The 56,922-nt window shown below is 72.0% G+C and carries 50 protein-coding genes (1 of these 50 only partly in view); 18 read left to right on the forward strand and 32 right to left on the reverse strand.

Going from position 1 to position 56,922, the window contains the following annotated elements; translation table 11 throughout:
- Positions 1-629: 629 nt before the first annotated feature.
- On the forward strand, positions 630-1,694 hold the full coding sequence (trpS, locus tag ACFZB3_RS25625) for a tryptophan--tRNA ligase (RefSeq protein WP_391378906.1): 1,065 nt from the start codon (positions 630-632) through the stop codon (positions 1,692-1,694).
- Positions 1,695-1,863: 169 nt separating this feature from the next.
- Here the strand turns inward: trpS and proC are convergent, their stop codons facing one another.
- The 7 genes from proC to ACFZB3_RS25660 form a co-directional block, all read right to left on the reverse strand.
- Positions 1,864-2,676: a pyrroline-5-carboxylate reductase gene (proC, locus tag ACFZB3_RS25630; protein ID WP_351496982.1), complete on the reverse strand. Its 813-nt coding sequence runs from the start codon at positions 2,674-2,676 to the stop codon at positions 1,864-1,866.
- A gap of 106 nt (positions 2,677-2,782) precedes the next feature.
- Positions 2,783-3,574 (reverse strand): ABC transporter permease, encoded by a 792-nt coding sequence (locus tag ACFZB3_RS25635; RefSeq protein ID WP_391378909.1) that lies wholly within the window; start codon positions 3,572-3,574, stop codon positions 2,783-2,785.
- Complete coding sequence (locus ACFZB3_RS25640; protein ID WP_391379773.1) at positions 3,571-4,374, reverse strand: ATP-binding cassette domain-containing protein; 804 nt, start codon at positions 4,372-4,374, stop codon at positions 3,571-3,573. The genes ACFZB3_RS25635 and ACFZB3_RS25640 overlap by 4 nt, the downstream gene beginning before the upstream one ends.
- Positions 4,375-4,662: 288 nt before the next feature.
- On the reverse strand, positions 4,663-5,490 hold the full coding sequence (locus ACFZB3_RS25645) for a methyltransferase domain-containing protein (protein WP_391378911.1): 828 nt from the start codon (positions 5,488-5,490) through the stop codon (positions 4,663-4,665).
- A gap of 133 nt (positions 5,491-5,623) precedes the next feature.
- The gene (locus tag ACFZB3_RS25650; protein WP_391378913.1) at positions 5,624-6,130 is read right to left on the reverse strand and encodes an EamA/RhaT family transporter; all 507 of its coding nucleotides are present in this window, start codon (positions 6,128-6,130) and stop codon (positions 5,624-5,626) included.
- Positions 6,131-6,186: 56 nt separating this feature from the next.
- Entirely contained in the window at positions 6,187-6,468 is a 282-nt protein-coding gene (locus ACFZB3_RS25655; RefSeq protein WP_391378915.1) for an SH3 domain-containing protein, read from the reverse strand.
- 76 nt (positions 6,469-6,544) lie between these two features.
- Positions 6,545-6,871 carry an SH3 domain-containing protein gene (locus ACFZB3_RS25660; protein ID WP_391378917.1) on the reverse strand — a complete coding sequence of 109 codons (327 nt, stop codon included), beginning with the start codon at positions 6,869-6,871 and terminating at the stop codon, positions 6,545-6,547.
- A 180-nt stretch (positions 6,872-7,051) separates the two neighbouring features.
- Here ACFZB3_RS25660 and ACFZB3_RS25665 point away from each other — a divergent pair, with 180 nt between their 5' ends.
- Positions 7,052-9,193 carry a PQQ-binding-like beta-propeller repeat protein gene (locus ACFZB3_RS25665; protein ID WP_391378919.1) on the forward strand — a complete coding sequence of 714 codons (2,142 nt, stop codon included), beginning with the start codon at positions 7,052-7,054 and terminating at the stop codon, positions 9,191-9,193.
- Between the two features lie 61 nt (positions 9,194-9,254).
- Here the strand turns inward: ACFZB3_RS25665 and ilvD are convergent, their stop codons facing one another.
- From ilvD to ACFZB3_RS25685, 4 genes are all read right to left on the reverse strand, one after another.
- Positions 9,255-11,108, reverse strand: coding sequence for a dihydroxy-acid dehydratase (gene ilvD, locus ACFZB3_RS25670; protein WP_391378921.1), 1,854 nt, complete (start codon positions 11,106-11,108; stop codon positions 9,255-9,257).
- 145 nt (positions 11,109-11,253) lie between these two features.
- On the reverse strand, positions 11,254-11,877 hold the full coding sequence (locus ACFZB3_RS25675; protein WP_391378923.1) for a TetR family transcriptional regulator: 624 nt from the start codon (positions 11,875-11,877) through the stop codon (positions 11,254-11,256).
- Positions 11,874-12,704 carry a TIM barrel protein gene (locus ACFZB3_RS25680; RefSeq protein ID WP_391378925.1) on the reverse strand — a complete coding sequence of 277 codons (831 nt, stop codon included), beginning with the start codon at positions 12,702-12,704 and terminating at the stop codon, positions 11,874-11,876. Before ACFZB3_RS25680 ends, ACFZB3_RS25675 begins: the two co-directional genes overlap by 4 nt.
- A 101-nt stretch (positions 12,705-12,805) precedes the next feature.
- The gene (locus ACFZB3_RS25685) at positions 12,806-13,738 is read right to left on the reverse strand and encodes a Ppx/GppA family phosphatase (protein ID WP_391378927.1); all 933 of its coding nucleotides are present in this window, start codon (positions 13,736-13,738) and stop codon (positions 12,806-12,808) included.
- 80 nt (positions 13,739-13,818) lie between these two features.
- Here ACFZB3_RS25685 and ACFZB3_RS25690 point away from each other — a divergent pair, with 80 nt between their 5' ends.
- Positions 13,819-14,676: a hypothetical protein gene (locus ACFZB3_RS25690; protein ID WP_391378930.1), complete on the forward strand. Its 858-nt coding sequence runs from the start codon at positions 13,819-13,821 to the stop codon at positions 14,674-14,676.
- 317 nt (positions 14,677-14,993) lie between these two features.
- On the opposite strand, the gene ACFZB3_RS25695 is transcribed toward ACFZB3_RS25690, so the two are convergent.
- Entirely contained in the window at positions 14,994-16,700 is a 1,707-nt protein-coding gene (locus ACFZB3_RS25695) for a hypothetical protein (protein ID WP_391378932.1), read from the reverse strand.
- A gap of 207 nt (positions 16,701-16,907) precedes the next feature.
- On the opposite strand from ACFZB3_RS25695, the gene radA reads away from it, so the two are divergent.
- Positions 16,908-18,317, forward strand: a complete 1,410-nt coding sequence (gene radA, locus ACFZB3_RS25700) for a DNA repair protein RadA (RefSeq protein WP_391378935.1) — start codon at positions 16,908-16,910, stop codon at positions 18,315-18,317.
- An 80-nt stretch (positions 18,318-18,397) separates the two neighbouring features.
- Complete coding sequence (disA, locus tag ACFZB3_RS25705; RefSeq protein WP_351714154.1) at positions 18,398-19,522, forward strand: DNA integrity scanning diadenylate cyclase DisA; 1,125 nt, start codon at positions 18,398-18,400, stop codon at positions 19,520-19,522.
- 170 nt (positions 19,523-19,692) lie between these two features.
- Here disA and ACFZB3_RS25710 read toward each other — a convergent pair whose 3' ends face one another.
- A complete protein-coding gene (locus ACFZB3_RS25710) occupies positions 19,693-20,547 on the reverse strand; it encodes a hypothetical protein (protein ID WP_391378938.1) in 855 nt (284 codons plus the stop codon).
- Positions 20,548-20,759: 212 nt separating this feature from the next.
- On the opposite strand from ACFZB3_RS25710, the gene ACFZB3_RS25715 reads away from it, so the two are divergent.
- The 5 genes from ACFZB3_RS25715 to cseC all read left to right on the forward strand — a co-directional run bounded on the left by ACFZB3_RS25715 (position 20,760) and on the right by cseC (position 25,245).
- On the forward strand, positions 20,760-21,635 hold the full coding sequence (locus ACFZB3_RS25715; RefSeq protein ID WP_391378940.1) for an A/G-specific adenine glycosylase: 876 nt from the start codon (positions 20,760-20,762) through the stop codon (positions 21,633-21,635).
- Between the two features lie 267 nt (positions 21,636-21,902).
- On the forward strand, positions 21,903-22,442 hold the full coding sequence (locus tag ACFZB3_RS25720) for a SigE family RNA polymerase sigma factor (protein WP_391378942.1): 540 nt from the start codon (positions 21,903-21,905) through the stop codon (positions 22,440-22,442).
- On the forward strand, positions 22,430-23,107 hold the full coding sequence (locus ACFZB3_RS25725; protein ID WP_391378944.1) for a hypothetical protein: 678 nt from the start codon (positions 22,430-22,432) through the stop codon (positions 23,105-23,107). Before ACFZB3_RS25720 ends, ACFZB3_RS25725 begins: the two co-directional genes overlap by 13 nt.
- A gap of 69 nt (positions 23,108-23,176) precedes the next feature.
- Complete coding sequence (cseB, locus tag ACFZB3_RS25730) at positions 23,177-23,881, forward strand: two-component system response regulator CseB (RefSeq protein ID WP_391378947.1); 705 nt, start codon at positions 23,177-23,179, stop codon at positions 23,879-23,881.
- An 11-nt stretch (positions 23,882-23,892) separates the two neighbouring features.
- Positions 23,893-25,245: a two-component system sensor histidine kinase CseC gene (gene cseC, locus ACFZB3_RS25735; RefSeq protein ID WP_391378949.1), complete on the forward strand. Its 1,353-nt coding sequence runs from the start codon at positions 23,893-23,895 to the stop codon at positions 25,243-25,245.
- Positions 25,246-25,517: 272 nt separating this feature from the next.
- On the opposite strand, the gene ACFZB3_RS25740 is transcribed toward cseC, so the two are convergent.
- The 4 genes from ACFZB3_RS25740 to ACFZB3_RS25755 form a co-directional block, all read right to left on the reverse strand.
- Positions 25,518-26,393 carry an SAM-dependent methyltransferase gene (locus tag ACFZB3_RS25740; protein WP_391378952.1) on the reverse strand — a complete coding sequence of 292 codons (876 nt, stop codon included), beginning with the start codon at positions 26,391-26,393 and terminating at the stop codon, positions 25,518-25,520.
- Between the two features lie 2 nt (positions 26,394-26,395).
- Entirely contained in the window at positions 26,396-26,827 is a 432-nt protein-coding gene (locus ACFZB3_RS25745) for a VOC family protein (protein ID WP_391378954.1), read from the reverse strand.
- A gap of 34 nt (positions 26,828-26,861) precedes the next feature.
- Positions 26,862-27,323 (reverse strand): helix-turn-helix domain-containing protein, encoded by a 462-nt coding sequence (locus ACFZB3_RS25750; RefSeq protein ID WP_391379775.1) that lies wholly within the window; start codon positions 27,321-27,323, stop codon positions 26,862-26,864.
- 112 nt (positions 27,324-27,435) lie between these two features.
- On the reverse strand, positions 27,436-29,034 hold the full coding sequence (locus tag ACFZB3_RS25755) for a DHA2 family efflux MFS transporter permease subunit (RefSeq protein ID WP_391378956.1): 1,599 nt from the start codon (positions 29,032-29,034) through the stop codon (positions 27,436-27,438).
- A gap of 148 nt (positions 29,035-29,182) precedes the next feature.
- Here ACFZB3_RS25755 and ACFZB3_RS25760 point away from each other — a divergent pair, with 148 nt between their 5' ends.
- Positions 29,183-29,779: a TetR family transcriptional regulator gene (locus ACFZB3_RS25760; RefSeq protein ID WP_391378958.1), complete on the forward strand. Its 597-nt coding sequence runs from the start codon at positions 29,183-29,185 to the stop codon at positions 29,777-29,779.
- Between the two features lie 20 nt (positions 29,780-29,799).
- On the opposite strand, the gene ACFZB3_RS25765 is transcribed toward ACFZB3_RS25760, so the two are convergent.
- Entirely contained in the window at positions 29,800-30,351 is a 552-nt protein-coding gene (locus ACFZB3_RS25765) for a peptidoglycan DD-metalloendopeptidase family protein (RefSeq protein WP_391378960.1), read from the reverse strand.
- A 382-nt stretch (positions 30,352-30,733) separates the two neighbouring features.
- Between ACFZB3_RS25765 and ACFZB3_RS25770 the strand changes: the two genes are divergently transcribed.
- The 3 genes from ACFZB3_RS25770 (at position 30,734) to ACFZB3_RS25780 (ending at position 37,643) form a co-directional block, all read left to right on the forward strand.
- A complete protein-coding gene (locus tag ACFZB3_RS25770; RefSeq protein ID WP_391378963.1) occupies positions 30,734-33,796 on the forward strand; it encodes an NACHT domain-containing protein in 3,063 nt (1,020 codons plus the stop codon).
- Positions 33,797-33,939: 143 nt separating this feature from the next.
- Positions 33,940-34,542 (forward strand): HAD family acid phosphatase, encoded by a 603-nt coding sequence (locus ACFZB3_RS25775; protein WP_391378965.1) that lies wholly within the window; start codon positions 33,940-33,942, stop codon positions 34,540-34,542.
- 47 nt (positions 34,543-34,589) lie between these two features.
- Positions 34,590-37,643 (forward strand): NACHT domain-containing protein, encoded by a 3,054-nt coding sequence (locus tag ACFZB3_RS25780; protein WP_391378967.1) that lies wholly within the window; start codon positions 34,590-34,592, stop codon positions 37,641-37,643.
- Between the two features lie 72 nt (positions 37,644-37,715).
- On the opposite strand, the gene ACFZB3_RS25785 is transcribed toward ACFZB3_RS25780, so the two are convergent.
- Positions 37,716-40,241 (reverse strand): ATP-dependent Clp protease ATP-binding subunit, encoded by a 2,526-nt coding sequence (locus ACFZB3_RS25785; RefSeq protein WP_362592826.1) that lies wholly within the window; start codon positions 40,239-40,241, stop codon positions 37,716-37,718.
- A gap of 430 nt (positions 40,242-40,671) precedes the next feature.
- On the opposite strand from ACFZB3_RS25785, the gene ACFZB3_RS25790 reads away from it, so the two are divergent.
- Positions 40,672-41,346, forward strand: coding sequence for an SCO3374 family protein (locus tag ACFZB3_RS25790; protein ID WP_391378970.1), 675 nt, complete (start codon positions 40,672-40,674; stop codon positions 41,344-41,346).
- Here ACFZB3_RS25790 and ACFZB3_RS25795 read toward each other — a convergent pair.
- From ACFZB3_RS25795 to ACFZB3_RS25840, 10 genes are all read right to left on the reverse strand, one after another.
- A complete protein-coding gene (locus tag ACFZB3_RS25795; protein WP_391379777.1) occupies positions 41,325-41,660 on the reverse strand; it encodes a histone-like nucleoid-structuring protein Lsr2 in 336 nt (111 codons plus the stop codon). The genes ACFZB3_RS25790 and ACFZB3_RS25795 overlap by 22 nt on opposite strands.
- Positions 41,661-41,971: 311 nt before the next feature.
- On the reverse strand, positions 41,972-42,505 hold the full coding sequence (locus ACFZB3_RS25800) for an amino-acid N-acetyltransferase (protein ID WP_391378971.1): 534 nt from the start codon (positions 42,503-42,505) through the stop codon (positions 41,972-41,974).
- Between the two features lie 9 nt (positions 42,506-42,514).
- Positions 42,515-42,928, reverse strand: coding sequence for a BlaI/MecI/CopY family transcriptional regulator (locus tag ACFZB3_RS25805; protein ID WP_391378974.1), 414 nt, complete (start codon positions 42,926-42,928; stop codon positions 42,515-42,517).
- A gap of 164 nt (positions 42,929-43,092) precedes the next feature.
- Positions 43,093-43,272 (reverse strand): hypothetical protein, encoded by a 180-nt coding sequence (locus ACFZB3_RS25810; protein WP_391378976.1) that lies wholly within the window; start codon positions 43,270-43,272, stop codon positions 43,093-43,095.
- An 84-nt stretch (positions 43,273-43,356) separates the two neighbouring features.
- Entirely contained in the window at positions 43,357-43,974 is a 618-nt protein-coding gene (locus ACFZB3_RS25815; RefSeq protein ID WP_391379779.1) for a hypothetical protein, read from the reverse strand.
- A gap of 480 nt (positions 43,975-44,454) precedes the next feature.
- Complete coding sequence (locus ACFZB3_RS25820) at positions 44,455-45,252, reverse strand: type III pantothenate kinase (protein WP_351714172.1); 798 nt, start codon at positions 45,250-45,252, stop codon at positions 44,455-44,457.
- 4 nt (positions 45,253-45,256) lie between these two features.
- Positions 45,257-46,234, reverse strand: coding sequence for a carboxylating nicotinate-nucleotide diphosphorylase (gene nadC / locus ACFZB3_RS25825; protein ID WP_391378979.1), 978 nt, complete (start codon positions 46,232-46,234; stop codon positions 45,257-45,259).
- A gap of 5 nt (positions 46,235-46,239) precedes the next feature.
- Positions 46,240-47,988, reverse strand: a complete 1,749-nt coding sequence (locus tag ACFZB3_RS25830) for an L-aspartate oxidase (RefSeq protein WP_391378981.1) — start codon at positions 47,986-47,988, stop codon at positions 46,240-46,242.
- Positions 47,985-48,986 (reverse strand): pantoate--beta-alanine ligase, encoded by a 1,002-nt coding sequence (gene panC / locus ACFZB3_RS25835; protein WP_391378982.1) that lies wholly within the window; start codon positions 48,984-48,986, stop codon positions 47,985-47,987. The genes ACFZB3_RS25830 and panC overlap by 4 nt, the downstream gene beginning before the upstream one ends.
- Positions 48,983-49,948, reverse strand: coding sequence for a DUF2520 domain-containing protein (locus tag ACFZB3_RS25840; protein WP_391378984.1), 966 nt, complete (start codon positions 49,946-49,948; stop codon positions 48,983-48,985). Before ACFZB3_RS25840 ends, panC begins: the two co-directional genes overlap by 4 nt.
- Before the next feature lie 189 nt (positions 49,949-50,137).
- Here ACFZB3_RS25840 and ACFZB3_RS25845 point away from each other — a divergent pair, with 189 nt between their 5' ends.
- A complete protein-coding gene (locus ACFZB3_RS25845) occupies positions 50,138-51,328 on the forward strand; it encodes a beta-eliminating lyase-related protein (RefSeq protein WP_391378986.1) in 1,191 nt (396 codons plus the stop codon).
- Between the two features lie 140 nt (positions 51,329-51,468).
- Positions 51,469-52,569, forward strand: coding sequence for a DUF5937 family protein (locus tag ACFZB3_RS25850; RefSeq protein ID WP_391378988.1), 1,101 nt, complete (start codon positions 51,469-51,471; stop codon positions 52,567-52,569).
- A gap of 41 nt (positions 52,570-52,610) precedes the next feature.
- On the opposite strand, the gene ACFZB3_RS25855 is transcribed toward ACFZB3_RS25850, so the two are convergent.
- The gene (locus ACFZB3_RS25855; RefSeq protein WP_391378990.1) at positions 52,611-53,285 is read right to left on the reverse strand and encodes a response regulator; all 675 of its coding nucleotides are present in this window, start codon (positions 53,283-53,285) and stop codon (positions 52,611-52,613) included.
- A 75-nt stretch (positions 53,286-53,360) separates the two neighbouring features.
- Positions 53,361-54,566 (reverse strand): histidine kinase, encoded by a 1,206-nt coding sequence (locus ACFZB3_RS25860; protein ID WP_391378991.1) that lies wholly within the window; start codon positions 54,564-54,566, stop codon positions 53,361-53,363.
- Between the two features lie 118 nt (positions 54,567-54,684).
- Here ACFZB3_RS25860 and ACFZB3_RS25865 point away from each other — a divergent pair, with 118 nt between their 5' ends.
- Positions 54,685-55,707, forward strand: coding sequence for an SAM-dependent methyltransferase (locus ACFZB3_RS25865; RefSeq protein ID WP_391378993.1), 1,023 nt, complete (start codon positions 54,685-54,687; stop codon positions 55,705-55,707).
- A gap of 68 nt (positions 55,708-55,775) precedes the next feature.
- Here ACFZB3_RS25865 and ACFZB3_RS25870 read toward each other — a convergent pair whose 3' ends face one another.
- Positions 55,776-56,922 carry the 3' portion of an NADH-quinone oxidoreductase subunit D gene (locus ACFZB3_RS25870; RefSeq protein WP_391378995.1) on the reverse strand. The gene runs 5 nt beyond the window's last position, so the window shows 1,147 of its 1,152 coding nt (coding positions 6-1,152); its start codon lies off the right edge, out of view — the gene reads right to left on this strand; the stop codon is at positions 55,776-55,778.

The following is a 56,922-nucleotide window of genomic DNA, read 5'->3' on the forward strand; positions in this document are numbered from 1 at the left end:
CACCCTCTCGGGCTTTCCTCCGGGCTTCCCTTCGGTCTTGCGTTTCCGACTCTATCAGATCTTTTCTCGACCCGATTTCCTCGGTGCTTTCCAGGCTTCCGCTCTCGCGTTTCCCTTTCCGGCCGTTCCGACTCTATCAGATCCTTTCGGCGTCTGATTCCCAGTCAGCGGGTTTGTCTTCCCGGCCGTTGGGCCGTTCCGACGAGTGAGACTTTAGCGGATTCCCAGCCTCCGAGCTAATCGGGGGCCGCGTCCTTTCGAACGTGGATTCCTCATTCCGCAAATACGCACACAGAAGCATCCGACGACGTGTCGCCGATTGCTGGTAGGTACTTGCGAAGTGGCTGTCCGGGGACCGACCGGGGTCGGCGCTCACGTCGGACAACTCGGAGAACACTACGTATCCGGTTGGGGCGTGTCAACTTGCCGTGGGACGGCACCCCGGCGGCGTATGGTGGACGGCATGACTACGCGTACGTGTACCCAGCAGTGGTGGCCCGCCTGACGGCGGCCGCGCTCACGTACGTATTCAACGGCCGCCGCTTCGGCGGCCGTTCGCGTATCTCCCTCCAGAACCTCTGAGGGCCGGCCGCCGGGGGCGGCGGTCTCGACCAGGAGGTGGAGAGGGAATGACACGGGTCTTCAGCGGGATCAAGCCGACCGGGCACCTGACACTGGGGAACTACCTCGGAGCCATGCGGCAGTGGGCCGCGGTGGACCAGCACCAGGCCGACGCCCTGTTCTGCGTCGTCGATCTGCACGGGATGACCGTGGACCACGATCCCGCCCGGCTGCGCAGGCTCACCCGGCAGGCGGCGACGCTGCTGCTGGCTGCGGGGCTGGATCCGGAGCTGTGCACCGTCTTCGTGCAGAGCCATGTCGACGAGCACACCCGGCTGTCGTACGTCATGGAGTGCGTGGCGACCGACGGTGAGATGCGGCGGATGATCCAGTACAAGGAGAAGGTCGCGAGCGAGGGGGCGCGCGGGCGGGGGGTGCGGCTGTCCCTGCTGACGTATCCGGCGCTGATGGCGGCGGACATCCTGGCGTACGGGGCGGACGAGGTGCCGGTCGGGGACGACCAGTCGCAGCACGTGGAGCTGACGCGGGATCTGGCGGTGCGGTTCAACCAGCGGTACGGGCACACGTTCGTGGTGCCGAAGGCGACCGTGCCGACGGTGGCGGCGCGGGTGATGAACCTGCAGGATCCGACGTCGAAGATGGGGAAGAGCGACGACTCCGGACCCGGGATCGTCTATCTGCTCGACGAGCCGGACGTGATCCGGAAGAAGGTCATGCGGGCCGTGACCGACAGCGGGCGTGAGGTCGTGAACGACCGGGAGGAACGGCCCGGGATCGCGAACCTGCTGGAGATTCTCGCTGCGTGCACGGGTGGGAACCCTGAGTCACTGGCAGCCGTTCACGATTCGTACGGCGCTCTGAAGCAGGCCACCGCGGAGGCGGTCCTGGAGACGCTCAGGCCCGTGCAGGCCAGGCACAAGGAGTTGTGTGCCGATCCGGGATATGTGGAGGGGGTGCTGCGGCATGGGGCGGAGAAGGCTCGGGCGATCGCCCGGCCGATCGTCGATACGGCTTACCGGGCGATCGGGCTGTTGCCGCCGGGCGCCGTCTCGGGCGGGGAGCCGCGCGCGGGCTCGGTGACGGCTGAGCCGGCGTTGAACACCGCGCGGTAGGCCCGGGGGCTGGTGGCGAGGCGCGATGCGAAGTGCCGGCGCATCGTGACCTCGCTGCCGAACCCGGCCCGACGGGCGGTCTCGGGCGGTCGAGGAGCCGGCGGAGCGGCGGCGCGGCGGCGCGGCGGCGCGGCGGCGCGGCGGCGCGGTGACCACCCCCGGCGGACCGTCAGTCCTTCTTGCCGGAGGCGAGTTCGCGGCTGCGGTCGCGGGCGGCTTCGAGGGCGGCGATGAGGGCGGCGCGGACGCCGTGGTTCTCCAGTTCGCGGATGGCGTTGATGGTGGTGCCGGCGGGCGAGGTGACGTTCTCGCGGAGTTTGACGGGGTGTTCGCCGCTGTCGCGGAGCATCACGGCGGCGCCGATCGCGGACTGCACGATGAGGTCGTGGGCCTTGTCGCGGGGCAGGCCGAGCAGGATGCCTGCGTCGGTCATGGCCTCGACCAGGTAGAAGAAGTACGCCGGGCCCGAGCCGGAGAGGGCGGTGCAGGCGTCCTGCTGGGACTCGGGTACCCGGAGGGTCTTGCCGACGGCGCCGAAGATCTCCTCGGCGTGGGTGACATGGGCCTCGGTGGCGTGGGTGCCGGCGGAGATGACGGACATCGCCTCGTCGACGAGGGCGGGGGTGTTCGTCATGACCCGGACGACCGGAGTGCCGGTGGCGAGGCGCTCCTCGAAGAAGGAGGTGGGGATGCCCGCGGCGCCGCTGATGACGAGGCGGTCGGCGGGGAGGTGCGGGGCGAGTTCGTCGAGGAGGGTGCCCATGTCCTGGGGCTTGACCGTGAGGATCAGGGTGTCGGCGGTCTTCGCGGCCTCGGGGTTGGTGACCGGGGTGACTCCGTGGCGGGCGCGGAGTTCTTCGGCCCGTTCGGGGCGGCGGGCGGTGACCAGGAGGTCGGCAGGGGCCCAGCCGGCGCGGATCATTCCGCTGAGCAGGGCTTCGCCGATCTTGCCGGTGCCGAGGACTGCGACTTTCTGACTCATGCGGTTCAGTCTGGCACCGGGGGTCGGGCCGGGGGTCGTCTGTCCGCTGGCCGGACTTCGGCAGTGGGTACCGATGGCGGGCGTCGGTGATGGGCGTCGTTGGTGGCTAGGCCGTCCGTCGCCTCAGGGTGGCTGCTCCGAGGGCCAGGACCAGCAGGGCGCAGCCGGCGACGATCAGGATGTCCCTGACGAAGGTGGCGGTCATGTCGGTGTGGTGGAGGACCTCGTTCATGCCGTCGACGGCATAGGACATGGGGAGGACGTCGGAGACGGCTTCGAGGACGGGGTGCATCTCGGAGCGGGGGGTGAAGAGGCCGCAGAGGAGGAGCTGAGGGAAGATCACCGCGGGCATGAACTGGACCGCCTGGAATTCCGAGGCCGCGAAGGCCGAGACGAAGAGACCGAGGGCCGTGCCGAGCAGGGCGTCGAGCAGGGCGACCAGGAGCAGGAGCCAGGGGGAGCCGGTGACGTCGAGGCCGAGGAGCCAGACGGCCAGGCCGGTGGCGAGGGCCGACTGGATGATCGCCAGGATGCCGAAGGCGAGGGCGTAGCCGGCGATGAGGTCGGCCTTGCCGAGGGGCATGGCGAGCAGGCGTTCGAGGGTGCCGGAGGTGCGTTCGCGGAGGGTGGCGATGGAGGTCACCAGGAACATCGTGATGAGCGGGAAGATGCCGAGGAGCGAGGCGCCGATGTTGTCGAAGGTCGCCGGGCTGCCGTCGAAGACGTAGCGGAGCAGGACCAGCATCAGGCACGGGATGAGGATCAGCAGCGCGATGGTGCGGGGGTCGTGGCGCAGCTGGCGCAGGACGCGGGCGGCGGTGGCGGTGGTGCGGGAGAGGCTCAGGGCGCTGACGGGGATGGCCGCGGTGGTTCCTGTGGTGGCCGGCTGAGTGGTCATCGTGCCGATTCCTTCGTGCGGGAGTTGGCGTTGGCTTCGTCGACGAGGTGGAGGAAGGCGGCCTCGACGGTGTCGGAGCCGGTGCGGGTGCGCAGGGCCTCGGGAGTGTCGTCGGCGAGGATCTCGCCCTCGCGCATGAGGAGGAGGCGGTGGCAGCGCTCGGCCTCGTCCATGACGTGGGAGGAGATGAGGAGGGTGGCGCCGCGGCTGGCGGCGATGGAGTGGAAGAGGCTCCAGAGGTCGCGGCGCAGGACGGGGTCGAGGCCGACGGTGGGTTCGTCGAGGACGAGGAGTTCGGGGCTGCCGAGCAGGGCGACGGCGAGGGAGACGCGGTTGCGCTGGCCGCCGGAGAGGTTGCCGGCGAGGGCGTCGGCGTGGTGGGCGAGGTCGACTTCGCCGAGGACGCGGTCGACGTCGGCGCGGCGTGCGGGGGTGGGGCGGGTGGGGTCGAGGATCGCGCCGAAGTAGTCGAGGTTCTGGCGGATGGTCAGGTCGTCGTAGACGGAGGCGGCCTGGGTGACGTAGCCGATGCGGGTGCGCAGGGAGGGGTGGCCGGCGGGGCGGCCGAGGACGTTCAGGGTGCCGGTGACCTTGGCCTGGGTACCGACGACGGCGCGCATCAGGGTGGACTTGCCGCATCCGGAGGGGCCGAGGAGGCCGGTGATCTGACCGCGCGGGACGGTGAAGTCGAGGCCGCGCAGGACGGTACGGGGGCCGCGGACCGCGGTGAGGCCGGCGGCCTGGACGGCGGGGGGGCAGGGCTGGGTTGCCGGGGGCCTCGGGCGGCTCCGGCGAGTAATTCACCATGTGATGAATAATGCGTGGGTGGGGGTGAGGCGTCAAGGGGCGAGGCGGTGGCCCGGGGCAGGGGCCCGGGGGGGGTGGGGTCGCTTACCGGCGCTGGCCGGGTGCCTCCCCCAGCCTTCGGCCGGGGGGACCCCAGCGCCCACCCGTGCCGCCCTGCGGCACGCCTGCCCGCAGCTGGGGAGCTGTGTGAAGCGCCCCGTCGGGGGCGCGGGGAATTGTGCGACCAGCCCCCACCGGTCCGCGGTCGCATCGCTGCCGCGGGCCGGTGTTGTCGGCGGCGCTCAGGTGTTGAGGGCGACGAGGAGGAGGACGTCGTACGTCTCCTCGACGACGCCGTCGGGGAAGATCCTCAGGAGGTGGGCGCGTTCCTCGGCGAGGAAGTCGGTGCGGCGGGTCTCGGAGGTGACGAGGAACGCCGAGTGGCTGCCGATGTTGGCGAGGTGGGTGTCGACCGGGACGCGGCGGCTCCAGCGGACCTGGCGGCGGGCGAAGCGGAGCCGGCCGCTGGGGTCGGCGAGATCGGTGCGGTCGGCCCCCTTGCTCTGCTCGGTCGCGTTGTCGATGCCGAAGAAGCGGCTGATGCGGTCGGAGGCGTCGGCGATCCAGTCGACGTCGAGTGCGCTGGTGTTCCACCACAGCGCCAGCGCCCCGCCGGGACGCAGCACGCGCAGTGCCTCCGGCACGGCACGGGCCGGGTCGGTCCAGTGCCAGGCCTGGGCGTAGGTGAGGAAGTCGGCGGTGGCGTCGGCGAGCGGGAGGGCGTTGCCGTTGCCGCGGACGATCGGGATGCCGGGGCGGGTGGCGTGGAACTGCGCCGCCATGCCCTCCCCCGGCTCCACCGCGACCACGTCGGCGCCGCGCGCGTGCAGGAGGGCGGTCGCGATGCCGGTGCCCGCGCCGACGTCGACCACCCGGGCGCCCGTGAGGGAGCGGCCGGCCTCCTCCTCGACGGCGTCCAGGAGAGCGGGCGGGTAGGAGGGGCGGTTCGCGGCGTACTGGGCCGCGGCGGCGTTGAAGGAGCGCGCGCGTGCGGCGTGGGAGGGGGCGGGGGTCAGGTTCGGGCCGGGGCTCGGGTTGCGGGGGTGTGACTGCGACTGGCCTGTGGTCATGCGGCCATGGTCCCGGGGGGTGGGGCGGGAGCGACAGAGGTTTCCGGGGGGGTGGGCTGGAGCCGGCGCGTCGGCTACGGCATCCGCGCTTCCGCGCCGCGACCGTGCCTGGGCCGCGGCCTCCGCCTCGGCGTCAGCGCTTCCGCTTCTTCTTCGACGGGTTGCCCGAGCGGCGGGTGGTGCGGTGTTCGTGTTCCTGGACGGCGGTGTCGTACTCGGCGCGGTGGAGCTTCTCGCCGGGGGCCTCGGCGAGGGAGCGGAAGAAGTAGGCGAGGAGCGAGCCGACGAAGCCGATGGCGAGGAGGCCGCGCAGGGAGGCCTGGCGTTCCGGGTCGGGGCGCTTGCCGAAGGACTCCCAGGTGTTGCGGAAGGCCAGCGCGCTGCAGATGGCGAACATCGCGACGACGAGGACGGTCACGAAGGAGCCGGTCTCGGCGAGCTGGACGCCCTCGTAGGCGAGGCGCAGCACCAGGCAGGAGACGACGGCCGCGGCGAGCGAGCCCACGGCCACGCCGATCCGGCGGGCGGTGTAGCCGTCGTCGTGGTTCACCCAGGACGTGCCGAAGAAACGGAGGGGCTCGGGGCGGGGTCCGCCGGTGGAGCCCGCGGGGGTGTCCGGGGTGCCTGGTTCGTCGCTCACGGGACGATTATGGCGCCGGGCGCCCGCGGGCTCCGGGTCGGGTCGGACCGGTCGGGTCAGGCGCAGCGGTCGGCTACGTAGCCGTCGCTGCCCGTGTTGACGTAGGCGTCCGAGACGAATTCGCCGTTGTCGATGTTGTCCCAGATGTTCGACGTGCCGTAGTAGCCGGACACCGACGTACCCGGCGTCTGGCAGAAGATCGGGACCCTGGTGTTCTCGGGGAGGGTCCGGGTGATGCTGTAGCTGGTGCCCGGGCCGCTGCGGACGTTCAGGCGGATGTCCGGGGCGACCGGATACGTCGAGACGGCGGCGGCGACCGAAGCCGACCCCAGAACCATGAGAAAGGCTCCGGCGGAGCCTGCGAGAAGGACGGAAGCGCGTCTTAAGGGTGTCATCCCAGTCCTCCTGGACCGGTCAGGAGCAGCGGTCGGCCACGTAGCCGTCGCTGCCGGTGTGGACGTAGGCGTCTGACACGAACTCGCCGTTGCTGATGTTGTCCCAGATGTTCGACGTGCCGTAGTAGCCGGACACCGAGGTGCCGGGCGTCTGGCAGTAGATCGGGACCTTGGCACCCTCGGGGAGGGTGCGGGTGATGTCGTAGCTGGTGCCCGGGCCGCTGCGGACGTTCAGGCGGACGCCCGGGGCGACCGAGTAGTAGCGAACGGTGGTCGCTGCCGCCAGCGTCGTGGCGGCTTCTTCCTCGCCACCGCTTTCGGCTTCCTGCACGTGATCGACAGACATGTACTGCTCCCCCCACTGGACCCATGAGTTCCATGGAGTCCCGTTGATTCCCCTCATTCGAGCCACGAAACACATGTCCGTAACTCGCACGCGGAGGCTAGCAAGCCGCCTCTGTCTCGTACGAGTCATCGACTAGGCTCCGTGCGTCGCGCTCCGCGGAAACAGCACGGGGGTGGTCCCTTGACGCCACAGCGCAACACCGGAGCGGGCGCGGAAGCGGAACTTCCCGAGTACGCCGGGCACTACCGCCTGGAGTCGTGCCTCGGCTCCGGTGGCATGGGCGTGGTGCACCTCGCCCGCAGCACCTCGGGGCTGAAGCTCGCGGTGAAGGTCGTGCACGCCCAGTACGCCACGGACCGTGAGTTCAGGGGCCGTTTCCGGCAGGAAGTGGCCGCCGCGCGCAAGGTCAGCGGTGCCTTCACCGCACCCGTCGTGGACGCCGACCCCGAGGCCGAGCGGCCCTGGATGGCCACCCTCTTCATCCCCGGCCCGACCCTCTCCGAGCACGTGAAGCGGAACGGGCCGATGCCGCCTGCCCAGTTGCGCAGGCTGATGGCCGGACTGGCCGAGGCGTTGCGCGACATTCACAGGGTCGGCGTGGTGCATCGAGATCTGAAGCCGAGCAACGTGCTGCTCGCCGAGGACGGTCCCAAGGTCATCGACTTCGGTATCTCCCGGCCGAAAGACAGCGAACTGCGGACCGAGACCGGGAAATTGATCGGGACACCGCCGTTCATGGCGCCGGAGCAGTTCCGGCGGCCGCGTGAAGTAGGGCCCGCCGCCGACATCTTCGCGCTCGGGTCGGTGTTGGTGCACGCGGCGACGGGGCAGGGACCGTTCGACTCCGACAGTCCGTATGTCGTCGCCTACCAGGTCGTGCACGACGAGCCCGACCTGACCGGCGTACCGGAGGAGCTCGCTCCGGTGGTGCTGCGCTGCCTCGCCAAGGATCCCGAGGACCGGCCGACGCCCGACGAACTGATGCGGGAACTGCGGTCGTTGTCCGCGTCGTACGACACACAGGCGTTCATACCGGCGCAGCGGGCCACTGTCGGTGACGGCCCCGGCGGCGCCGCGAAACCGGAGCCGCAGCAGGAGACGGAGGAGAAGCCCCCGAAGGGTGAGGAGCCGCAGCAGCCGGGCAGAACTCGGCTCGGCAGACGAATCGCCTTGGCCACGGGTGCCGTGGTCCTCGCCCTCGGTGTGGTCGCAGCCTTGGTCGAGTGGGGCGCCGGGGGCACCCCGCAGCCGCAGGTGAGCAACCCGAGGACGACGGCCGCCGCCTTCTCCGCCTGGCAGGCGAAGCCCGTCGCCAAGGGCGCGACCACTCCCCAATGCGCCTTCGGCGAGGGGAGGTTGTTCTGTGCCGAGGCGTCGATGGCGTTCGCCCTGGACCCGGTGACGGGTGACGTGCTCTGGCGGCACGCCGTCGCGAACGCCCACTGGAACCGGCCCCCGGTTCTCTCCGGCGGACTCCTCCAGCTCGTCACGGACGGGGCCCGGCAGGTGACCGCGCTCGACCCGGACTCTGGAAAGAGCCGATGGCAGCGCGACCTGCCCGCCAACATCGGGATGAAGTACGCCGGCGACATGCTCCTGCTCACGGGCGCGGACGGCACGGTCACCGGAGTGGACAGCGCCACCGGCACCACCAGGTGGAGCCGGCCGACAGGGGTGCACGGCACGGCGCGGATCGACTTCTTCCCCGCGACTCCGTCCTCGGCATACGTGACCAGTACGTCCGCGGGCGGGACCAGCACGCAGGTCACCGTCCTGGATCCGGCCACCGGAGACGTACGGGGAGACGCCCGGTTGCAGGGAGTGCTGAAGCCGGTCGGCGCACAGGACGGGACGGTGTTCCTGCTGTCCACCGATCCGGTCTACGGCGACGCCGACGCCGTGGTCCGCTACGCACCGGAGTCCGGGAACACCCGGCGGGTCAAACTGCCCGTACCGCGTGAGGACGCACAGGCCGGGGTGCACGGCGGCGTGGTCTATGTGCTGGCCGCCACCGGATCGCTGGACGCCGTCGACATGACGGCGGGCAGGCGCACGTGGCATGCGGAGACCTCGGTCAGCCGGGGCTCGGCGCCCGTCGCCGACGACCGGCGCGTGTACTTCTCGGCTGCCGACGGCCGGCTCATGGCCGTCGACACGCGCAGCGGAGCGGTCGCCGGACAGACCCCGGCCCGCTTCGGAACGGCCTCGGGCAGCGTCACCACCTCGGTGCCCGCCCCCCTGCTCCTCGACGGCCACATCTACGCCGCCGCCCCCGACGGCACCGTCTTCGCCGTGGACGCGGCGGACCCCGCGGGCTGGTGACGACCGGCGAAGGGGCCGCCTCCCGTGCGGGAGGCGGCCCCTTCGGGGTTCACGGTGTGGCTCAGCCCAGCTTCGAGACGTCGCGCACCGCGCCCTTGTCGGCGCTGGTGGCCATCGCGGCGTACGCGCGCAGGGCCGCGGAGACCTTGCGTTCGCGGTTCTTCGGGGCGTACACGCCGTTCAGGGCCTGCTCGCGGCGGGACAGCTCGGCCTCGTCGACGAGGAGCTCGATCGTGCGGTTCGGGATGTCGATGCGGATGCGGTCGCCGTCCTCGACGAGGGCGATGGTGCCGCCGGAGGCCGCCTCCGGGGAGGCGTGGCCGATGGACAGGCCCGAGGTGCCGCCGGAGAAGCGGCCGTCGGTGATCAGCGCGCAGGACTTGCCGAGGCCGCGGCCCTTGAGGAAGGACGTCGGGTAGAGCATCTCCTGCATGCCGGGGCCGCCCTTGGGACCCTCGTAGCGGATCACGACCACGTCGCCGTCCGTGACCTGCTTGTTGAGGATCTTCTCGACGGCCTCCTCCTGGGACTCGCAGACGACCGCGGGGCCCTCGAAGGTCCAGATCGACTCGTCGACGCCGGCCGTCTTGACCACGCAGCCGTCGACGGCGAGGTTGCCCTTGAGGACCGCGAGGCCGCCGTCCTTGGAGTAGGCGTGCTCGACGCTGCGGATGCAGCCTTCCGCCGCGTCCTCGTCCAGGGCCTCCCAGCGCTCGGACTGGGAGAACGCCTCGGCGGAGCGGACGCAGCCGGGGGCCGCGTGCCACAGTTCGACCGCCTCGGGGGACGGGGAGCCGGCGCGCACGTCCCACGTCTTCAGCCAGTCCCCGAGGGACGGGCTGTGGACGGAGTGCACGTCCTCGTTGAGGAGGCCGCCGCGGTGCAGTTCGCCGAGGAGGGCGGGGATGCCGCCGGCCCGGTGCACGTCCTCCATGTAGTAGGTGCGGGTCTTCGCGACGTTCGGGGCGACCTTGGCCAGGCAGGGGACCCGGCGCGAGACCTCGTTGATCTCCTCCAGGCCGAAGGGGACGCCCGCCTCCTGGGCGGCGGCCAGCAGGTGGAGGATCGTGTTGGTGGAGCCGCCCATCGCGATGTCGAGCGCCATGGCGTTCTCGAACGCGGCGAAGGTCGCGATGTTGAGCGGCAGGACCGTGTCGTCGTCCTGCTCGTAGTAGCGGCGGGTGAGGTCCATGACCGTGCGGGCCGCGTCGACGTACAGCTGCTTGCGGGCCGTGTGGGTGGCCAGGACCGAGCCGTTGCCGGGGAGGGAGAGGCCGATCGCCTCGGTCAGGCAGTTCATCGAGTTGGCGGTGAACATGCCGGAGCAGGAGCCGCAGGTCGGACAGGCGTTCTCCTCGATCTTGAGGACGTCCTCGTCGGAGACGTTCTCGTTCGCCGCCTCGACCATCGCGTCGATCAGGTCGAGGGTGCGGACCGTGCCGTCCACGAGGGTCGCCCGGCCGGCCTCCATGGGGCCGCCGGAGACGAAGACCGTCGGGATGTTCAGGCGCAGGGCGGCCATGAGCATGCCCGGGGTGATCTTGTCGCAGTTGGAGATGCAGACCAGGGCGTCGGCGCAGTGCGCCTCGACCATGTACTCCACGCTGTCCGCGATCAGGTCGCGGGAGGGCAGGGAGTACAGCATGCCGCCGTGGCCCATCGCGATGCCGTCGTCGACGGCGATGGTGTTGAACTCGCGCGGGATGCCGCCCGCCTCCTTGATCGCCTCGGAGACGATCCGGCCGACCGGCTGGAGGTGGGTGTGGCCCGGCACGAACTCCGTGAAGGAGTTCGCGACGGCGATGATCGGCTTCCGGCCGATGTCCGCGCCGGGTACACCGGAGGCGCGCATAAGGGCGCGGGCGCCCGCCATGTTGCGGCCGTGGGTGACTGTGCGGGACCTCAGCTCGGGCATCGTCGCTCGCTCCTTCAGACAGGTAGGGCTCCTAACGAGCGTACGCCCGTTGTTCAGGCCTCGGGACGAGGTGTCCGGAATGCGGGATGCGCGTCTCGCACGGCCGGGCTCACGGCCCGGTCGGACGCCCCTGCACCGCCAGGGTTCACGGCCCGGTCAGATGCCCCTGCACGACCGGGGCGATCCTGGCCACGATCTGCTCCAGGTCCGCGGAGGCCAGCGGCTCCACCTTGATCACGTAGCGCAGCATCGCGCACCCCACCAGCTGCGCCGCGGCCAACTCGGCGCGCAGCTCCCCGTCGGGGTGGTCGACCTGCTCCGCGAGCCGGCGCAGCAGCTGGGCGGCGATCAGGCGGCGGAAGACGGCGGCGGCCGTCTCGTTGTTCACGGCCGAGCGGACGATCGCGAGGAGGGGCGTACGGGTGGTGGGGTTCTCCCAGATGCCGAAGATGAACCGCGTCAGCCGCTCGCCGACGCCGTCCAGCGGGCCGTCCGCGATGGCGACGGGCGCGTTGGCGGCCGGGGCGAAGGCGACCGCGATGGCGGCCTCGAAGATCTGTTCCTTGGTGCCGAAGTAGTGGTGGACCAGGGCGGAGTCGACCCCGGCGGCCTTGGCGATGGCACGTACGGACGTCTTCTCGTAGCCGTGTTCGGAGAACTCCTCGCGGGCGGTGACGAGGATCCGGTCCCGGGTGTCGGCCGACTCGGTACGCGGGGGGCGGCCGCGGCGGCGGGCGCCCGTGCCGTCTCCGGCGGGGGTGTCCGTCATCGGCGGGGCACCTTCACCGCCGAGGCCAGGTGCAGCCGGGTGAAGGCGAGGGCCTCCGCCAGGTCGGCCTCGCGCTCCGCGCCGGACATCGCGCGCCGGGTGTTGACCTCGATGACGACGTGCCCGTCGAAGCCGGTGACCGCGAGCCGCTCCAGCAGCTCGGCGCAGGGCTGGGTGCCGCGGCCGGGCACCAGGTGCTCGTCCTTGGCGGAGCCGCGGCCGTCGGCGAGGTGGACGTGGCCGAGCCGGCCGCCCATGCGGTCGAGCATGGCGAGCGCGTCGGTGCGGGACGTCGCGGCATGGCTGAGGTCGATCGTGAAGTGCCGGTAGTCGTCCTTGGTGACGTCCCAGTCGGGGGCGTAGGCCAGCATCTCGCGGTCCCGGTAGCGCCACGGGTACATGTTCTCCACCGCGAACCGCACGTCCGTCTCGTTCGCCATGCGCCAGATCCCCTCGACGAAGTCGCGGGCGTACTGGCGCTGCCAGCGGAACGGGGGGTGGACGACGACCGTGCTCGCGCCCAGCTTCTCGGCGGCGGCCCGGGCCCGCTGGAGCTTGACCCAGGGGTCGGTGGACCAGACCCGCTGGGTGATCAGCAGACAGGGCGCGTGAACGGCGAGGATCGGGATGCGGTGGTAGTCGCTCAGCCGGCGCAGCGCCTCGATGTCCTGGCTGACCGGGTCGGTCCACACCATGACCTCGACGCCGTCGTAGCCGAGGCGTGCGGCGATCTCGAAGGCCGTCGCCGTCGACTCCGGGTAGACGGAGGCCGTGGAGAGCGCGACCTTCGCATCCGGGATGCGGACGACGTCCCTTGGGTTTGCCACGAGGGACAGGTTACGGGGTGGGGGTGGGTGGGCAGGGGGCGCCTGCTCGCCGTTGTGACCGGGGTCGCGTCGGCGGGCACGGCACCGTCGCCCCTGCGTCGCTACGCCGATCCCATGTGATCGAGGCGCCGCAGGATCACGCCCTCCCTCAGCGCCCACGGGCACACCTCCAGGTTCTCCACCTCCAGGAGGTCCATCGCCGCCTCCGCCACCAGCGCGCCCGCCACCAGCTGGCCCGACCGGCCCTCCGATACGCCCGGGAGCGCGGAGCGCTGGGCCGTGGTCATGGCCGCCAGCCTCGGGACCCAGGCCTGCAGCGAGCCCCGCTTGAGCTCGCGCTGGACGTAGAGGCCGTCGGCGGAGCGGGCCGCGCCGGCGATGCGGGCCAGCTGCTTGAAGGTCTTGGACGTGGCGACCACGTGGTCGGGGGCGCCGAAGCGGCTGAACTCGCCGACGGTACGGGCGATCTCGGCGCGTACATGACGGCGCAGTGCCCGTATCTCGTCGGAGGACGGCGGGTCGCCGGGGAGCCAGCCCGCGGTGAGCCGGCCGGCGCCGAGCGGCAGCGAGACGGCCGTGTCGGGCTCCTCGTCGATGCCGTAGGCGATCTCCAGGGAGCCCCCGCCGATGTCCAGGACCAGCAGTTTCCCGGCGGACCAGCCGAACCAGCGGCGGACCGCGAGGAAGGTCAGCCGGGCCTCCTCGGCGCCGGTGAGAACCTGGAGCTCGACACCGGTCTCGGCCTTCACGCGCGCGAGGACGTCGTCGGCGTTGGTGGCCTCCCGCACGGCGGAGGTGGCGAACGGCAGCAGGTCCTCGACGCCCTTGTCCTCGGCGGCCTGCAGGGCGTCCTGGACGACACCGACCAGTTTCTCGACGCCGTCGGGGCCGATCGCCCCGTTGCCGTCGAGGAGTTGGGCGAGGCGCAACTCCGCCTTGTGCGAGTGCGCCGGCAGCGGGCGCGCGCCGGGGTGCGCATCCACCACCAGCAGATGCACCGTGTTAGATCCCACGTCGAGGACACCGAGTCTCATGTACGGAACTGTACGGAACACTGCTGCCAGCGGGCCCTGAGCAGTCCCCGGAGTGGCCTTCGGCGACTTACCCTGGACGGGTGCCAAAGACGAAAAAGACGAAGGACCACAAGGCCGCCAAATCAGCCGCCGGTTCTTCGCGGGCGAATCCGCCGAAGCAGTCGAAGACGCCGAAGAAGGCCCTCGCGGCGGACGAGAAGGGTCTCGACTTCGCGCGCGCATGGGTCGAGTTCCCGGATCCGGCCGACGACGAGCAGGTGTTCCGCTGTGATCTGACCTGGCTGACCTCGCGCTGGAACTGCATCTTCGGCAGCGGCTGCCAGGGCATCCAGGCGGGCCGCGCGGACGACGGCTGCTGCACCCTGGGCGCGCACTTCTCCGACGAGGACGACGAGAAGCGGGTCGCCGGGCATGTGGCCAGGCTCACGCCGGAGATCTGGCAGCACCACGCCGAGGGCACCCGCGACGGCTGGGTCTCGGAGGACGAGGAGGGCTCCCGCCAGACCCGCCCGTTCAACGGTTCGTGCATCTTCCAGAACCGGCCCGGCTTCGCGGGCGGCGCGGGCTGCTCGCTGCACATCCTGGCGCTGCGGGAGGGCCGCGAGCCGCTGGAGACCAAGCCGGACGTCTGCTGGCAGCTCCCGGTCCGCCGGACGTACGACTGGATCGACCGCCCAGACGACACCCGGGTCCTCCAGGTCTCGATCGGCGAGTACGACCGCAGGGGCTGGGGCCCGGGCGGCCACGACCTGCACTGGTGGTGCACCTCGGCGACCTCGGCGCACGGCGCGGGCGACCCGGTGTACGTCTCGTACCGGGCGGAACTGACCGAGCTCATGGGCAAGGCGGGCTACGACCGCCTGGCAGAACTCTGCGAGGAACGCCTCGCTTCCCACCTGCCGCTGCTGGCACCGCATCCGGCGGATCCGGTCGAGTAACGCCGACTGCAGCGCCCCGTCAGGGGCGCGGGGAACTGCGCGACCAGCCACGACGGCGCCGCACCCGCCGACGCACCACACCCGCAACGGCGGGCAGCGCGCCCGCCCCGGCACCGCCGAACCCCACCGTCGTGGCCGACCACCGTCGCGGCGGAAAGAGGCAACCGGCGGAAACAGGGGACCAGCCGGGGCAGCAGACCGGCCGGGGCAAGAAGCCGGTCGAGGCGAGGGACGCGCCGAGGCGAGGGACTGCCCGAGTAAGTGGACCTAGGTGGACCTGAGTGGACCCGTGGAACGAGATCGGTCGGGGACACGGTTCACGGAGTCGGGGCGGGGCTCTCGCCGGCGGGTGCCGTCGGGGAAGGGGAGCCCGTCGGGTCGGTGGGGGTCGATCCGGTGGGGGTCGGGGTCGGCTCGCCCGACGTCGGCGGATCGCTGACCGGCGGTGACGGCTGGGTCGGGTCGGATGCCGTGGGTGTCGGCGTCGGCCTCCCCGCAGGGGGCGGTTTCGGTCCCCGGCGTGTCGGCGGAGCCATCCCGTACCCGCCGATCGACACCACCGCGCCCGCCGGCGCCACGGCCACCTGCGCGCTCCAGCGCCCGGCCGGCTCCCGCAGATGATCGACGTACACCTTGATCGTGAACGACTCGCCCGGCCGGAGCGTTCCCGACGGCCGGGAGAAGTACAGCCAGCCCGCCGAGGTGGACACCGACCACCGCACCGCCGCGTCCCCGGACGCCGCGAGCGTGATCAGGGTCGTGTCGCCGTCGTTCGCGGCCGTCACCGCGAGGCGCCCCGCACCGGCCGTCCTCCGGCCGGCTCCCGTGACGCTGATCACCTCCACCGACACGTCCGCCTTGCCGTCCTTGCCGATGCGCGGCCCGGGTCTGGTGCTGGCGTTGCCGGCGTTCTGGTAGCCCCCGGCCGGGTCGCCGTCGACCGCGTCGGGTCCGGCGGACTCCCGCGCGGTCGCGGACGGCCCGTCGTGGCCCTCCCCCGCCGGCGAGCCCCGGTAGGCCGCCCACAGGGCGAGCACCGGCGCGGCGACCACCGTGGCGACGACGGTGGTCGTGACGGCACGCGCGCGCAGCCGGTCGCGGCGGGCCGCGCGGTCCTTGGGGTCCATCGGGAAGCCGCGCCGGTCGAAGCGCGGGGCGGCGGCGCCACGCGCGCGTGGCTGGTGTGCCATGGCCACGTGCAGGGCGGCGCGGGGCGCCTCCAGGACGGGCAGCTCGGCGGGCGTGGTCATCGCGCCGGGCCACCGGCCGGGGGCCGCGCGTTCGGCGGTACGGCGGCAGCGCGGGCAGTCGTCGACGTGCCGGACCAGTTCGCGGCGCAGGGCGCTGCTGAGGACCAGCTGGCTGTCGCCGGTGAGGTGGGACACGCTCGGGCAGCCGCCGGTCTCGACGACGGCGAGGGCCGCGCGGGTGCGTTCGACCTCGCAGGCGGCGGAGGCGAGCAGCTCCCGGGCGCCGGCCAGGTCCATGCCGAGGACGGCGGCGACCTCGTGGGCGGCCAGGTGGTGGCGTACGGCGAGTTCCAGCGCCTCGCGTTGCTCGGGGGTGGTGCCGGCGGCCTCGGGCCAGGCGAGCAGGGCGAGTTCGCCGCGCCGCTGCTCCTGGGCGTCGGCGGGGACCGCGGGAACCACCGGGTCGGGGGCGAGGTGCCGGCCCGCCGCGTGGGTGGCCTGACGTTTCTGCTTGGCCTGGGCGAGCCCGCGCAGACAGGCCCAGCGGGCCAGCGCGTACAGCCAGGCCCTGCGGTCCCCGGCGGCCTCCGGGACGCGCTGGCCGCGCCGCTCGGCGAGGGCGAGGACGTCCCCGAGGGCGGCGGTGGCCGCGTCGTGGTCGCACAGCACCGAGAGGCAGTAGGTGAACAGCCCGTCCAGGTACGGCTCGTAGCGGGCCGGCGGTTGCTGCGCCAGCGCACGCGCCGCCGCACGGTCACGCGCCGTGCGCGCCTCCCGGTGCGCCCGGTGTGCGCCGGTCATTCGGGCCGAGGTCTCCGGACTGCTGCTCATCACCCGTGCGACCGTAGGCGGCGCTGTAAGGCCCCATCCTGCGGCTTGAGCTCTTTTAATCCGTACGGGTGAAACGATCCCTCAATCGGGGACAGGAACCTGTTCCACCGTGGCTCGTACCCGTTCCGGAGTGGCCGGGACCGGTCCACCCACACCCGTCACGCGGGCCACCGTGGACCCGCTGTCAGTGGCGGGGGCTACGGTTTCCGCATGGCTGCCCGTACCAAGACCTCGAAGGACCGTCCGTCCTACCGCTGCACCGAGTGCGGCTGGCAGACGGCCAAGTGGCTGGGCCGGTGCGCCGAGTGCCAGGCGTGGGGGACGATCGAGGAGTACGGCACGCCCGCGGTCCGTACGACGGCACCCGGCCGGGTCACCACCTCCGCGGTCCCGATCGGCCAGGTCGACGGCCGGCAGGCCACCGCCCGCACCACCGGCGTCCCGGAGCTGGACCGGGTCCTCGGCGGCGGACTGGTCCCCGGCGCGGTGGTGCTGCTCGCCGGCGAGCCCGGCGTCGGCAAGTCCACCCTCCTGCTCGACGTGGCGGCCAAGTCGGCGAGCGACGAGCACCGCACGCTCTACGTCACCGGCGAGGAGTCGGCGAGCCAGGTCCGGCTGCGCGCCGACCGCATCGGCGCCATCGACGACCACCTCTACCTCGCCGCCGAGACCGATCTGGCCGCCGTCCTCGGCCACTTGGACGCGGTGAAGCCGTCGCTGCTGATCCTGGACTCGGTGCAGACGGTCGCCTCCCCCGAGATCGACGGCGCCCCGGGTGGCATGGCCCAGGTGCGGGAGGTGGCCGGGGCGCTCATCCGCGCGTCCAAGGAGCGGGGCATGTCCACCCTCCTCGTGGGCCATGTCACCAAGGACGGCGCGATCGCGGGACCGCGACTCCTCGAACACCTGGTCGACGTCGTCCTGCACTTCGAGGGCGACCGGCACGCCCGCCTCCGCCTGGTCCGGGGCGTCAAGAACCGCTACGGCGCCACGGACGAGGTCGGCTGCTTCGAACTGCACGACGAGGGCATCACCGGCCTCGCCGACCCGAGCGGCCTCTTCCTGACCCGCCGCGCCGAACCGGTCCCGGGCACGTGTCTGACCGTCACTCTGGAGGGCCGCCGCCCGCTGGTCGCCGAGGTCCAGGCGCTGACGGTGGACTCGCAGATCCCCTCCCCGCGCCGGACCACCTCCGGCCTGGAGACCTCCCGGGTCTCGATGATGCTGGCGGTGCTGGAGCAGCGCGGCCGGATCAGCGCGCTCGGCAAGCGGGACATCTACTCGGCGACGGTGGGCGGCGTGAAGCTCTCCGAGCCGGCCGCGGACCTCGCGATCGCGCTGGCGCTGGCCTCGGCCGCGAGCGACACCCCGCTCCCGAAGAACCTGGTCGCCATCGGCGAGGTCGGCCTCGCGGGCGAGGTCAGACGGGTCACCGGGGTCCAGCGCAGGCTCGCGGAGGCGCACCGGCTCGGCTTCACGCACGCGCTCGTACCGGGCGATCCCGGCAAGATCCCGGCGGGCATGAAGGTCCTGGAAGTCGCCGACATGGGGGACGCGCTGCGGGTGCTGCCGCGCTCCCGTCGGCGAGAGGCCCCACGGGAGGCGGAGGAGCGCCGGTAGACTTTGCCCTGGTCTCGCCCGTCCGTACGAACCGAGTGCGGGGACGGCAGCGCCTCAGAACCTGCGACCGGAGGAGTGCAGTGGCAGCCAACGACCGGGCAGGAGCTCCCGGAAAGTCCGGTGGGAGTGCCGGTTCCGATGGCCTGATGCGCGCCTCGCTGAGCGCCGTGGCTCCGGGCACGTCCATGCGCGACGGCCTGGAGCGGGTCCTCCGCGGCAACACGGGCGGACTCATCGTCCTCGGCTTCGACAAGACGGTCGAGTCGATGTGCACGGGCGGTTTCGTCCTGGATGTCGAGTTCACGGCAACCCGGCTGCGGGAGCTGTGCAAGCTCGACGGCGGCATCGTGATCTCCTCCGACCTGTCGAAGATCCTCCGGGCGGGCGTGCAGTTCGTGCCCGATGCGACGATCCCCACGGAGGAGACGGGCACCCGCCACCGCACCGCGGACCGCGTCTCCAAGCAGGTCGGGTTCCCGGTGGTCTCGGTCTCCCAGTCGATGCGGCTGATCGCGCTCTACGTCGAGGGGCAGCGCCGCGTCCTGGAGGACTCGGCGGCGATCCTCTCCCGCGCGAACCAGGCGCTGGCCACCCTGGAGCGGTACAAGCTCCGCCTGGACGAGGTCGCGGGAACGCTGTCGGCGCTGGAGATCGAGGACCTGGTGACGGTCCGCGACGTGTCGGCGGTCGCCCAGCGTCTCGAGATGGTCCGGCGCATCGCCACGGAGATCGCCGAGTACGTGGTCGAACTGGGCACCGACGGGCGGCTGCTCGCCCTCCAGCTGGACGAGCTGATCGCCGGGGTGGAGCCCGAGCGCGAGCTGGTGGTCCGGGACTACGTGCCCGAGCCGACGGCAAAGCGCTCCCGCACGGTCGACGAGGCGCTCTCCGAGCTGGACGCCCTGAGCCACGCGGAGCTGCTGGAACTGCCGACGGTGGCGCGGGCGTTGGGGTACACGGGGTCGCCGGAGGCGCTGGACTCGGCGGTGTCGCCGCGCGGCTTCCGGCTGCTGGCGAAGGTGCCGCGGCTGCCGGGGGCGATCATCGACCGGCTGGTGGAGCACTTCGGGGGCCTGCAGAAGCTGCTCGCGGCGAGCGTCGACGACCTCCAGACCGTCGACGGGGTCGGCGAGGCCCGGGCACGCAGCGTGCGCGAGGGGCTGTCGCGGCTGGCGGAGTCTTCGATTCTTGAGCGGTATGTCTGATTTCGCCCATTAGCTCGGACCGTTGCGTCGCATGGCGGCTGCGCCCCGGTGGGGGTTGCTCGCGCAGTTCCCCGCGCCCCTGAAAGCCCAGCTGCGGGCAATCGTGCCGCTGGGCGGCACGGGTGGGCGCAGCGGCACCCCGCCGGCGCGGGCAAGCCCCCCGCCGCGCGCTAATCCGCCGCCAGCACGAAGGACGCCTGGGCCTTGGCGTACCCCGGTGCCGTCGCCTCCAGGAGATACGTCCCCGCCCCGGCCGACCCCGCCGGAGGCGTCGCGCACTGGGCGGCGCTCGGCTTGCGGTCCCACTTCAGGGTGTACGTGATGCTGCTCGCGGACGGCACCCGGTACCACCGGCTCCCCGCCGCCTTCGGGCAGTCCGCCGACGACCAGTAGGTGTCGTCCGCGCTGGCCTGCGTGATGGTCAGCACCGCGTTCTTCGGCCCGAGGTCGATCTTGCAGTCGCTGGACGACGTGTTCTTCGCGGTCAGCTCGAAGGTCGGCGTCTGCTCGGGCGAGTACGAGTTGTGCAGGCTCCTCAGCGTCAACGCCACGGACCCGGCGGTGCAGTTGGGCAGCGTGGAGGTCCCCGGCAGCGAGGCGACCGTACCGCCGGAACCCGACGTCACGTCGTTCCCCGAGCCGGACGAGGAACCCGACGAGCCACCGGAGCCGGCCGACGTGTCGCCGCCCGAGTCGCCCGAGCCGGCCGAACTGCCGCCGTCGGCACCGGAACCCGCCCCGGAGGTCGAACCGGAACCGCCCCCCGAACCGCCCCCGCTCGACTCGTCCCGGCCGCCCGGTGCCTGGCTGATCGCCGGCCCGCTGCCGGACGGACCCGGCGTGATCGTGGACACGGGATTCTTGCCGTCCGACCCGCCTGCGTTCTTCTTGCCGCCCCCGCCGTTCGACGTGACGATCCACGCGATCAGCAGCGCCAGCACGACGAGCGTCGACAGCATGAAGACCCTCCGTCGCCAGTAGATGGAGGAGGGAAGCGGCCCGACCGGATTGCGCAGAGATCCCACGGCGCAAACTGTACGAGAGATCCGTGCAGTTCCTCGCCCCACCCGCCGCCCAAACCTCAACTTTTCCGGATCATCATTCCGGCAACTCCCGCCAGCACGACCGCTCTTCGCCGCGGGTCACGGCGGGGTGCGTCAACCCCGAACCCGCCGCGGCCCCGCCGTGAACCACGTCCACCCCACCCGTCGCCGGACGTGGCAGGATCGGAAGGGCCATGACTGAGAAGCTTCACACCCCCGTGATCGCCTGGTTCGACACCCACGCCCGCGACCTCCCCTGGCGCCGCCCGGAGGCGGGCCCGTGGGGTGTGATGGTCAGCGAGTTCATGCTGCAGCAGACACCCGTGAGCCGGGTGCTGCCCGTGTACGAGCAGTGGCTGGCCCGCTGGCCGCGCCCGGCCGACCTCGCCGCGGAGGCGCCCGGCGAGGCGGTCCGCGCCTGGGGCCGGCTCGGCTACCCGCGCCGCGCCCTGCGGCTGCACGGCGCCGCCGTCGCCATAACGGAACGGCACGGCGGGGACGTGCCGACGGATCACGCGCAGCTGCTCGCGCTGCCGGGCATCGGCGAGTACACCGCCGCGGCCGTGGCCTCGTTCGCGTACGGGCAGCGGCACGCCGTGCTCGACACGAATGTGCGGCGGGTGTTCGCACGGGCGGTGACCGGTGTGCAGTACCCGCCGAACGCCACCACCGCCGCCGAGCGCAAGCTCGCCCGCGAACTGCTGCCGTCGGACGACCGGACCGCCGCCCGCTGGGCCGCCGCCTCGATGGAGCTGGGCGCGCTGGTCTGCACGGCGAAGAACGAGACGTGCCAGCGGTGTCCGATCGCCGGCGAGTGCGCCTGGCGGCTGGCCGGCAAACCGGAGCACGAGGGGCCGCCGCGGCGCGGGCAGACGTACGCCGGTACCGACCGGCAGGTGCGCGGCAAGCTGCTGGCCGTCCTGCGGGAGGCGCACACCCCGGTGCCGCAGACGGCGCTCGACCGGGTGTGGCACGAGCCGGTGCAGCGGGCGCGGGCGCTGGACGGGCTGGTCTCGGACGGCCTGGTGGAACCGCTCGCGGGCGGCCTGTACCGGCTTCCGCAGCGCTGACGTACAGCCACATCACAGGAGACAGGCCTCTGTTACGCCCCCACCCGCCGGGCAAATACCTACATAGCCGGGCATAAACCGGTGCCCGCTTACCCCGTACCTACTTCCGTTACACAACCGACGGACAGCCGATTGCTACCCGCAGGCTGCTCCGCACAGCCCCGTGACAACGGGTCCGTAGCTTCGTTTCTGTGCCCGCCAGGACCGCGGGACGGCAGGAACTCAGGCACAGGGCCGGGGAAAACGGGGATCGGGAGGCGGTTGATCATGGCGCAGGGCGAGGTGCTCGAATTCGAGGAGTACGTCCGCACTCGGCAGGACGCGCTGCTGCGCAGCGCCCGCCGGCTGGTCCCGGACCCGACGGACGCCCAGGACCTGCTGCAGACCGCGCTGGTCCGGACGTACGGCCGCTGGGAGACCATCGAGGACAAGAAGCTCGCCGACGCCTACCTGCGCCGGGTCATGATCAACACGCGTACCGAGTGGTGGCGGGCCCGGAAGCTGGAGGAGGTCCCGACCGAGCAGCTGCCCGACGCCAGCGTGGAGGACTCCACCGAGCAGCACGCGGACCGCGCTCTCCTCATGGACATCATGAGGGTGCTGGCTCCGAAGCAGCGCAGTGTCGTGGTGCTGCGACACTGGGAGCAGATGTCCACGGAGGAGACGGCCGCCGCCCTCGGCATGTCGGCCGGAACGGTCAAGAGCACGCTGCACCGGGCGCTCGCCCGGCTCCGCGAGGAGCTGGAGTCACGCGACCTCGACGCACGCGCGCTGGAGCGTGAGGAGCAGGAGCGTTGCGCGGCCTGACCGGCACGGGGTCCAGCAGGGGCCCGGCGAGTGCACAGGCGGTGATCACGGCGACGGTCGTGCTCGCCGCCCTCGCCCTTTTCGCCGCGGCCTGCGGCACCGGCGGCACCGGAGCCCGCGACGAGGGACCGGCGCACGCCGGCTCGGTCGCGCCCGCCCCGGCCGCCAAGGCCCCCTCGCCCAACCCGTCGCAGACGTACGAGAAGGTCGACGCGGTCGCCCTGGTGAAGGCCGACCCGGTGGTCTCGGCCACGGTGAAGCGGGACCTGAAGCCGTGCTCGGGCGACGAGTACCCCGTCGACGTGACGTACGGCGATCTGACCGGCGGCCCGGTCGAGGACATCGTCGTGAACGTCCTGACCTGCGGGGACGCGGTCGGCGTCGGGGCGTACGTGTACCGCAGGGAGAGCGGCGCGTACAAGAACGTCTTCAAGGCCGAGGAGTCGCCGGTCTACGCGGAGATAGACCGGGGCGACCTGAGCGTGACCAAACAGGTGTACGAGAAGGGCGACCCGGTGTCGAGCCCCTCCGGCGAGAACGTGATCACCTACGGCTGGTCCGCGGGGCGCTTCGTCCAGGAGGACTTCCACCACACCGACTACGGCAACGCGGCCGGCAGCGGCGACGGCGACGACGTCACAGCGGAGCCCTCCCCGGCCAACTGAACCACCTGCACACGCCGAACCAGCCGCACACCCCTTGAACCGACCCCACCGACTACCGAGAGAGCCGGGATGGCAGACCAGACCCACGTCCTCTTCGTCGAGGACGACGACGTCATCCGCGAGGCCACCCAGCTCGCCCTGGAGCGGGACGGCTTCGCGGTCACCGCCATGCCCGACGGCCTGTCGGGCCTCGACGCCTTCCGCGCCGACCGGCCCGACATCGCCCTGCTGGACGTGATGGTCCCGGGCCTGGACGGGGTGAGCCTGTGCCGGCGCATCCGTGACGAGTCGACGGTCCCGGTGATCATGCTGTCCGCGCGGGCCGACTCGATCGACGTGGTGCTCGGCCTGGAGGCGGGCGCCGACGACTACGTCACCAAGCCGTTCGACGGGGCCGTCCTGGTCGCCCGGATCCGGGCGGTGCTGCGCCGCTTCGGGCACGCGAGCGGCGGCGAGAAGGCGCACGAGGACGCGGCGGAGGTGACGGGCGGCATGCTCACCTTCGGCGACCTGGAGATCGACACCGAGGGCATGGAGGTGCGCCGGGCCGGTCAGCCGGTCGCGCTGACGCCCACCGAGATGCGGCTGCTCCTGGAGTTCTCGTCGGCGCCGGGGACCGTGCTCTCCCGCGACAAGCTGCTCGAACGCGTCTGGGACTACGGCTGGGGCGGGGACACCCGCGTCGTCGACGTCCATGTGCAGCGGCTGCGGACCAAGATCGGCCAGGACCGGATCGAGACGGTCCGCGGTTTCGGCTACAAGTTGAAGGCCTGAGCGAGGCGGTCATGCGGGGGTTCTCCAGCCGGTACCGGGGTCCGGGGTTGCGCACCGGACTCAGATGGAAGCTGAGCGCGGCGATCGCGCTGGTCGGCGCGCTGGTCGCGATCGCGCTGAGCCTGGTGGTGCACAACGCCGCCCGGGTCTCGATGCTGGACAACGCGCGCGAGCTGGCCAACGAGCGGCTGCAGATCGGCCAGCGCAACTACGAGCTGTACGGGAGGGCGAACTTCCCCGACGTGAAGGTCGACGACCCGCGGCTGCCGCCGGCCCTGCGCGAGCGGGTCGACGCGGGCCGCCGGGCGACCGACGTCATCGACCACGGCAGCGGCGCGCCGGACATCTGGGCGGCGGTGCAGGCCAAGGACGGGCGGGTGCTGTCCCTGCACAGCACCTTCGCGAACCGCAGCAGCAATGTGCTCAAGGACCTCGACCAGGCCCTGGTCATCGGGTCCATCGCGGTCGTCCTCGGTGGCAGCGCGCTCGGCGTGCTGATCGGCGGGCAGCTCTCGGTCCGGCTGCGCAAGGCGGCGGCCGCGGCCAACCAGGTCGCCCAGGGCGAGCCGGACGTACGGGTGCGGGAGGCGATCGGCGGGGTCGTACGGGACGAGACCGACGACCTGGCGCGGGCGGTGGACGCCATGGCGGACGCGTTGCAGCAGCGGCTGGAGGCCGAGCGGCGGGTGACGGCCGACATCGCGCACGAACTGCGGACGCCGGTGACCGGTCTGCTCACCGCGGCCGAGCTCCTGCCTCCCGGCCGTCCGACCGAGCTGGTCCTGGACCGGGCGAAGGCGATGCGCACCCTCGTCGAGGACGTGCTGGAGGTGGCCCGCCTCGACAGCGCCTCCGAGCGGGCCGAGCTGCAGGACATCATGCTGGGCGAGTTCGTCGCCCGCCGGGTGGCCGCGAAGGACCCGGAGATCGAGGTGCGGGTGGTGCACGAGTCGGAGGTGACCACGGATCCGCGCCGGCTGGAGCGGGTGCTGTTCAACCTGCTCGCCAACGCGGCCCGGCACGGCAAGCCGCCCATCGAGGTGACCGTCGAGGGCCGGGTCATCCGGGTCCGCGACCACGGCCCCGGCTTCCCCGAGAAGCTCCTCGCGGAGGGGCCGAGCCGCTTCCGCACCGGCAGCGAGGACCGGGCGGGCCAGGGCCACGGCCTGGGCCTGACCATCGCGGCGGGCCAGGCCCGCGTCCTGGGCGCCCGCCTGACCTTCCGCAACATCCGGCCGGCCGGCGCACCCGCGCACATCCCGGCGGAGGGCGCGGTGGCCGTCCTGTGGCTCCCGGAACACGCCCCGACAGCCACCGGCAGCTACCCGATGCTGCCGGGCCCGACCCAGCCGGGAAGCCGCTGAGCGACACCCCCGGCCGGGTCGGGCGGAGACCGCCCGGCATCTCGGGCGGGGGCCGCACCGCGCCCCGGTGAAGGCGGCCCCGCGCCTCAGTCGGAGACCGCTCGACATCTCGGGTGGAGACCGGCCGCTCCGTGCCCAGGCGAAGACGGCTCCGCCCCCAGGCAGAGGCCGCACCGCGCTTCAGGCAGAAGCCGCACCGCCCCCAAGCCGAGACCGCTCGGCGTCCCGGGCGGGGGGCCGCACCGCGCCCCAAGCAGAGCCCCCCCCGTACCTCAGGTCGAAGCCACGAGGAGTTCCTCGCCGCGGGACGGGCGGAGGCCGTCGGTGCGGTCGGTGAAGTAGCGGTCGGCGAGTTCCTCCGCCGGGACGTGCCGGGTGTCCCGGAAGCCGGCCTCGCGGGCGAGGGCGGCCATCCGTTCGGGTGCGTAGAAGCTCAGGAAGGGCGTGCCGGACGCCCGCGCGCCCCGCTGGGCCACCCGCAGCTGCTCCTGCTGGTCCGGCTCGACGTCCTCGATCGGCCGCAGGAACGTCGTGACCAGCGTCGACCCGGGGGCGAGCCGCGCGATGTGCCGGAAGGTGGCCGCGATGGCGTCCTCCGTCAGGTACATCGTGACCCCGGCGGACGCGACCACGGCCGGCCGGCGCGGGTCGAATCCGGCGGCCACCAGCTGCCCCCACCAGTCACCCTCGAAGTCCACCGGCACCAGCGTCAGCCAGTCGGGCACCCCGTACCCCAGTTCGGTCAGCCGCCGCCGCTTCCAGGCCACGGCCCCGGCCCGGTCGGCCTCGAACACCCGCAGCCCGGCGGCCACCGCGTCGACGGCCCGGCGCTGCGCGAAGGTGTCGAGCCCGGCGCCGAGAACGAGGTACTGGTCCACCCCGCGCCCGGCCCGGGCCACCACCAGGTCCTCGACGAACCGGGCCCGGGCCACGATGGACGCCCGGGTACGCCGGGTCGCCTCGACGTCCATGTCCGGCCGGGCCCGCCAGCCCTCGCCGTCCCCGTTCCGGTCCCCGGCGTCCGGTTCGGCGAGCCGCAGTCCGACCTCGTCCTCGATGACGTACGGCGGCGCGTCGGCGCGCAGGTGCAGCGCCCGCCACAGGGCGGTGCGGACGGCGGTGTGATCGGGCCCGGTCTCCGTCGGCATGCTCAGAACTCCTTGGAGAAGTCGAGCTCCTCGCTGCGCTCGGTCAGCGAGTACCAGTTGCCGTTGTCGTCGCGGAAGATCGCCTCGATGCCGTACGGCCGTTCCTTGGGCTCCTGGACGAACTCGACGCCCCGCGCCCGGAAGGTCTCGTAGTCGCCGCGGCAGTCGTCCGTGCGGAACGCTCCGGCGCCCATGGCGCCCTTCGCGACCAGCTTGCGCAGCGCCTCGGCGGACTCGGGGTCGAGGCCCGGTCCGTCCACGCGCATCAGCGCGAGCTCGACACCGGGCTGGCCCTTGGCACCGACGGTGACCCACCGCATGTCGCCCATCGCGATGTCGTCGCGCACCTCGAAGCCGAGCTTCTCGGTGAAGAAGGCCTTGGTGCGCTGCTGGTCGAAGGTCCACACGGTGGTGATGGCCAGGCCCTGGATCATGGGTCCGCTCTCCTGTCTGCCCGGCACATCGGCTTCAGCCGCCGGACGGTCGCTGTTCCTGTCCGTCACGGTAGGCAGCCGGGTCCGGGGCGCGCTTCTCGGAAGTTGCGCTTCTGACCGGGAACCCGCCGGCCCAGAGCAGGGCGTAGCAGCCGGGGATGAGGGAGGCGCCGCGGCCGACGTGCTCGGTCCGGTACTCGGTGGGGCTGAGCCCGGTGCGGGCCTTGAACTTCGCCGAGAAGGTGCCGAGGCTGCTGAAGCCGACCAGGTGGCAGATCTCGGTGACGGTGAGGTCCGCGCTGCGGAGCATCTCCTCCGCCCGCTCGATCCTGCGGTGCGTCAGGTACTGGCCGGGGGTCTCGCCGTAGGCCTCCTTGAAGGCGCGCAGGAAGTGGTACCGCGAGTACCCGGCGTGCGCGGCGACCGCGCCGAGGTCCAGGGCGGGGTCGGCCCAGTCCCGGTCCATGGCGTCCTTGGCGAGGCGTAGCTGCCGCAGTCTGTCCACACCGTCAATTCTCGGCCCGGGAACGCGGAAGCGGGGGCCCGGGGGCGGTGACCCCTGGAACCCCCGCGCGTCGCTCAGAGCGCGCCGGCTCTCCGCGCTCCGCTCAGACGGCCTCGACGGCCGGCATCGGCGCCGCCTCGTCCGCCTTCTGCGGCCCGCCGCGCAGCGGGACCTCCGTCACGAAGACCGCCAGCACCAGGACCAGCACGGCGATCACGGAGCCGAGCAGGAACGCCGAGTGGGTACCGGCCGACACGGCGTGCTGGTACGCCTCGCGCGCCGCCGCCGGCAGCTTCGCCAGGCTCTTCGCGTCCAGCTGCGCCGACTGCTCGGTGATCTTGGAGCCGAGCGAGCCGGCCCGCTCGGCCATGACGGCCTTGACCCGGTCGTTGAAGATCGCGCCCATGATGGCGACACCGAAGGACGAGCCGAGCGTACGGAACAGGGTGGTGGACGAGGACGCGACGCCCATGTCCTTCATCTCCACGCTGTTCTGCGCGACCAGCATGGTGATCTGCATCAGGCAGCCCATGCCGAGGCCGACCACGGCCATGTACACCCCGGAGGTGAACCGGGTGGTGTCCGTGTCCATGGTGGACAGCAGGTACAGGCCGACGGTGAGCAGCACACCGCCCGCGAGGGGGAAGATCTTGTAGCGGCCGGTGCTGGTGGTGACCCGGCCGGCGACCATCGACGTCACCAGCATCGCGCCGAGCATCGGGAGCAGCAGCAGACCGGAGTTGGTCGCGGACGCGCCCTGCACGGACTGCTGGTACAGCGGCAGGAACAGCGTGGCGCCGAACATCACGAAGCCCACGATGAAGCCGATGACCGACATCAGGGTGAAGTTGCGGCTGCGGAAGATGTGCAGCGGCAGGACCGGCTCGGCGGCCTTGGTCTGCCAGAAGACGAAGCCGATCAGCGCGACGACGCCGATGGCGATCAGTTCCATGATCCGCGCGGACGTCCAGGCGTACTGGGAGCCGCCCCAGGTGGTGACCAGCACGATCGAGGTGATGCCGAGGGTCAGCAGACCGGCGCCCAGGTAGTCGATGCGCGTCTTGTTCCGCTTCTTCGGCAGGTGCAGTACGGCGCTGATGGCGGCCAGCGCGACCACGCCGAGCGGCAGGTTGATGTAGAAGGCCCAGCGCCAGCCCCAGTTGTCGGTGATGGTGCCGCCGACCAGCGGGCCGCCGATCATGGCGAGCGCCATGACGCCGGCCATCATGCCCTGGTACTTGCCGCGCTCGCGGGGCGGCACGAGGTCGCCGATGATCGCCATGACGCCGACCATCAGGCCGCCGGCGCCGAGGCCCTGGACGGCCCGGAACCCGATCAGCTGGCCCATGTCCTGGGCCATGCCGCTGAGCGCGGAGCCGATCAGGAAGATGACTATGGAGGTCATGAAGGCGCCCTTGCGCCCGTACATGTCACCGAGCTTGCCCCAGAGCGGGGTGGACGCCGCGGTGGCGAGGGTGTACGCGGTCACGACCCACGACAGGTGCTCCAGGCCGCCCAGCTCGCCGACGATGGTCGGCATCGCGGTGCCCACGATCATGTTGTCGAGCATCGCGAGCATCATCGCGACCATGAGCGCGAGCATCACGACCCGTACGCTCTTCGGCTCTTTCTCCGGGGGCGCGACCGCTTCCGGTGCCTCCGGTGTTTCCTGGCCGGTCTCGGCCGCCTGGGTGTCCGCCATCTCTCCCACTCCCCCTGGCGACAGCTACTTACTTGTCGCCCGGCTAGTTCAGTACACTCGGAAGTTAGACCCGTTGCTAGCCGGGCGTCAAGTAAGTTTACTAGCCGGGCGGCAAGCAAGTTTTCACGGGAGTGCGAGGAGTAAGAGGATGAGCGTCACCATGGACGGCACGAAGCAGCAGCGCCGCGGGAACACCCGCCAGCGCATCCAGGACGTGGCGCTCGAACTCTTCGCCGAGCAGGGCTACGAGAAGACCTCCCTGCGGGAGATCGCCGAGCACCTCGACGTGACCAAGGCGGCCCTGTACTACCACTTCAAGACCAAGGAAGAGATCCTGGTCAGCGTCTTCGAGGACCTGACGCGGCCGATCGGCGACCTGATCGAGTGGGGCAAGGGCCAGCCGCACACCCTGGAGACCAAGCAGGAGATCGTACGGCGCTACCACCGGGCGCTGGGCGACGCCGAGCCGCTGTTCCGGTTCATGCAGGAGAACCAGGCGACGGTCCGGGAGCTGAAGATCGGCGACACCTTCAAGGACCGGATGCGCGGCCTGCGGAACATCATCATCGACCCGGACGCGGATCTGACCGACCAGATCCGCTGCATCAGCGCGCTCTTCACGCTGCACGCCGGCATGTTCGTGATGCAGGACATCGAGGGCGACCCCCGGGAGAAGCGCGAGGCCGTCCTGGAGGTCGCCGTGGACCTGGTGACCCAGGCCCACCGGGGCTCGCACCCCGGATAGCCGGCCGCCGGGCGCGCCCCCTAGAGGGTCACGCCCTTGGCGCGCAGGAAGGCGACGGGGTCGACCGCGGAGCCGTAGTTCGGGGTCGTACGGATCTCGAAGTGCAGGTGCGGGCCGGAGGAGTTGCCGGTGTTGCCGGAGAGGGCGAGGTGCTGACCGGTCCTGACGATCTGGCCGACCCTGACGTCGATGCGGGACAGGTGGGCGTACTGCGAGTACTGGCCGTTGCCGTGCTTGACGACGATGGCGTTGCCGTACGCGGGACCGTCACCGGCGCCGTTGCCGCCGGCCTTGACCACGGTGCCGCCGTGCGCCGCGACGACGTCGGTGCCGCTCGGCACCGCGAAGTCCTGACCGCTGTGCCTGGCGGTCCACATGCCGCCGGCCTGGTTGAAGGTCGCGGAGAGCGTGTACTTCTTCACCGGGTCGACCCAGGCCGCGGCGCTGGAGGTGGCGGCCGACGCGACCCCGGACCCCACCACGGCCGCGACCCCGACACCGGCGGCCAGAACGGCTGCCCGCTTGCGGAGCGAGGACGTACGGGGGGAACGGAAAGCGGCGCGCAGGGACATCGGAACCTCGTGGAGTAGGCAACAGGACCCCCCTCCGGCACCGGCCCGCAGGGGGCGGCCACCGAACGGGGCATCTCTTGGTAACCCGGAGCCGGGCCTTCGCCCAAGTCCCCGCATCCACGAGGCCCGCTAGTAGGAAAGCCGGGAATTGACTGTTTCTTGACATACACCCCTTGAGCGACCATTCCCTGCCCGACCTGGATATCTCGCCGACAATTCAGGGACAAAAGTTCCTTCAAGTCCGATATCGGGCTCTACTATCCCTCTTGGTAAGGGCTGTTTCGCCCGTGCGGTATGTCACCGGTCCCCGCGATCCGCACCCGCCGAAATGTGACGGGCACTACGCTGACCGGCATGCGCACGACTGCGGGGGTGGGCGCGGATGGATCCGGCGGTACTCGGCACGAAGCTCGCGTCGAGCCTGGTCGCTCCCCTGGTGAAGCGCCTCTTCGTACGTGACGCGGCCGGCGCCGGCCTGGTGGAACGGCCCGTACGGGTGTCCGCCCTGGTGTCCTTCCGGGGCGAGAAGCGCACGCTGGCCGAACCGGACGTGCACAAGATCGCCGGCGTCCTCGTCCGCGAGGCCCTCCGGTCCCCGGGGGAACACCCCTTCCCGGCCGACGAGGAGACAGCCGTCACCGACGCCCTCGCCCGCACCCTGCTCGCGCTCGGCGACCTCGACATGGACGACGTCCAGGCGGTCCGCCTCGGCCACGCCGAACTCGCCCGGGAGCTGCTGCGCCGGGCCCCGACGCAAGAGCTCTCCGCCGATGCCGGGCACTTCCTGCACTCGGCCACCGAGTGGGCCTGCGTGCACGTGGTCGACTTCTTCACCCGGCGCTCCTCCTTTGTCGCCCGCACCCTGGTGGAACAGGTCCGCGGCCAGGCCGAACTGATCGCCCGGGTGGACGAGCTGATCGCCCGCACCCCCCGCCGGGACGGGCGCGACAGCGCATTCGAGCGCCGCTACCTCGCGTACATCGCCAAGAAGCACAGCAAGCTGTTCATCTACGGCATCGACCTGATCAACTCCCCCGGCCGCTGGCCACTGGACGCCGCGTACCTGAGCCTGCAGGCGACCGCGCCCAGCGGCCTCGCCGAGGAGATCGTCTACTTCGACACGGCCCGGCGGAACGCGGAACGGACCCTCATCGCGGCGGAGAACGCGTTACGGCAGGCGGCGACCACAGGGCTGAGCCAGGCCGCGCGGGAGCGCGTCCAGCAGGCCAGGGCCACCCTCGAACACGCCGTCTACCGCACCGCCTCGCTGGCCGCCCTGCACCAGACCTCCCGCATCCCGCTCCCGGCGGACGAGGCCCTGGCCGACCACGAGCGCATCATGCTGCGGGGCGAGGCCGGATCGGGCAAGACCACCCTCATCCAGTGGCTGGCCGTCTCCGCCGCCCGCCCCGCCGGCGACAGCGGGCGCATGACATACCTGCGCGACCGCATCCCGTTCGTCCTGCCGCTGCGCTCCCTGACCCGGCACGGCGGGCGGCTGCCCGCACCCCGGCACTTCCTCGACGCGGTGGGCGCGGCGATCGCCGGGGAGCAGCCGGCCGGCTGGGAGGCACGGGTGCTGGCCGCCGGCCGGGGGCTCGTCCTCGTCGACGGCATCGACGAGGTACCCGAGGCCGAGCGGGCACTGGCCCGGGCCTGGCTGGTGGACCTGGTCGACGCCTATCCGGGCAACCGGTGGCTGGTCACCTCCCGGCCCGCCGCCGTCCGGGAGGACTGGCTGGCCGACGAGGCCTTCACCGAACTGGTGCTGTCCCCGATGCGGCCGGAGGACGTGGTCTCCTTCGTCCGGCGCTGGCACACCGCCGCCCGGCCGGCCGCACCCGGGGACGACAGCGACCTCGACCGCTACCAGGCCCAGCTGATCCATGCCGTACGCACGAAGCCCGATCTCGGCCGGCTCGCCACCAACCCCCTCATGTGCGGGCTGATCTGCGCCCTGCACCGCGACCGCCACGGCTTCCTCCCGCTCGGCCGCAAGGAGCTGTACGAGGCCGCCCTCACCATGCTGCTGGCCCGCCGCGACCGGGAGCGCGGGATGCCGAGCCCGGAACTGCGGGAGGAGCCGCAGCTGCAGATCCTGCAGCGGCTTGCGTACTGGCTCATCAAGGACGGCCGGACCGAGATGGCCCGGGAGCGGGCCGTAGCCGAGATCGACAAGGCACTGCCCGCCCTGCCCGAAGCGGCCGCGCTCGGCGACGCCGACACGGTGCTGGCCCATCTGCTGAACCGCAGCGGTCTGCTGCGCGCCCCGTCCACCGACACCATCGACTTCTGCCACCGCACCTTCCAGGACTTCCTGGGCGCCCGGGCCCTGCTCGACGAGGGCACCTTCGGGATGGTCCACAAGCATGCCGCCGACGACCAGTGGGAGGACGTCATCCGGATGGCGGTGGCCCAGGGCCGGCCGCGCGAGCGGGGTGAGGTCCTGGGCGAACTGCTGCGCGCGGACTCCCCGCGCGCCCTGCTGCTCGCCGCGTCCTGCCTGGAACAGGCCACCGAGCTGGACCCGTCGGTGCGCACCGCCATCGAGAACGGTGTCGCCGGGCTGGTGCCCCCGCCCGACCTGGAGTCCGCCTACGAACTGGCCGCCGTCGGCCCCCTGATCCTCGACTTCCTGCCCACCCCGGAGCAGCTCGCCCCCACCGGTGCGGAGTCCGGCACGGAGACCGGTCGGGAGACCGGCACGGGGACCCGCGCTGCCGACCGCGCCGCCGAGGCGGCCCACCTCTGCGTCATCACCGCCTCCCTGATCGGCACCGACACGGCGATCCCGTACCTCGCGGAGTTCGCCGGCCACCCCTCCTGGCGGGTCCGCAAGCAGCTCTCGGGCTCCTGGCACCGGTTCGACACGGAGGTGTACGGACGGGAGGTGATCGCCCGGCTCCGCCACGACGACCTCTACCTGGTCGCGCACTCCGCCGCCGAACTCGCGGCCGTCCGCGCGATGGGCGGCCGTCGCTGGATGCAGCTGGAGGGCGACTTCGCCCCGGAGGACCTGACAGCCCACCTGGACCCGGACCAGCTGACCCGGCTCGACCTGCGCGGCACCGTCCGGGACCTGTCGGTCCTGGCCCGTTTCCCCCGGCTGGAGACGCTGTACATCACCGAGTGCCCGCCCGAGGTCTTCCTCGCCGGCCTGACGGAGCTGCCAGTGCTCACCCAGGCGGGACTGTCGGCCCAGCACGCCGCCGTCTCCGCTCAGGCGGGGCTCGTCCTCCCCCAGGTCACCACTCTCCACGTCTACGACCTCGGCACGGAACGGCAGTTGAGGTCCCTGCCGCCCGCCTTCCCGGCGCTGCGCGTGCTGCGCCTGCTGCTGCGGCCGGGCTACGACCCCCGCAAGGACAGCGGGCTGCTGACCGAGCTGTTCCCCGGAGTGTCGGTACGGGTGGCCGAGGCGGCCCGGCGCGGCAACCACGAGTGAGGTCCACGGCCCGCACCGTGTGACCGGCCTCTCAGCCGGGATTACCCTCCAGTAACCCCGCGGTTCCCCCCGCGCCACCCGGGCCTCAGATCATGCACCTGCCATCCGGCACGCCTACGGACGTGAGAGGACACCCCACACCGATGACCACAGGCACCTGGATCCGCCGCACAGCCGTCACCGCCGTCTCCGTGGCCGCACTCGCCGGACTGGCCGCGCCGGCCCAGGCCGCGACCGAGAGCAGCTCCGCCACGGTCGACTACGCCACCTGGCAGCAGGACTGCCAGTCCGTGATGGACCAGGCCCTGCCCTACCTCAAGCAGCGCATCGCCGCGGCCGAGCCGGGCGAGAAGCAGGCGATCGTCTTCGACATCGACAACACCACGCTGGAGACCGACTTCGGCTTCAGCTTCCCCCAGCCGGCCAACAAGCCGGTCCTGAACGTCGCCAAGTACGCCCAGGAGCACGGCGTCTCCCTGTTCTTCGTCACCGCCCGCCCCGGCATCATCTACCTGCCGACCGAGTACAACCTCGAACACGACGGCTACCAGGTCTCCGGCCTCTACGTCCGCGGCTTCCTCGACCTCTTCAAGGACGTCGCCGCCTACAAGACCGCCCAGCGCGTCGACATCGAGAACAAGGGCTACGACATCATCGCGAACATCGGCAACAGCGCCACCGACCTCTCGGGCGGCCACGCCGACAAGACGTTCAAGCTGCCCGACTACAACGGCCAGTTGTCGTAACTCACCGCTAGGCTCCATCCGTTCGCGGAAATCACGGGGGTGGGCGGATGGAGCCGGCGGTACTGGGCGGCAAGCTGGCATCGAGCCTGATGGGCCCGCTGCTGAAGAAGCTGTTCGTGGCGGACGGGCCGGGCGCGGGGCTGGTGGACCGGCCGGTGCGGCTGAAGGACCTGGTGTCGTTCCGGGGCGAGAAGCGGGTGCTGGTCGAGAAGGACGTGCACAAGCTGGCGGAGCACCTGGTCCGGCAGGCGGTCGACTCGCCCGGTGAGCCGCCCTTCCGGGCCGACGAGCGGATCGCCGTCGCCGACGCCCTCGCCCGCCGGCTGCTCGCCCTCGGCGACCTGGACATGGACGACGTCCAGGCCGTACGGCTCGGCCACCGCGAACTCGCCCGGACACTCACGCGCTCGGCACCCGTGCCCGACGGGCTCTCCGCCGACGCCGGCCACTTCCTCGGCTCCGCGACGGAGTGGGCCTGCCTGCAGATCCTGGAGTTCTTCACCCGCCGCTCCACCTTTGTCCCCCGCACCCTCGTGGAACAGACCCGGGCCCAGAGCGAACTCATCGCGAAGACCGACGAGCTGCTTGCCCGCACCCCGCGCCCCGACGCCCGCGACACCGCCTTCGAGCGCCGCTACCGCGCCTACGTCGCCGAGCGCCACAACCACCTCACCATCTACGGCATCGACCTGCGGGACTCCCCCGACCGCTGGCCGCTCGAAGTGGCCTACCTGAGCCTGGAGGCGACCGCCGCCGAGGACCGCCCCGTCCCCGGCGACGGCCCCGGCGCGGCCCCGGTCACCGTGCAGCTCCCCGCCGAGCAGGCCCTGCTCGGCCACGACCGCGTCCTGCTGCGCGGCGACGCCGGCTCCGGCAAGACGACGCTGGTCCAGTGGCTGGCGGTGACGGCGGCCCGCGAGGGCGCGCACGTCCCGTACGTCCTGCCGCTGCGCACCGTGATCCGCGGCGCGGACCCCTTCCCCGCCCCCGCGGCCTTCCTGACGGCGGTGGGCTGCCCGCTGTCGGCGCCCGAGGGCTGGGCGGAGCGCGTCCTCACCGCGGGCCGCGGCCTGGTCCTCGTCGACGGGCTGGACGAGCTCCCCGCCAACGACCGGCACCGCGTCCGCGACTGGCTGGTCTCCCTCGTCCACGCCTTCCCGGGCAACCGCTGGCTGCTGACCTCCCGTCCCACCGCGGTCCGCCCCGACTGGCTCGCCGCACAGGGCTTCCGCGAGCTGACCCTCGCCCCCATGCGCCGCACGGACGTGGCGACCTTCGTCCACCGCTGGCACACGGCGGCCGACGCCGGGCAGTTCGAGGGCCCGCTCCTCGACTCCCTGCGCACCAAACGCGACCTGGCCCGCCTCGCCACCAACCCCCTGATGTGCGGCCTGATCTGCGCCCTGCACCGGGAGCGCCGCGGCTATCTCCCCACCGGCCGCAAGGAGTTGTACGACGCCGCCCTCACGATGCTGCTGACACGCCGGGACCGGGAGCGGGGCCTGCCGGTGGTGGACGAGGTGGAGCTGGGCGAGGAGGCCCAGCTGGAGCTGCTGCAACGCCTCGCGTACGCGCTGGTGCTGAGCGGCCGCACCGAGATGGACCTGGACACGGCCGAGTCGATCGTGGACCGCAGCCTGCCGGTCGTCGCCCTGCACCGCAACCGGCACGCCCGGACCGTGCTGCGCACCCTGCTCCTGCGCAGCGGACTGGTCCGCCGGCCCGCCGACGGCGTCCTGGACTTCGTCCACCGCACCTTCCAGGACTATCTCGGCGCCCGGTACGCGGTGGCGGAGGGCCACCTGGACGTCCTCGCCGGCCACGCGGACGACACCCAGTGGGAGGACGTGATCCGGATGGCCGTGGCCCACGCCCGGCCCGGGGAACGGGCCTCGCTGCTACGGCGGTTGCTCGCCGCTCGGTCGCCCCGGCTGACCCTGCTGGCGCTGGCCTGTCTGGAGCATGCGGTGGCACTGGACGCTGACGTGCGGGCGGAGGTGGAGCGGCGGGCGGCGGAGCTGATCCCGCCGCGGACCACGGAGGACGCGAAGGTGCTCGCGGAGGCCGGGCCCCTGGTGCTGGAGCTGCTGCCGGGACCCGAGGGGCTGACGGCGGAGGAGGCGCGGAGCGTCGCCGTCACCGCCTCGCTGCTCGGCGCCGAGGAACCGGAGGGAGCCCTCGCGGTGCTGCGCCGGTTCCGCGACCACCCGGACCTCAAGGTGCGCCGGCAGCTGGTGGGGACCTGGAGCCGCTTCGACACCGCGGCCTACGCGGCAGAGGTGCTGGACGAGCTGCCCCGCGGCGACCTCTACCTCACCTGCGAGTCCGCCGAGCAGCGGGCCGCTCTGACCGGGATGCGGCCCTGGCAAGGTCTCACGTTCCTGGGCAGCCACTCGGTCGGAGAGATCCTGGACGCGGTCCGCGAGCCCGGCGCGGTGACCCTCCTCGACCTGCGGGACAACCCGCTCCTCACCGACCTGGGCGAGCTGTCGCCCTTCGGGGCCCTGCGCGAGCTGATGCTGGCCCGCTGTCCGGCGGCGGACGGCCTGGAGCGGCTCGCGGAGCTGCCGCTCGCCGAGCTGGTCTGCGGGCAGATCGCCGACGTCACGGGCCTGCGGTCGCTGGGCTCGCTGGTCCGGCTCAGCGTGGAACAGGAGCTCCCCGGCGACAGCCTCGTCGAGGTGCTGCCCGTCGACGCGCCGCTGGAGTTCCTCTTCCTCGGCCGGAACAGCACGAACCGCACCGGACTGCGCGGCCTGGAGCACTGGACCACCCTCACGGAACTCAGCCTCGGACCACTGACCACGGACCTGACGGCAGCGGACTGGGAGGAGGTGACCGCGCTGCCCGGGCTGCGGACCCTGCATCTGAACGCGCGGATCCTGCGGGAGCTGCCGCGCTCCGTCAAACGCATGCCGGAACTCTCCGGGGTCAAGGCACTGCGCGTCCCCGGGCTGCTCGGCATCGAGGACCTCTCCGTCCTGGCACGCCGGCTGCCCTCGGTGCGCCGCCTGACCCTGCAGACCATGCCGGGGCACGTCTTCCCGGAGCGCATCCCCCAGCTCTTTCCCACGGCGGACGTCGTCCGGGTGAAACGCTGAAACGGGGCCGGTGCTGAAAGCACCGGCCCCGTTCCGTTCGGCTTCAGGTCCACGGCCGCACGGCCGTGAGGCCTACGCCTCCTTGCTCAGGTTCGGTCCGGCTCCGCCGGCCGCCTGCTCGATCGGCGGGACGTCGGGGAGGGCCGACTTCTCCTCGCCGCGGAAGGTGAAGGTCTTGGTGTCGCCCTCGCCCTCCGTGTCGACGACCACGATGTGACCGGGGCGCAGCTCGCCGAAGAGGATCTTCTCCGAGAGCGTGTCCTCGATCTCGCGCTGGATCGTGCGACGCAGCGGACGCGCGCCCAGCACCGGGTCGTAGCCCTTCTTGGACAGCAGCTCCTTGGCGGACTGGGAGAGCTCGATGCCCATGTCCCGGTCCTTGAGGCGCTCGTCCACCTTGCCGACCATCAGGTCGACGATCCGCAGGATGTCCTCCTGCGTCAGCTGCGGGAAGACGACCACGTCGTCGACGCGGTTGAGGAACTCGGGCCGGAAGTGCTGCTTGAGCTCGTCCTGGACCTTGTTCTTCATGCGCTCGTAGTTGGACTTCGTGTCGCCCGTGGCCGCGAAGCCCAGGTTGAAGCCCTTGGAGATGTCCCGGGTGCCGAGGTTGGTCGTCATGATGATGACCGTGTTCTTGAAGTCCACGACCCGGCCCTGGGAGTCGGTCAGGCGACCGTCCTCCAGGATCTGCAGCAGCGAGTTGAAGATGTCCGGGTGGGCCTTCTCGACCTCGTCGAAGAGGACCACCGAGAACGGCTTGCGCCGCACCTTCTCCGTCAGCTGGCCGCCCTCCTCGTAGCCCACGTAGCCGGGGGGCGAACCGAAGAGACGCGACACCGTGTGCTTCTCGCTGAACTCCGACATGTCGAGGGAGATCAGCGCGTCCTCGTCACCGAAGAGGAACTCGGCGAGGGCCTTGGACAGCTCGGTCTTACCGACACCGGACGGGCCGGCGAAGATGAACGAGCCACCGGGGCGCTTCGGGTCCTTCAGACCGGCACGCGTACGGCGGATCGCCTTCGACAGCGCCTTGACGGCGTCGACCTGGCCGATGACCCGCTTGTGGAGCTCGTCCTCCATGCGGAGCAGTCGGGAGGACTCCTCCTCGGTCAGCTTGAAGACGGGGATGCCGGTGGCCGTGGCGAGGACCTCGGCGATCAGCTCGCCGTCGACCTCGGCGACGACGTCCATGTCGCCGGCCTTCCACTCCTTCTCCCGCTTGGCCTTGGCGGCCAGGAGCTGCTTCTCCTTGTCGCGGAGGGAGGCGGCCTTCTCGAAGTCCTGCGAGTCGATCGCGGACTCCTTGTCCCGGCGGACGGCGGCGATCTTCTCGTCGAACTCGCGGAGGTCCGGCGGCGCGGTCATCCGGCGGATGCGCATCCGGGAACCGGCCTCGTCGATCAGGTCGATCGCCTTGTCCGGCAGGAAGCGGTCCGAGATGTACCGGTCGGCCAGGGTGGCGGCCTGGACCAGCGCCTCGTCCGTGATGGAGACCCGGTGGTGGGCCTCGTACCGGTCACGCAGACCCTTGAGGATCTCGATGGTGTGCGGCAGGGACGGCTCGGCGACCTGGATGGGCTGGAAGCGGCGCTCCAGGGCCGCGTCCTTCTCCAGGTGCTTGCGGTACTCGTCCAGGGTGGTGGCACCGATGGTCTGCAGCTCACCGCGGGCCAGCATCGGCTTCAGGATGGAAGCCGCGTCGATGGCGCCCTCGGCGGCACCCGCACCGACCAGCGTGTGCAGCTCGTCGATGAACAGGATGATGTCGCCGCGGGTGCGGATCTCCTTGAGCACCTTCTTCAGGCGCTCCTCGAAGTCACCGCGGTAGCGGGAGCCGGCGACCAGGGCGCCGAGGTCGAGGGTGTAGAGGTGCTTGTCCTTGAGGGTCTCGGGCACCTCGCCCTTGACGATGGCCTGGGCGAGGCCCTCGACGACGGCGGTCTTGCCGACGCCGGGCTCACCGATCAGGACCGGGTTGTTCTTGGTACGGCGGGACAGCACCTGCATGACCCGCTCGATCTCCTTCTCGCGCCCGATGACCGGGTCGAGCTTGGACTCACGAGCGGCCTGGGTGAGGTTCCGGCCGAACTGGTCGAGGACCAGGGACGTCGAGGGGGTGCCCTCGGCAGGCCCGCCTGCGGTGGCGGTCTCCTTGCCCTGGTAGCCGGAGAGCAGCTGGATGACCTGCTGCCGCACCCGGTTGAGATCTGCGCCCAGCTTGACCAGGACCTGGGCGGCGACGCCCTCGCCCTCACGGATCAGGCCGAGCAGGATGTGCTCCGTGCCGATGTAGTTGTGACCCAGCTGAAGGGCCTCCCGGAGCGACAGCTCCAGGACCTTCTTGGCACGGGGGGTGAAGGGGATGTGCCCGGACGGGGCCTGCTGGCCCTGGCCGATGATCTCCTCCACCTGCTGGCGGACCGCCTCGAGCGAAATCCCGAGGCTCTCAAGGGCCTTGGCGGCGACACCCTCACCCTCGTGGATCAGGCCCAGGAGGATGTGCTCGGTGCCGATGTAGTTGTGGTTGAGCATCCGGGCTTCTTCCTGAGCCAGGACGACAACCCGCCGCGCGCGGTCGGTGAACCTCTCGAACATCGTTAATCGCTCCTCAGAGCGGTCAGGCAGTGGGGGGAACTTCCCCTCCCTGTCCTTCCGCAGCTTAGTCCCGCAAGCGGGGACCGCTCATTCCAACTGCCGACACCGTCGATGGCCTCCTGACCCCGAACGCCGACATCTGCTCCAACCCGATGGTGCGAGACGATGTTCCCGCAGGCCAGGCAGTTACCCCTTCCGCCAGTACGCCGATGGCGAACGTGAGACGGCCTCGTCTGCGTGTCGCCCCCTCCCACTAGGGATGTCTTACCCGCAGCTACTGACAGTCCATGCCGTGGGCCCCCGGTCCCTCCGCTACGGGCGAACAACCTTGCGTCCCTCCGGACCTCCGCACGCCCCCTCTTCGGGAACTGTGCGCAGCCGTACGCGCACCCAGCGTAACCTGCGCGGCTTCCGGACGGTTGCGCCTGGTATGGCTGGCACAGCGCCTCTGGCCGCTTCAACGGTCCCTCACCCCCGTCGTCCGTTCGATTCCGCTTCCGAGTGCGGCGCCGGTTCCGGCACGGTCCGGCACTGGTACGAGAACGATCTGGGGTGGGCAACAGTGCCCGCGGTGCCCGGAGAGCCGCTACGGCTGGTCACGGGCGTGCGTTTCGACGTGCTGGAGATGCCGGCGCGGGCGGGGGCAGGGGCGCTCAGGCACCTGGTGCCGGGCTCTCCGGTGGCCCTTCAGGGCGGCCGGATGCGGCTGCTGGTGGCGGCGGGCAGCGCGGAGGAGCTGCCGGGGCTGCTGGCCTGGCTGGAGTGGGGCGCACCGGCCCTCGATCTCGGCCTGCGGGCGCTGGGCGCCGGGGGCGCGATGGACGCGCCGGTCCGGCCCGGCCCGGCGGTCACCGGGATCCGGCCGTCTTCCGGATCCCCCGGGGGCCCGGGCGGGCCCGTGCAGGGGGCCGCCGTCTGGTTGCGGCCCCCCGAGTCGGGGTGCGAGGTCGAGGCCTCGCTGCCGACGCTGTCGGCCATGGGGGGCGTTGGGGGCGCCCCCGATCTCGTACGACTGGTGAACACGGTGGCCACGGAGTGCCACCGGGTCCGGCTGCGGCGCGTGGGCCGCGGGCCGGATGACAGTCAGACGTTCGCGTCCTCGTAGGCCTGGCGAATCGTCGCCGGAACACGGCCACGGTCGTTGACGTCGTAACCGTTCTCCTTGGCCCACGCGCGAATCTGCGCGGTGTCCTGGCTGCCGCCGGAAGCCGCACGGGCCTTTCCGCGTCCGCCCGAAGCACGGCCACCGGTACGCCGGCCGCCCTTGACATACGGGTCGAGAAGGCCGCGCAGCTTGTCCGCATTGGCGGTCGTGAGGTCGATCTCGTACGTCTTGCCGTCCAACGCGAACGTCACGGTCTCGTCCGCCTCGCCGCCGTCGAGGTCGTCGACAAGAAGGACCTGAACCTTCTGTGCCACCGGATTTCCTTTCATCGATAACTTCAGGGCCGGGGTCTGCGGCGCCCGCCGTTTCGCCGCCCCCTGTTATATGCAGTACTGCAGTACGTCGGAAAGCAAACCGCTTTTGCGGGAAAAACACAAACCCCCGGGAGAGATCGAGGGGCCCGCTCCCACCCGGAAACATGCGCGTTTCGGACATAGGGCACCTGGGCAAGGGGCGATGCCCGGAATAGCAGGCCGATCTCCGCCCGATCTCCGGCCCATCACTGTCCATCACTGGCGCCATCTCCGCCCCGATGGCCCTTGTCCGCCGCGATCCCTCTCGGCGATCACAGATGCAGAAGCATCCGGCTGTTGCCCAAGGTGTTCGGTTTCACTCGTTCGAGTCCGAGGAACTCCGCGACTCCCTCGTCATAGGAACGCAGCAGCTCCGCGTAGACATCGGTGTCCACGGGTGTCTCGCCGATCTCCACGAAGCCGTGCTTCCCGAAGAACTCGACTTCGAAGGTCAGACAGAAAACACGGCGAACACCAAGCCAACGTGCGGTCTCCAGCAACTTCTCCAGCAACTGATGACCGACACCGGCGCCCTTGAGACCCCGGTTCACCGCGAGAGTGCGTACTTCCGCGAGGTCTTCCCACATCACGTGCAGTGCGCCGCAGCCGACCACCTCGGCGTTGTCGTCGCGTTCCGCGACCCAGAACTCCTGGATGTCCTCGTAAAGCGTCACCGTGGCTTTGTCGAGCAGGATGCGGTCGCGAACGTACGCGTCGAGGAGGCGGCGCACGGCCGGGACATCGCTGGTCCGGGCCCGCCGGACGGTGATGGCTTTTGCGGTGACTTCGGGGCGCGTCGCTGACATGAGCGGACGCTATCGCCCGCCGGCGTCCGCCACGGAGCCGGGGTTCTCCTCTTGCGGAGCTTCCCGCTCTTCCCTCTCTTCGCGCCGCTCCCGGCTATCCGGGCCCTGCACGATGCGTACTGCGTCCTGCAAGGCCTGCCGCTGTTCGTCGCTCATCATCCCGAAGAAGGCGACGAGTGCGGCGGCCGGGTTGTCACTCTGCGACCACGCGTCGTTCATCAGGGCGGCGGCGTAGGCGGCCCGGGTGGAGACGGCCTCATATCGATAGGCGCGTCCTTCGGCCTCCCGCCGGACCCAGCCCTTCTGATGGAGATTGTCCAGAACGGTCATCACCGTGGTGTACGCGATGGACCGTTCCTGCTGAAGGTCTTCCAGGACTTCTCGAACGGTCACCGGGCGGTTCCACTTCCACACCCGCGTCATGACCGCGTCTTCGAGTTCTCCCAATGGGCGAGGCACAGCTCAGAACAATAGTGGGAGATCCCGCCAATGGCCTGCCGGACGTGCACTTTCACCAACAAAGGCGAACAAAAAGGGCGTACGGCTCGGAAAGTGCGGTCCGCCCCGGACGGCCGCCGCCCCGGCCCTCAGACGCCGTCGGTCTTGGAGACGGCGGCCCGGCGGGCGTTCTCGGCGAAGGCGGCGTCGACGGCGGCGTCCTCCTTGGCCTTGGCGGCCCCGCCCTGGGTCTTCACGATCACCCGGACCAGGCCGATGAAGAAGATGGCCATGACGACCGGAGGCAGGAGCGCGGAGACGTAGTCCATGGGTCCAGGGTAGCCACGGAGTACCGGGCGAAAGGGGCGGGGTGGGCCAACCACTCCGCAACCCCCCGCCAACTGCCGTTTTCCTCAGCCCGCGGCGAGTTGCTGCGGGGGCCCGGCCGGCGGCGCGGCGGGCCGGCGGCGCGGGAAGACCTCGCCCGGGGTGGGAATGGGCCGCTTCGGCGCGGAGGGCTCGGGAGCCGCGGGCCGCGGGGCGGGCCGCTCCGCGGGCTTCTCCCTGGGTTTCTTCTCCGGCTCCTTGGCCACCCCGCCCGGCAGGGCCGTCAGCCGGACCCTGGAGGCCGGAACGGCCGGTGCCGGTACCTTGCGCGCCCCCTGGGCGAGCCGGGCCCGCACGTCGCGCTCGGCGAGGTCCTGGCAGCGGCCGAGCAGCGCCGCGGCGCCGGTGTTCCCGCGCAGCGCCCGCAGCGCGGTGAGGTCGTCCGGGGTGGGCCGGTGCCCGGCCCCCAGCGCCTCCTCCAGGAGGGCGAGGTAACCGGCGGCGGTCCCCGGCAGGGCGGCCCGGTACCGGGCCAGATCGGCCACCAGAAAGGCACGCAGCCGGGCCCCCTCGCCGATCGCCTCGTCGAGCGACTCGGCGAGCCGATGACAGTCCTTGACGTCCTCGGCGGAGACGGGACCGGGGTGAAGGGCGAGGGCGAGAGCACGGCGGAGCACACGCAGCTCCTCCGCACCGAACACCATGCCGCCGCGGGATCCGTATGGCGTGGGCATGGACCGAAGATACGCGTAAATCAGACAAACTCGACATACCGAACGGGTGTGGCGCGACAGGGCCACCCACCTGGCCGCCGCCGACCGATGACGCCCGTCCGGCGTCCGAGGACGAGAGCCGGCCAGCACCACAACTCAGCCCGCCCGGCGTTTGAGGACGACAGCCGACCTGCACCACGACTCAGCCCGTCCGGCGTTTGAGGACGACAGCCGACCTGCACCACAACTCAGCCCGTCCGGCGTCCGAGGACGAGAGTTGGCCAGCACCACGACTCAGCCCGTCCGGCGTTTGAGGACGAGGCCGTTCAGGCCGATGCGGGGGTCCGGGGGCGGCAGCCCCCGAACAGCGCGGCGGTCGCGACCGGGGGGTCGAAGGGGGCGCACCCCCTTCAGGACGGGACGGGTAGGGGCGGCGGGGGCGAAGAACCCGCGCCCGCCCCCACCGGCCGCTCACATCCGCGACACGTTCCGCTCGTACACCAGCCGCAGCCCCACCAACGTCAGCCACGGCTCGTGCTCGTCGATCACCGAGGACTCCCCGAGGACCATCGGCGCCAGCCCACCGGTGGCGATCACCGTCACATCGTCCGGATCGTCCGCCAACTCCCGCGCCATCCGCCCGACCACCCCGTCGACCTGCCCGGCGAACCCGTACACGATGCCCGCCTGCATGGCCTCCACCGTGTTCTTCCCGATCACGCTCCGCGGCCGCGCCACCTCGATCTTGCGCAGCTGCGCGCCCCGGACGCCCAGCGCCTCCACCGAGATCTCGATACCGGGCGCGATCACACCCCCGACGTACTCCCCGCGCGCGGACACCGCGTCGAAGGTCGTCGCCGTCCCGAAGTCGACGACGATCGCCGGCCCCCCGAACAGCTCGACGGCGGCGACCGCGTTGATGATCCGGTCGGCGCCGACCTCCTTGGGGTTGTCGGTGAGGATCGGCACCCCGGTCTTCACCCCGGGCTCCACCAGCACCGCCGGCACGTCGCCGTAGTACCGCCGGGTGACCTCGCGCAGCTCGTGCAGCACGCTCGGCACGGTCGCGCAGATCGCGATCCCGTCGATGCCGTCGCCGAGCTCGTCGCCGAGCAGCGGGTGCATGCCCATCAGGCCCTGGAGGAGCACCGCCAGCTCGTCGGCGGTACGGCGCGCGTCCGTGGAGATGCGCCAGTGCTCGACGATGTCCTCGCCGTCGAAGAGCCCGAGGACGGTGTGGGTGTTGCCGACGTCGATGGTGAGGAGCATGGGGTCACTCCGCCTCGCGCAGGTCCAGGCCGATGTCCAGGATCGGCGAGGAGTGGGTGAGGGCGCCGACGGCCAGGAAGTCCACGCCGGTGTCGGCGTACGCCCGCGCGTTGTCCAGCGTGAGCCGCCCGGACGCCTCCAGGAGCGCGCGCCCGTCGACGATGGCGACGGCCTCCTCGCACTCCATCGGCGTGAAGTTGTCCAGCAGGATCAGGTCGGCGCCCGCGTCGACGACCTCGCGCAGCTGGTGCAGGGTGTCGACCTCGACCTCGATCGCCAGCTCCGGGAAGGCCTCGCGGACGGCCTTGAAGGCCTGGCCGACGCCGCCGGCGGCGACCACGTGGTTGTCCTTGACCAGGGCCGCGTCGGAGAGCGACATGCGGTGGTTGACGCCGCCGCCGCTGCGCACCGCGAACTTCTCCAGGGACCTGAGCCCCGCGGTGGTCTTCCGGGTGTCACGCACGCGTGCCCGCGTGCCCTCCAGCGCGTCCGCCCACGCGCGCGTGGCGGTCGCGATGCCGGACAGCCGGCACAGGATGTTCAGCGCGCTGCGCTCGGCGGTGAGCAGGTCCCGGGTGCGGGTGGTGATCGACAGCAGCGGCTGCCCGGCCTCGACCCGGTCGCCGTCCTCGACGTGCCGCTCGACCTCGAACTCGTCGGTGCAGACCACCGAGACCACGGCCTCGGCGACCCGGAGGCCCGCGACGACGCCGGCCTCGCGCGCGACGAAGTCGCCGGTCGCCACGGCCTCCTCGGGGATGGTCGCGACGGTCGTCACGTCCACGCCGCCCGCCAGGTCCTCCTGGATGGCCACGTTGGCGATGTCCTCGACCTCGATGGGGTCGAGCCCGGCCGCGGCCAGCAGTTCGGCGAGCGCGGGGTCGAGCCCGCACTCCAGGTACTCCTCGTCGCCCTCGGCGCCACAGGCACAGCCGTCGCCGCAGCCGCCGCCGTCGGCGAGGGGAAGGTCGTTGGTGCTCACGTCTGTCACTGCTCCTGGTGTGGCTGGTGCGGCCGGGTAGGGGGGAAGTCTGCGGTGTCGGTGGTGCCCACGGCCAGCGTCCGGTCGGGATTCAGCCGTACGACGATGTGGCGCCCCCACCGGGCGTCGTCGCGGTCGGCGTGGTCCTCGCGCCAGTGGCAGCCGCGGGTCTCCTCGCGGCGGCGGGCCGCCTCGACGAGCACGCGCGCGACGCACAGGAGGTTGGTGGCCTCCCAGGTGTCGACGCCGGGCTCGGCGGTCTTGCCGTTCTCGTCCAGGGCGTCGCGGGCCTCCGCGTGCAGCCGCTGGAGCTGTACGGCGGCCCTGGCCAGGGACTCCTCGGAACGCAGCACGCCGGCGCCCTCGGTCATGGTCCGCTGGATGGCGAACCGGGTCTCGGGGGCGAGCAGCGGGTGCGCGGGCTTCTCGGGGTGCGGGACCGGTGCGGGCACCCGCGCGTGCAGGCCGTGGTCCGCGCGGGCCGCCGTGATGTCGGCGGCGATGCGCTCGGCGTAGACGAGGCCTTCGAGGAGGGAGTTGGAGGCGAGCCGGTTCGCGCCGTGCACGCCGGTGCACGCGACCTCGCCGCACGCGTAGAGCCCGGGCACGGTCGTGCGCCCGCGCGCGTCGGTGCGTATGCCCCCGGAGGCGTAGTGGGCGGCCGGTGCTATCGGGATGGGCTCGGTGACCGGGTCGATGCCGTTGGCCCGGCAGGCGGCCAGGATGGTCGGGAAGCGGTGCTCCCACATGTCGGCGCCGAAGTGCCGGGCGTCGAGGTACATGTGCTCGGCGTCCTGCTCCTGCATGCGCCGCATGATGCCCTTGGCGACGACGTCCCGGGGCGCCAGTTCGGCGAGTTCGTGCTGCCCCACCATGAAGCGGACGCCGTCGGCGTCGACCAGGTGGGCGCCCTCGCCGCGCACCGCCTCGGAGACCAGCGGCTGCTGGCCCTCCGCGTCGGGGCCGAGGAAGAGCACGGTCGGGTGGAACTGCACGAATTCGAGGTCGCTGACCTCCGCGCCCGCGCGCAGGGCCAGTGCCACGCCGTCGCCGGTCGACACGGACGGGTTGGTGGTCGCGGAGAACACCTGGCCCATGCCGCCGGTGGCGAGGACGACCGCGGGGGCGTGCACGGCGCCCACGCCGTCGTGCTGGCCCTCGCCCATGACGTGCAGGGTGACACCGGCCGTACGGCCCTCGGCGTCGGTCAGCAGGTCCAGGACGAGCGCGTTCTCGAAGGTGCGCAGCCCACGCGCGCGTACCGCCTCGACGAGGGCCCGGGAGACCTCGGCGCCGGTGGCGTCGCCGCCCGCGTGCGCGATCCGGCGCCGGTGGTGGCCGCCCTCGCGGGTGAGGTCGAGGCCGCCCTCGGAGGACTCGTCGAAGATGGCACCGGTGTCGATGAGCCGCCGTACCGCGCCGGGGCCCTCGGTGACGAGGATCCGTACGGCGTCCTCGTCGCAGAGGCCGGCGCCGGCCACCAGGGTGTCCGCGAGGTGCTGCTCGGGGGTGTCGCCCTCGCCGAGGGCCGCGGCGATGCCGCCCTGCGCCCAGCGGGTGGAGCCGTCGTCCAGGCGGGCCTTGGTGACGACGACCGTGGTGAGCCCGGCGGCCTGGCAGCGCAGGGCCGCGGTCAGGCCGGCCACCCCGGACCCGACGACGACCACGTCCGCCGAGATGCTCCACCCGGGGGCGGGCGCGTGCAGTCGTATGCCGGTGCTGGTGCCTGTGCTGCTGGTGCCTGTGCTGGTCACGAGGCGGCTCCGAGGGTTCCGAAGGTGAGCGGAAGGTTGTCGATCAGCCGGGTCGTCCCGACCCGGGCGGCGACGGCGAGGACGGCCTCTCCGGTGAAGTCGTCGTCGATCTCGGTGAAGTCGGACGGGTCGACCAGGGCGAGGTAGTCCAGTTCGAGCGGCGGGTCGTAGTGGACGGCCTCGTCCAGGACCTGCCGGGCGGCCGCGCGGACCGCCGCGGCGGCGTTGGGCACGGCCTTGGCGACGGCGTGCGCGTCGGCGGCCGCGCGGGACTCCCCTATGGCGCTGAGCGCCTCGGCGCGCGCCCGCGTGGACGGCACTTCGCGCGCCCGCGCGCGCAGCGCCTCCTGCGCCGCGTGCCGGTCGCGGCCGGCGAACAGCGCCCGGGACAGCGTGAGCGCCGTGCGCCGGTCGTCGGCCGACAGGTAGCGGTTGCGGCTGGACAGCGCGAGCCCGTCGGCCTCGCGCACGGTCGGCACGCCGACGATGTCGATGCCGAAGTTCAGGTCGCGCACCATGCGCCGGATCACGGCCAGCTGCTGGGCGTCCTTCTGCCCGAACAGGGCCGCGTCGGGCCGGGTCAGGTGCAGCAGCTTGGCGACGACGGTGAGGACGCCGTCGAAGTGCCCGGGGCGGGAGGCGCCCTCCAGGCGCGTGCCCATCGACCCGGCGCTGACCCGCACCTGGGGCTCCCCGCCCGGGTAGACCTCGTCGGCGGAGGGGGCGAACACCACGTCCGCACCGGCCTGCTCGGCGATCTTCAGGTCGGCGTCCAGGGTGCGCGGGTAGCGGTCGAGGTCCTCGCCGGCACCGAACTGGAGCGGGTTGACGAAGACCGTGACGACGACCTCGCCGTCCGGGCCCGCGATCTCGCGCGCGGCACGGATCAGGGTGGCGTGGCCCTCGTGCAGGGCGCCCATCGTCATCACGACGGCGCGGCGGCCTTGCCGCACACGCGCGTGCAGTTCCTCGGCGGTATGGAGCAGGGCGGTGCTCATCGGGGGTTCCCCTCGGTGCCGTTGGTGCCGGTCGGGCCGGTGCCGCCGTCGGCGCCGTGCGCGTTCTTGGCCAGGACACCGAGCAGGTCCTCGGCGAGCTCCGGCTTCAGCAGACCGTGCGCGAGCGCGCGGTCGGCCGTCGCGCGGGCCATCGCCAGGTAGCCGTCCACGGCCTGCGGGGCATGCCTGCGCAACTCCGTGACGTGCGCGGCGACGGTGCCCGCGTCCCCGCGCGCGACCGGCCCGGTCAGCGCCGCGTCACCGGAGCGCAGGGCGTTGTCCAGGGCGGCGCCGAGCAGCGGGCCGAGCATCCGGTCGGGGGCCTCCACGCCGGCGGTGCGCAGCAGCTCCATGGCCTGGGCGACCAGGGTGACCAGGTGGTTGGCGCCGAGGGCGAGGGCCGCGTGGTAGAGCGGGCGGTTCTCCTCGAAGATCCACTCCGGTTCGCCGCCCATCTCGATGACCAGGGCCTCGGCGGCCAGCCGCAGCTCCTCGGGCGCGGTGACCCCGAACGAGCAGCCCGCCAGCCGCTGCACGTCCACCGGCGTCCCGGTGAAGGTCATCGCCGGGTGCAGGGCCAGCGGCAGGGCGCCCGCCCGCAGGGCCGGGTCCAGGACCCTCGCGCCGTACCGCCCGGAGGTGTGCACGAGCAGCTGGCCGGGCCGTACGGCACCGGTCTCGGCGAGGCCGGCGACCAGGCCGGGCAGGGCGTCGTCGGGGACGGTCAGCAGGACCAGGTCGGCGCGCCGGAGGACCTCGGCGGGGGATACCAGCGGGACGTCGGGCAGCATCGTCTCGGCGCGCCGCCGGGAGGCGTCGGAGACCCCGGAGACGGCCACCGGGCGGTGCCCGGCGAGCTGGAGGGACGCGGCCAGCGCGGGGCCCACCCGGCCCGCGCCGACGACGCCGACGGTGAGCCGCGCGGGGCGTTCACTCGGGTCTGGCTGTTGGACTGTACTCACGCGAGGGTGGCCTTCCCGTTCCAGTCCGCTCTGGGTACCGGACGATTTCTCGTCATGTTAACGCTATCCGGTCCGGGGCCGATCGGTCGTCCACAGGCTGTGGGTGACGGGTCACACCGGTGACGGGTCACACCGGTGGTGCGGAAAAATGACGAGCCCCTGACCAGGTGCCACGGCATCATCCACGGCATGAGTGATACGGCCACGGCCCAGGACGAGCAGCCGAAGGAACCCCTGTCGGCGGAGGACCGGATGCGGGAGCGGCGCTCCGCCGCCTATCGGGGTGCCACCCGCGTCCTCGCGCGCGTGGGCGCGCGGGCTTCGCTCCGCGAACGGCTCGCGCTGCTCCAGGAGGCGGCCCCCGAGGTGTACGACCTGGACGCACCGGCGGACGTCTACGGCAACGGTGTCGTGGAGGCCCTGGAGCGGCGCGTCGCGGCCCTGCTGGGCACGGAGGCCGCCGCGTTCTTCCCGACCGGCACGATGGCCCAGCAGGTCGCCCTGCGCTGCTGGGCGGCCCGCACCGGCAACCCCACGGTCGCCGTGCACGCCCTCGCCCACCCCGAGGTGCACGAGCGCAACGCCTTCCGCGAGGTGGCCGGCCTGCGCACCGTACGCGTCACCGGCGAGCCCCGGCTCCCCACCGCCCAGGAGATACGCGACTTCGCGGAGCCCTTCGGGGCGCTGATGCTGGAGCTGCCCCTCAGGGACGCCGGTTTCGTCCTGCCCTCCTGGGACGAGCTGACGGAGCTGGTGGAGGCGGCGCGGGAACGCGACGCGGTGGTGCACTTCGACGGCGCGCGCCTGTGGGAGTCCACCGTCCACTTCGGGCGCTCCCTGCCCGAGATCACGGACCTGGCGGACAGCGTCTACGTGTCGTTCTACAAGTCCCTCGACGGCTTCGGCGGCGCCGCGCTGGCCGGCCCGAAAACCCTGGTCGAGGAGGCGAAGACCTGGCGCCACCGCTACGGCGGCATGATCTTCCAGCAGTTCCCGACCGCCCTGGCGGCCCTGGCCGGCCTGGACCACGAGCTGCCCCGCCTCCCGGACTACGTCCGCCACGCGCGCGTGGTCGCCACGGCCCTGCGGGACGGCTTCGCCGGGTCGGGCGTCCCCTGGTTCCGCATCCACCCGGAGGAACCGCACACCCACCAGTTCCAGGTCTGGCTGCCGTACGAAGCCGACGTACTGCTGGACGCGGCGGTACGCCAGGCCGAGGAGACCGGCACCTACCTCTTCCCCGGCTTCTGGGACCCGAAGGGCCCGGGCCTGTCCATGACCGAGGTGACGGTGGCGGAGGCGGGCCTGGAGTGGACGGCGGCGGACGTGCGGGCGGCGGTCGCGGACTTCGCGAAGCGGTTGCCTGCACCGCTCCTTTAGGGGCGCGGGGAACCGCTCCTCTAGGGGCGCGGGGAACCGCGCGACCAGCCACACTCCACCCGCACCCGCCGCCGAACCGCACCCGGCACCCCGGTAGGCGCCCGTCCCACCGACGCCGGGGAGGGATGCAGGATGGTGACATGAGCGTACGTATCGACATCCCGGGCCTACGGCCCGAGAGCGTCACCGTCGTGCCCTCGCCGCTCGCGGAGCTCGGCATGGCGCTGCACGCCCTGTCCGAGCCCGGCCACCATCCCGGCCTGCAGGGCTGGGCGACCGGCGTCACCGCCCGCATGGAAGCGCACCTGGCCGACCGGATGTGCGAGGCGGACTTCCTGTGGCGGACGACGTTCTCGGACCTGTTCCTGCCGTACGCGGCCGTGCCGGGCGCCCTCCCGGCCGGCACGCTCGCGGCGGAGCTCGACCAGCTGGACAAGCTGACGGACGAGCAGTTCGTCGACGCGGCCCTGGAGTTCGCGTGCGTGCTCACGTACGCCACGCAGGCACCGGCGCTCCTGTCGGATCCCGCCGGGCGCCGCAGGGCGCTTGAGGCGGCCGCCTCGCGGGGCCCGCAACAGGCCCGGTTCGCCCGGTGGCTGCTGGACGACCCGCCGGGCGTACGCGCGTGGCTGCGCCGGTTCCTGGAGGACTGCGCCGCCGCGTTCTTCGACGACGCCTGGTCACGGCTGCGCCCCCAGCTGGAGGCCGACGCCCGGCACAAGACGGAGCTGCTGCGCCGCAAGGGGCTGGCCGAGGCGCTGGCGGCGGTCTCGCCCGCCGTGACGCTCGACGGGACGGGCGCGCGGATCACCGTGGACAAGCTCACCGACGGCCACGCGCGCGTGGCGGCCGACGGCCTGCTGCTGGTGCCCACCAGCCTGGGCCGGCCGCACCTGATGGTGCTGCACCGCTACGGCTGGCAGCCGGTGCTGCACTACCCGGTCGGCTCGCCGGAACTCGCCCCGCCCGCGTCCGTGGAGGAGCTGACGCTCCGGATGGCGGCGCTCTCCCATCCCGTGCGGATGCGGCTGTGCCGGCATCTGGCACGCAGCGCGTACACCACCGGCGAGCTGGCGCAGATGCACGGCCTGTCGGCGCCGGAGGTGTCCCGGCACCTGGGCGTGCTCAAGAAGGCGGGCCTGGTCACGACGCGCCGCCGCGGCCGGTACGTCCTGCACCAGCTGGACGTCACGGTCGTCGCCCGGCTGGGCAGCGACTTCCTGGAGGGGATGCTCCGCTGAACGCCGCGCGGGAAGCGGGAAGGGGCGCTGCCGGGGCAGCGTCAGCCGTGTCCGCCGCCCGCCCGCACCAGCCCCGTCTCGTAGGCCAGCACGACCACCTGCACGCGGTCACGGAGCCCGAGCTTGGTCAGGATGCGGCCCACATGGGTCTTCACGGTCGCCTCGGACAGCACCAGCCGGCCCGCGATCTCGCCGTTCGACAGGCCCTGCGCGACCAGCACCATCACCTCGCGCTCGCGCTCGGTGAGCCGCTCCAGTTCCTGGTGCCGGGGCTCCTTGCCGGCGGACGGCAGCATCGGCGCGAAACGGTCGAGGAGGCGCCGGGTGGTGGAGGGCGCGACCACGGCGTCGCCGCTGTGCACGGAACGGATGGCGGCCAGCAGTTCACCCGGGGGCACGTCCTTGAGCATGAATCCCGAGGCACCCGCCTTCAGCCCCGAGAAGGCGTACTCGTCGAGGTCGAAGGTGGTCAGGATGAGCACCTTGGGCGGGTCGGCCTGCTCGCAGATGCGCCGGGTGGCCTCCACGCCGTCCAGCTTGGGCATGCGCACATCCATCAGGACGACGTCCACGGCGGTGGACTTCAGCACCTGGAGGGCCTCGACGCCGTCGCCCGCCTCCGCGACGACCTCCATGTCCGGCTGGGCCGCGAGCACCATCCGGAACCCGGTGCGCAGCAGCACCTGGTCGTCGACGAGCATCACGCGGATCGTCATCGGGTCCTCTTCCGTTTTCTTGCGGCCGTTCGGCCTGGGGGCGTGACAGGTGTCAACCGGGGGCGTGCGTCCGCGTCAATGCGCTGGTTTGAGCGGCAGCAGGGCACTGATGCGGAATCCTCCGCCAGGGCGGGGGCCCGCGTCGAGGGTGCCGCCCACCATGCCGACGCGCTCGCGCATGCCGATCAGGCCGTGTCCCTGGCCGTCGGCGCCGCCCTCCTCGTACATCTCGTGCGGGGCGCCCTTGCCGTCGTCCTCGACCAGCAGGCCGAGTCCGTCGTCGAAGTAGACCAGCCGCACGCTGGCACCCGTGTTGGGGCCACCGTGCTTGCGGGTGTTGGTGAGCGCCTCCTGCACGATCCGGTACGCCGTGAGCTCGACGCCGCTGGGCAGCGGCCGCGGGGTGCCCTCGACCTTGAAGTCGACGGGCAGACCGGAGGTGCGGCACTGCTCGATGAGGTCGTCGATCTGCTCGACGTCGGGCTGCGGGACGTACTCGCCGACCTCCTTGTGCTCGCCGGTGCGCAGCACGCCCAGCAGGCGGCGCATCTCGGCGAGGGCCTGGCGGCCGGTGGAGGAGATCGTCTCCAGGGCCTTCTTGGCCTGGTCGGGGGCGGCGTCGAGGACGTAGGCGGCGCCGTCGGCCTGGACCACCATCACCGACACGTTGTGCGCGACCACGTCGTGCAGCTCGCGCGCGATCCGGGCGCGCTCCGCGGCGACCGCGACCTTGGCCTGCGCCTCGCGCTCCTTCTCCAGCCGGGCGGCCCGCTCCTCCAGCTGCGCGAAGTAGGCGCGGCGGGTGCGCATGGAGTCGCCGAGCACCCAGGCGAGCACGAACGGCACCGTCTGGAACAGCACGATCGCCACGTGCCCCGGGAAGCTCGCCTCCTGCTGCGGCCACCTGATCTGGGCCAGGGGCGCGGCGCCCAGCCCCGCGTAGAGGCCGAACCGGGACGCCCAGCGCGCGCCGACGGCGGCGTTCGTGCACACGATCACCAGCATGGCGAAGTTGGCGACGGTCGTCTCCACGTCCAGCACCAGCTGGGCCAGGCCGGTCGCCGCGGCCAGCAGCAGCATCGGCTCCGGGAAGCGGCGGCGCAGCGCGACGACGACGCCCATCACGACGGACACGGCCAGCATGGCGGCCCTGGATCCGTGGTGCTGCTGGGCCTCACCGAGCTTCCAGATGCTCGCGCCGGAGATCCCGAGCAGGACGACGGCCCAGAAGCTGTCGACCCATGTCGGGTGCCTGCGGAGGAAGTCATAGAGGCGCTGCACGTAACCCAGAGTAGGGAAGCGTGATAGGTGCAGGGGTCAACCGGAGGGCCGATCCCTGTTCCGCACGCGTACTCCGCAAGGTGGAGAAGGTGATCACCTGTGCGCCTAGTCTGGCCCGGTGACGGATGAGGCGACGCGAGAGACGGCCGACGACGCCCGTGGCTGGCGTGCGGCCACCGAGGCGGCCCTGTACGGCCCCGGCGGCTTCTACCGCCGCCCGGAGGGCCCGGCCGGGCACTTCCGTACGTCGGTGCACGCCTCGCGGCTGTTCGCCGAGGCCGTGGCCGAACTGCTGTGCCGGGTCGACGAGGCCCTGGGCCGCCCCGAGGCGCTGGACTTCGTGGACATGGGCGCCGGCCGGGGCGAACTGGTCAGGGGCGTGCTCGCGGCCCTGCCCCCGGGCGTGGCGGCACGCACGCGTGCGTACGCCGTCGAGCTCGCCGACCGCCCGCCGGGCCTGCCCGACCGGATCACCTGGCTGACCGAGCTCCCGCGCACGGTCCGCGGGCTGCTCTTCGCCAACGAGTGGCTCGACAACGTGCCGGTCGAGGTCGCCGAGGTGGACCCGGCCGGGGTGGCCCGCCTGGTGCACGTCCGGCGGGACGGCACCGAGCTGCTCGGCGAGCGTGTGTCGGGCCCGGACGCGCAGTGGCTCGCGCGGTGGTGGCCGCTGGGCGCCGAGCCGGGACTGCGCGCCGAGATCGGGCTGCCCCGGGACCGGGCGTGGGCGTCCGCCGTCACCAGCCTCCAGCGGGGGCTCGCGGTGGCCGTGGACTACGCGCACACCGTGGACACGCGCCCCCCGTTCGGAACGCTCACCGGCTTCCGCGAGGGCCGCGCGACGGCACCCGTGCCGGACGGGGCCTGCGACATCACGGCGCATGTGGCGCTGGACGCGTGCACGGCGCTCGACCCCGCGCTCAGGCTGCCCGAGGCGCTCCTGTGCACACAACGCGACGCCCTGCGCGCCCTCGGCGTGGTGGGCGCACGCCCCCCGCTCACGCTCGCCTCCACGAACCCCGCCGGATACGTGCGCGCCCTCGCGACCGCGGGAGAGGCCGCCGAACTCACCGCCCCCGGCGGCCTCGGCGACTTCCTCTGGCTGCTCCAGCCGGTCGGCATGGACGACGCACTGCTCTAGACGCACTGCTGCAAGGACCCACCCTGCGCGCCCGCTCGCCCCACGCGCAAACTCACCCCTGACGGGCCCTATTTGTCGATGTCTCCCACCACGAAGAACAGCGACCCCAGGATCGCCACCATGTCCGCCACCAGCGTCCCCGGCAGCAGTTCGGTCAGGGCCTGGATGTTGTTGTACGACGCGGAGCGCAGCTTCAGCCGGTACGGGGTCTTCTCGCCCTTGCTGACGAGGTAGTAGCCGTTGATGCCGAGGGGGTTCTCGGTCCAGGCGTAGGTGTGGCCCTCGGGCGCCTTGAGGACCTTGGGGAGCCGCTGGTTGATCGGTCCCGGCGGCAGGTCGGCTAGCCGGTCCAGACAGGCGTCGGCCAGGTCGAGGGCGTTGTGCGTCTGCTCCAGGAGGCATTCGAAGCGGGCCAGGCAGTCGCCCTCGGTCCGGGTGACGACCTTCAGGGTGTCCTGGAGTTCGCCGTAGGCCAGGTAGGGCTCGTCGCGGCGCAGGTCGAAGTCGACGCCGGAGGCGCGCGCGATGGGCCCGCTCACGCCGTACGCGTGCACGGCCTCGGGGGCGAGGACGCCCACGCCCCGGGTACGGCCGCGGAAGATCTCGTTGCCGAGGACCAGATCGTCGAAGACGTCCATGCGGGAGCGGACGGCGGAGACGGCCGCACGCGCGCGTGCGGTCCAGCCGGCCGGCAGGTCCTCCTTGAGGCCGCCGACGCGGTTGAACATGTAGTGCATGCGCCCGCCGGAGACCTCCTCCATGACGTTCTGCAGCTCCTCTCGCTCGCGGAACGCGTAGAAGACCGGGGTGATCCCGCCCAGCTCCAGCGGATAGGAGCCGAGGAACATCAGGTGGTTGAGGACCCGGTTCAGCTCGGCGAGCAGGGTGCGGGTCCACACCGCGCGGACGGGTACCTCCATGCCGAGCATGCGCTCGACGGCGAGGACCACGCCCAGCTCGTTGGAGAACGCCGACAGCCAGTCGTGGCGGTTGGCGAGCATGATGATCTGCCGGTAGTCGCGGGCCTCGAAGAGCTTCTCCGCGCCCCGGTGCATGTAGCCGATCACCGGCTCCGCCGAGACGATCCGCTCGCCGTCCAGCACCAGCCGCAGCCGCAGCACGCCGTGCGTGGAGGGGTGCTGGGGGCCGATGTTGAGCACCATGTCGGTGCTCTCGGCGGCGCCGCCGATTCCGACCGTGGTCTCCGTCGTAGGC

This window comes from Streptomyces sp. NPDC008092, from assembly GCF_042957285.1.
Classification (GTDB): Bacteria; Actinomycetota; Actinomycetes; order Streptomycetales; family Streptomycetaceae; genus Streptomyces.

Coding starts and splice junctions, on each gene's coding strand:
- panC (WP_391378982.1), bottom strand. CDS start 48,986: ATGAGCACCGCCCTGCTCCATACCGCCGAGGAACTGCACGCGCGTGTG.
- ACFZB3_RS25820 (WP_351714172.1), bottom strand. CDS start 45,252: ATGCTCCTCACCATCGACGTCGGCAACACCCACACCGTCCTCGGGCTC.
- radA (WP_391378935.1), top strand. CDS start 16,908: ATGGCTGCCCGTACCAAGACCTCGAAGGACCGTCCGTCCTACCGCTGC.
- ACFZB3_RS25685 (WP_391378927.1), bottom strand. CDS start 13,738: ATGAGACTCGGTGTCCTCGACGTGGGATCTAACACGGTGCATCTGCTG.
- ACFZB3_RS25660 (WP_391378917.1), bottom strand. CDS start 6,871: ATGTCTGTCGATCACGTGCAGGAAGCCGAAAGCGGTGGCGAGGAAGAA.
- ACFZB3_RS25790 (WP_391378970.1), top strand. CDS start 40,672: ATGGCTGGCACAGCGCCTCTGGCCGCTTCAACGGTCCCTCACCCCCGT.
- ACFZB3_RS25805 (WP_391378974.1), bottom strand. CDS start 42,928: ATGACGCGGGTGTGGAAGTGGAACCGCCCGGTGACCGTTCGAGAAGTC.
- ACFZB3_RS25765 (WP_391378960.1), bottom strand. CDS start 30,351: ATGTCCCTGCGCGCCGCTTTCCGTTCCCCCCGTACGTCCTCGCTCCGC.
- ACFZB3_RS25675 (WP_391378923.1), bottom strand. CDS start 11,877: ATGACGGACACCCCCGCCGGAGACGGCACGGGCGCCCGCCGCCGCGGC.
- ACFZB3_RS25770 (WP_391378963.1), top strand. CDS start 30,734: ATGGATCCGGCGGTACTCGGCACGAAGCTCGCGTCGAGCCTGGTCGCT.
- ACFZB3_RS25850 (WP_391378988.1), top strand. CDS start 51,469: ATGAGCGTACGTATCGACATCCCGGGCCTACGGCCCGAGAGCGTCACC.
- ACFZB3_RS25720 (WP_391378942.1), top strand. CDS start 21,903: ATGGCGCAGGGCGAGGTGCTCGAATTCGAGGAGTACGTCCGCACTCGG.
- ACFZB3_RS25780 (WP_391378967.1), top strand. CDS start 34,590: ATGGAGCCGGCGGTACTGGGCGGCAAGCTGGCATCGAGCCTGATGGGC.
- ACFZB3_RS25845 (WP_391378986.1), top strand. CDS start 50,138: ATGAGTGATACGGCCACGGCCCAGGACGAGCAGCCGAAGGAACCCCTG.
- ACFZB3_RS25855 (WP_391378990.1), bottom strand. CDS start 53,285: ATGACGATCCGCGTGATGCTCGTCGACGACCAGGTGCTGCTGCGCACC.
- ACFZB3_RS25645 (WP_391378911.1), bottom strand. CDS start 5,490: ATGACCACAGGCCAGTCGCAGTCACACCCCCGCAACCCGAGCCCCGGC.
- proC (WP_351496982.1), bottom strand. CDS start 2,676: ATGAGTCAGAAAGTCGCAGTCCTCGGCACCGGCAAGATCGGCGAAGCC.
- ACFZB3_RS25745 (WP_391378954.1), bottom strand. CDS start 26,827: ATGATCCAGGGCCTGGCCATCACCACCGTGTGGACCTTCGACCAGCAG.
- ACFZB3_RS25760 (WP_391378958.1), top strand. CDS start 29,183: ATGAGCGTCACCATGGACGGCACGAAGCAGCAGCGCCGCGGGAACACC.
- ACFZB3_RS25715 (WP_391378940.1), top strand. CDS start 20,760: ATGACTGAGAAGCTTCACACCCCCGTGATCGCCTGGTTCGACACCCAC.
- ACFZB3_RS25635 (WP_391378909.1), bottom strand. CDS start 3,574: ATGACCACTCAGCCGGCCACCACAGGAACCACCGCGGCCATCCCCGTC.
- ACFZB3_RS25800 (WP_391378971.1), bottom strand. CDS start 42,505: ATGTCAGCGACGCGCCCCGAAGTCACCGCAAAAGCCATCACCGTCCGG.
- cseC (WP_391378949.1), top strand. CDS start 23,893: ATGCGGGGGTTCTCCAGCCGGTACCGGGGTCCGGGGTTGCGCACCGGA.
- ACFZB3_RS25785 (WP_362592826.1), bottom strand. CDS start 40,241: ATGTTCGAGAGGTTCACCGACCGCGCGCGGCGGGTTGTCGTCCTGGCT.
- ACFZB3_RS25655 (WP_391378915.1), bottom strand. CDS start 6,468: ATGGTTCTGGGGTCGGCTTCGGTCGCCGCCGCCGTCTCGACGTATCCG.
- ACFZB3_RS25810 (WP_391378976.1), bottom strand. CDS start 43,272: ATGGACTACGTCTCCGCGCTCCTGCCTCCGGTCGTCATGGCCATCTTC.
- ilvD (WP_391378921.1), bottom strand. CDS start 11,108: ATGCCCGAGCTGAGGTCCCGCACAGTCACCCACGGCCGCAACATGGCG.
- ACFZB3_RS25755 (WP_391378956.1), bottom strand. CDS start 29,034: ATGGCGGACACCCAGGCGGCCGAGACCGGCCAGGAAACACCGGAGGCA.
- cseB (WP_391378947.1), top strand. CDS start 23,177: ATGGCAGACCAGACCCACGTCCTCTTCGTCGAGGACGACGACGTCATC.
- ACFZB3_RS25815 (WP_391379779.1), bottom strand. CDS start 43,974: ATGGTGTTCGGTGCGGAGGAGCTGCGTGTGCTCCGCCGTGCTCTCGCC.
- ACFZB3_RS25740 (WP_391378952.1), bottom strand. CDS start 26,393: ATGCCGACGGAGACCGGGCCCGATCACACCGCCGTCCGCACCGCCCTG.
- trpS (WP_391378906.1), top strand. CDS start 630: ATGACACGGGTCTTCAGCGGGATCAAGCCGACCGGGCACCTGACACTG.
- ACFZB3_RS25775 (WP_391378965.1), top strand. CDS start 33,940: ATGACCACAGGCACCTGGATCCGCCGCACAGCCGTCACCGCCGTCTCC.